This window comes from Streptomyces sp. NPDC015144, from assembly GCF_043079735.1.
Taxonomy (GTDB): Bacteria; Actinomycetota; Actinomycetes; order Streptomycetales; family Streptomycetaceae; genus Streptomyces.
In genome coordinates, this window is record NZ_JBIBUU010000005.1 from 199,318 (window position 1) to 255,641 (window position 56,324).

Here is a 56,324-nt window from a genome sequence, read left to right on the forward strand (position 1 = left end):
CGCGGTCCAGGAGGCCCGGCGCGGCCCGTGGTTCCCGGGTTCGGTGAATGTGCCGCCGGAATACCCCGATGCCCCGGGGGCGTGCGCCCCCCTCGGGTGGCGGCGGAGTGTACCCACACCGTGAGCGCGCCACCCGTCGCCACGCCCTCCCCCGTTCCCCTAAGTGGCTGAACTTTTCCTGTTTCGAAGACAGTTGGCGGGGGAAGCGGCATAACCTTCACCGGGTGAACCAGTTGATGTCCCGCGAGTCCGACGCCGAGCCGACGCCCCACGCCCAGCCGCTCCCCGGCACCCTCCCCGAGGCCCTGCGTGCCGAGCTGATCGCCTTCCGGCGTGACCTCCACATGCACCCCGAGCTGGGCAACCAGGAGTTCCGGACCACCGCGGCCATCAAGGCCCGGCTGGAGAAGGCCGGGCTGAAGCCCCGGATCCTCGACACCGGCACCGGGCTCCTCTGCGACGTCGGCACGCGCGACGCGTCCACCGCGCCCATGCTCGCCCTGCGCGCGGACATCGACGCCCTGCCGATTCCGGACACCAAGGCGGGGGTGGCGTACCGCTCCACCGTCCCCGACCGGGCGCACGCCTGCGGGCACGACGTCCACACCACCTCGGTCCTCGGCGCCGGCCTCGTCCTCGCCGAGCTGGACCGGCAGGGGCTGCTCCCCAACCCGGTGCGGCTGATCTTCCAGCCCGCCGAGGAGGTGCTGCCCGGCGGTGCGCCCGAGACGATCCTGTCCGGGGCTCTGGAGGGCGTCGGGCGGATCATCGGGGTGCACTGCGACCCGAAGGTGGACGTGGGCCGGATCGGGCTGCGGGTCGGGGCGATCACCTCGGCCTGCGACCGGCTGGAGGTCAGTCTGGACGGGCCCGGCGGCCACACCGCCCGCCCCCACCTCACCACCGACCTGGTCACCGCCGCCGCCAAGGTCGCCACGGAGGTGCCCGCGCTGCTGGCCCGCCGGGTCGACGCCCGCGCCGGCCTCGCCGTGACCTGGGGCCGCCTCCAGTCGGGCCACGCCTGCAACGTGATCCCGCAGCACGCCGAGCTCTCCGGCACCGTCCGCTGCCTGGAGCTGGACGCCTGGCGCGAGGCGCCCGACCTGGTGCACGCCGCGATCGACCAGGTGGCCGGGATGCACGGCGCCAAGTCGATGGTCGACTACGTCCGCGGCGTCCCCCCGGTCGTCAACGACGCCGCCGTGATCGATCTGCTCGCCGAGGCGATGACCGCCCGTCGCGGGGCCGACGCCATCGAGCCCACCGAGCAGAGCCTGGGCGGCGAGGACTTCTCCTGGTACCTGGAGCACGTCCCCGGCGCCATGGCCCGGCTCGGCGTCCGCACCCCCGGCGACACCGCCGGGCTCGACCTGCACCGCGGAGATTTCGACGCCGACGAGGAGGCGATCACGGTCGCCGTGGAGCTGTTCACTGCCTCCGCGTTGCTCACCCGCAACCAAGCGTGACCGGGAGTGTCACCTCCGGTTCGCGACGATCCGATAACGGCTTCCGTACAGGGCTTTATCTGACATCTACGCGCGTTACGATCGCGGCGAAACCAGCGCCGGAAGAGGCGCTTCGGTCAGGTTTGAAGGAGCCTTCCCTTGCGCCGGATCACTAGGATTGCCGCTGTGGGCACCATGTCCGCGGCACTCGCGCTCAGCGTGGCAGCGTGCGGCAAATCGTCCTCCTCGTCGAGCAGCAGCTCCGACTCGAAGGGGAGCAAGACCGCCCTCGCGTACGACATCGGCGGCCGTGGTGACCAGTCGTTCAACGACGCCGCGTACGCGGGCCTGGCCAAGGCCGAGAAGGACCTCGGCGTCAAGGGCACCGAGGCCGAGCCCTCCGACGGCGAGTCGGACGCGGACAAGGTCCAGCGCCTCACCTCGCTGGCCCGCGCCGGGAACAACCCGGTGATCGGCGTCGGCTTCGCCTACGCGCCCGCCATCAAGAAGGTCGCGCCGAAGTTCCCGAAGGTCACCTTCGGCATCATCGACGACGCCTCGGTGACCGGCCCGAACATCGCGAACATCGTGTTCAACGAGGAGCAGGGCTCCTACCTCGCGGGTGTCGCCGCCGCCAAGGTCACCAAGACCAAGACGGTCGGCTTCATCGGTGGTGTCGAGACGCCGCTGATCAAGAAGTTCGAGGCGGGCTTCACCCAGGGCGTCAAGGACACCAACTCCGCGATCAAGGTGATCCCCCAGTACCTGACCCAGCCGCCGAACTTCGACGGCTTCTCCAAGCCCGACCTCGGCAAGGCCGCGGCCCAGGGGCAGCTCGACAAGGGCGCCGACGTGATCTACTCGGCGGCCGGTCTGGCCGGTTCCGGTGCGATCGAGGCCGTCTCCAAGGCCGGCAAGTGGAACATCGGCGTCGACTCCGACCAGTACAGCCAGAAGGGCCTCGCCGCCTACAAGGAGTCGATCCTGACCTCGGTCACAAAGGACGTCGAGGACTCCGTCTCCAACCTGATCAAGTCCGTGCAGGACGGCAAGCCGCAGTCCGGTGAGGTCCGCTACGGCCTGGACAAGGACGGCGTCGGCCTGGCCATGTCCAACCCCGCGTTCACCAAGATGACCGAGGTCATCGCCGCCGTGGACAAGGCGAAGCAGGAGATCGTCGGCGGCAAGATCACCGTCAAGACCGCCCCGTAACGACCGCGGTCGTACGGCTGGTACCCCGTGGGCCCGGAGCCGCAGCATCGCTGCTCCGGGCCCACGGGGGTACCCCCGAAGTGGTTCCGCCCGTTGCAGTGCATTCTCCGGACAGGCCCCGAATCCCGGTGTTCCGGTCCTGTCGCGCACATGTGTTTGACGATTCGACAACACTACGCGTGTAGACAGCCCTCGGGCGCGATAACTTCACCCCGCCCCCCAGCGGGTGTCCGATCGATCCCGCGTGGGCGGGCGGCGTCCGGTGATCCACGCGGAATCGCTCAGACATCCCCTGCCCCTCCGCTCCCGCTCCTGTCCGGCCAAGGAGAGTGCGTCATCAACGCGTCCAGTAGCCCCCCTGCCGTGGAACTGCACGGCATCACGAAGCGCTTCCCCGGCGTCGTCGCCAACCACGACATCGGCATCACCGTCCGCAAGGGCACGGTCCACGCCCTCGTCGGTGAGAACGGTGCCGGCAAGTCCACCCTGATGAAGATCCTCTACGGGATGCAGAAGCCCGACGAGGGCACCATCGCCGTGGACGGCGAGCAGGTCTCGTTCCACAACCCGGGCGACGCCATCGCGCGCGGCATCGGCATGGTGCACCAGCACTTCATGCTCGCCGACAACTTCACCGTTCTGGAGAACGTCGTCCTCGGCGGCGAGAAGCTGCACGGCATCGGCTCCGCGGCCCGGAAGAAGATCAAGGAGATCTCCGACGCGTACGGACTGGGTGTCCGGCCCGACGCGCTGGTCGAGGACCTCGGGGTCGCCGACCGGCAGCGGGTGGAGATCCTCAAGGTCCTCTACCGCGGGGCGCGCATCCTCATCCTCGACGAGCCGACCGCCGTGCTCGTCCCGCAGGAGGTGGACGCGCTCTTCGCGAACCTCCGCGAGCTCAAGGCCGAGGGTCTCACCGTCATCTTCATCTCCCACAAGCTCGGCGAGGTGCTCTCGGTCGCCGACGACATCACGGTGATCCGGCGCGGTACGACCGTGGGCACGGCCGACCCCGCGCACACCACGCCCAAGCAGCTCGCCGAACTCATGGTCGGCAGCGAACTGCCGTCGCCCGAGACCCGCGAGTCCACGGTGACGGACGAGCCGATGCTCCAGGTCGACGGGCTCTCCCTCTCCGTGACGGACCCGGACGGAGTCGTCCGCGACGTGCTGTCCGACGTCGCCTTCACCATCCACAAGGGCGAGGTCCTCGGCATCGCGGGCGTCGAGGGCAACGGTCAGACGGAGCTGATCGACGCCCTCATCGGGATGAAGACGGCGGACGGCGGAGTGATCACCCTGGGCGGCGAGGACATCTCCCGCATGCCCACCCGCAAGCGGCGCGAGAGCGGCATCGGCTACATCCCCGAGGACCGCCACCGGCACGGAATCCTGCTGGAAGCGCCGCTCTGGGAGAACCGGATCCTCGGCCACGTCACCGAGAAGCCCAACAGCCGCGGCTTCCTGCTCGACCCCGGGGCCGCCCGCGAGGACACCGTCCGGATCGTGCGCGAGTACGACGTCCGCACCCCGGGCATCGACGTCACCGCCGCCTCGCTCTCCGGCGGCAACCAGCAGAAGCTGATCGTCGGCCGGGAGATGAGCCATGCCCCCAAGCTCCTGATCGCCGCCCACCCCACCCGGGGCGTGGACGTCGGCGCGCAGGCGCAGATCTGGGACCAGATCCGTGACGCCCGCCGCGAAGGACTCGCCGTCCTGCTCATCTCGGCGGACCTGGACGAGCTGATCGGGCTCTCCGACACCCTGCGGGTCATGTACCGCGGTCGGCTCGTCGCGGACGCGGACCCCGCCACCATCACCCCCGAGGAACTGGGCTCGGCCATGACCGGTGCCGCTGCAGGCCACCTCGAAGCAGCGCCGGAGGACGAGGCATGATGAAGAAACTCGACAAGGACCGGCTGATCCTCGGCTTCGCCGGACCGGCGCTCGCCCTGGTCGTCGCCTTCGCGCTCAGCACCGTCGTGCTGCTCGTGTCGGACCGTGACCCGTTCGAGCTGTACCGGCTGCTGTTCGAGCAGGCGTCGTACTCCGACGTACAGGTACTGATCATCAACCAGGCCGGTACCTACTACCTCGCCGCTCTCGCGGTCGCGGTCGGCTTCCGGATGAACCTCTTCAACATCGGCGTCGACGGCCAGTACCGCCTCGCGGCGATGATGGCCGCCCTCGTCGGCGCCAGTGTCGACCTTCCCGGACCGCTCCAGATCGCTCTGATCGTCATCGTGGCGATGCTGGTCGGCGCGTTCTGGGCAGGCATCGCGGGCGTCCTCAAGACGACCCGGGGAGTGAGCGAGGTCGTCTCGACGATCATGCTCAACTCCATCGCGACCTCGCTGATCGCCTGGCTGATCCTGCCGAAGAACTTCGGTGACCAGGCCGCCGGGTCCAACAACCTCACCACCGGCGAGATCCACGAGTCCGGCTGGTTCCCGGGCCTCTCCCTGGGCCCCGAGTCCGGAGAGATCTACGGCTTCACCTTCGTCGCCGCCGGCTGCGGCCTCGTCTACTGGTTCGTCCTCAACCGCACCCGCTTCGGCTTCGACCTGCGGGCCACCGGCGCCAGCGAGAGCGCCGCCCAGGCATCCGGCGTGGACGCCAAGAAGATGATCCTCACCTCGATGCTGATCTCCGGCGCGGTCGCCGGTCTGGCGGGCATGCCGACGCTGCTCGGCGACACCCACACGTACAGCCTCGACTTCCCGGTCGGTATCGGCTTCACCGGCATCACCATCGCGCTGCTCGGCCGGAACCACCCGGTGGGCATCGCCCTCAGCGCCCTGCTGATCGCCTTCCTGGACAAGGCGTCCTCCCCGCTCGACCAGTTCGGGTTCGAGAAGGAGATCGCCACGATCATGCAGGGCCTGATCGTGATCTCCGTCGTCATCAGCTACGAGCTGGTCCGCCGTTACGGGACCCGCCGTCAGCAGCAGAAGGTCGGCGAAGAGCTCGCCGCCGGCCACGCCCTCACGACCGAGAAGGAGGCGGCCCTGTGAGCACCAGCAAAGTCTCCGCCGCACGCGTCGCCCCCGCGAAGGGCGGCCGTCGCAAGCTCTCCCTGCCCACCGTCCTGCTGCTCGTCGCGGGCGCCCTGGCCCTCGTCTCGCTCGTCCGCCTGATCAGCGGTGCCGACGACGTGACCTCGGTCGGTCAGGTCGCGGGCGCCCTGGAACTGGCCGTTCCCATCGGTCTCGCCGGACTCGGCGGTCTGTGGGCCGAGCGGGCCGGCGTGGTCAACATCGGGCTCGAGGGCATGATGATCCTCGGGACCTGGTTCGGTGCCTGGGCCGGATTCCAGTGGGGTCCCTGGGTGGGTGTCCTGTTCGGCATCATCGGCGGCGCGCTCGGCGGCCTGCTGCACGCGGTCATGACCGTCACCTTCGGCGTGAACCACATCGTCTCCGGTGTGGCGATCAACATCCTCGCCGTCGGCGTCACCCGGTACCTCTCGAACTTCACCTTCGCCAACGACCCGGGCGGCTCCTCCAAGCAGTCCCCCCGCCTGGAGGAGATCGACAAGATCACCATCCCGGGCCTCTCCGACTGGCTGCAGGACCTCCAGCAGCACCACTGGTTCTTCGTCTCCGACCTCGCCGGGATCATCGGCGGGCTCGTCACCGGACTGTCCCTGCTGACCGTCGTCGCCCTGCTGCTGATCCCGGTCACCTGGTGGGTGCTGTGGCGCACGGCGTTCGGTCTGCGGCTCCGCTCCTGCGGCGAGAGCCCGGTGGCCGCCGAGACCCTCGGCGTGAACGTCTACAAGTACAAGTACATCGCCGTCGTCATCTCCGGCGGACTGGCCGGCCTCGGCGGCGCCTTCCTCTCCATCGTCGCCACCAGCATCTACCAGGAGGGCCAGACCGGCGGCCGCGGCTACATCGGTCTCGCCGCGATGATCTTCGGTAACTGGATGCCGGGCGGTATGGCCCTGGGCGCCGGACTCTTCGGCTTCACCGACAGCCTCAAGCTGCGCGGTGGGGCGGAGAACGTGCACGCGATGCTGCTGCTCCTGGCGATCCTGCTGGTGATCGCCGCCGCCGTGCAGCTGTACCGGAAGAAGTACGTGGCCGCGGTGATCGCGGCGGCCTGCTCGGCGCTGCTGTTCACCTGGTACGCGCTGACGGACCAGGTCCCGAGCCAGTTCGTCGACGCCGCCCCGTACGTCACCACGCTGCTCGTGCTGGCCCTGTCGTCGCAGCGCCTGCGGATGCCCAAGGCGGACGGTCTGCCGTACCGGAAGGGCCAGGGCAAGTGACGGCCCTCGCGGAGGTCGACTGGGCGGCGCTGCGGAGCGCCGCGCGGTCCGTGATGACCCGGGCGTACGTCCCGTACTCGCACTACCCGGTCGGCGCCGCGGCGCTGGTCGACGACGGGCGCACGGTCTCCGGCTGCAACGTCGAGAACGCCTCCTACGGCATCGGCCTCTGCGCCGAATGCGGGCTGGTCTCCCAGCTCCAGGCCACCGGCGGCGGCCGCCTCACCCACTTCACCTGCGTGGACGGGGCGGGCGAGGTCCTGGTGCCGTGCGGCCGCTGCCGCCAGCTGCTGTACGAGTTCGGCGGCCCCGAGCTGGTCCTGGAGACCCCGGACGGGCTGCGCACCCTCGACGAGATGCTGCCGCAGGCCTTCGGCCCGGACCACCTGAAGTAGGGGCCCCGAGGCCCTGTCCACCGTGGCCCTCCCGCCCGCCGGGAGGGCCACACCCCTCTCCACCCTCTATGCGCGTAGAGTCAGCCAGGACTCTCGCGTACCGCACGTGTGTACGTAGTACCACCGGCCGGAAGGACTCCCAGGACATGGACGCCATCTCCGTCATCCGCACCAAGCGGGACCGGGGCGAGCTGACCCCCGAGCAGATCGACTGGGTGATCGACGCGTACACCCGCGGCGAGGTCGCCGACGAGCAGATGTCGGCGCTGGCCATGGCGATCCTGCTGAACGGCATGAACCGCACCGAGATCGCCCGCTGGACCGCCGCGATGATCGCCTCCGGCGAGCGGATGGACTTCGCGTCGCTCTCCCGCCCCACCACCGACAAGCACTCCACCGGCGGCGTCGGCGACAAGATCACCCTGCCGCTCGCCCCGCTGGTCGCCGCCTGCGGCGCCGCCGTGCCGCAGCTCAGCGGCCGCGGCCTCGGCCACACCGGCGGCACCCTCGACAAGCTGGAGTCCATCCCCGGCTGGCGGGCCAACCTCTCCAACGAGGAGATGCTCTCCGTCCTGGACACCACCGGCGCGGTCATCTGCGCCGCCGGTGACGGGCTCGCCCCCGCCGACAAGAAGCTGTACGCGCTCCGCGACGTCACCGGCACCGTCGAGGCCATCCCGCTGATCGCCAGCTCCATCATGTCCAAGAAGATCGCCGAGGGCACCGGCGCGCTCGTCCTGGACGTCAAGGTCGGCTCCGGCGCCTTCATGAAGACCATCGAGGACGCCCGCGAACTGGCCTCCACCATGGTCGCGCTGGGCACCGACAGCGGGGTGCGCACGGTCGCCCTGCTCACCGACATGGCCACCCCGCTGGGCCTGACCGCGGGCAACGCCCTGGAGGTGCGCGAGTCGGTCGAGGTGCTGGCCGGCGGCGGCCCCAAGGACGTCGTCGAGCTCACCCTCGCCCTGGCCCGCGAGATGCTGGACGCGGCCGGTCTCAAGGACGCCGACCCGGAGAAGGCCCTCGCCGACGGCTCCGCGATGGACGTCTGGCGCCGGATGATCTCCGCCCAGGGCGGCGACCCGGACGCGGCCCTCCCGGTCGCCCGCGAGCGACACGTGGTCACCGCCCCGTCCACCGGTGTCCTGACCCGTTTGGACGCGTACGACATCGGCGTCGCCGCCTGGCGCCTCGGCGCGGGCCGGGCCCGCAAGGAGGACCCGGTGCAGGCGGGCGCGGGCGTCGAGCTGCACGCCAAGCCGGGCGACCGGGTCACGGCGGGCCAGCCGCTGCTGACCCTGCACACCGACACCCCGGAGAAGTTCGACTACGCCCTGAAGGCACTCCCCGGCGCGTACGACATCGCCGCCCCGGACACGGCCTTCACCGCCACCCCGGTGGTGCGGGAACGTATCGCCTGACCTGCGGTTTCCTCGTGCGGGTGAACGGGACCGGTGGACCACCGCCGGTCCCGTTCAGCATGCTGGACTCGGTGACGCACCTATGAAGGAGACCGCCATGAGCGCACTCACCGTCGATCCCGCCCCGGGCCACGGCCGGGAATGGGACGACCTCGTCCGGATCTGGGAGGAGACGGACGCACCCGAGGGCTGCGAGGTGGAGATCATCGAGGGGATCGTCACCGTGTCACCGCCGCCGTCCAAGGACCACAACACCACTGCGGAGCTTCTGCAACGCAGGCTCTACAGCGTCATCCCGGAGGACTGGGGGATCTACCAGACCCTCGGCGTCTCGGTACCGGGAAGGGCCGGGCTCTACAGTCCCGATCTCGTCGCCGTACCACGGGCGATGGCGACCGGACCGGGGAACCGCATCCCCGCCGAGGAGGCCCGGCTCGTCGTCGAGATCACTTCCCGGGCCAATGCCAACCACGACCGCATCGGCAAGGTGCGCGGCTACGCGAAGGCCGGCGTCGAGCTGTTCCTGCTGCTCGACCCGTGGCACTCGGGCCGCCCCACCGCCACGCTCTACGGGGAACCCGACGGCGCCACCTACCGGGTGCTGGAGACGGTCGAGTACGGGGAGAAGCTGACGCTGCCCGAGCCGTTCGGGCTTGTCCTGGACACCGGCGTCTTCCCGGTGTCCTGAGCCGTTCGCGGTCCCGAGGCTTTCACGCGCAACGGCCCGCCGAGGAGGGGGGAACTCTCCCGGCGGGCCGTCGTTCAGGTGCGCGGGCGGTCGGCCGTTCGGCCCACCGCCCGCCGCGGGTTACTTGCCGAAGTACGCGTCGTAGATCGAGACCGACGCCTTGTTGCCCTTCTTGTCCGTGACGTTGGCCCGGTAGGAGATGGACTTGCCCTTGCCCGGGTTCTTCACGGAGATCTTCCCGGACTTGACCGTGACCTTCTTCCAGGTCTTGCCGGAGTTGTAACTGACGTACACCGTCAGCGACTTGAGGTTCTTACCGGCGGCCGAGCCCTGCACCTTCACCGGCACCGAGGCGGTCCGGCCGGCGGTGACCTTGCCGTCCGTCGTCACGTTGGGCGTGAAGCGGACGGTGGAGACCGGCAGGGACTGCTCGGTGGCCTTCTTGGAGCGGAAGGTCCAGCTCGCGTCGATCCGGCTGGTGACGGCGGTGGCCTTCGGGTCGAGCTTGACCGAGGTCGTCAGCCGGTAGTCGGCGGCGCCGGACGGGACGGTGAAGGGCTCGCCCTCCACCGGGTCCTTGCTCTGGGCGTACTTCACACCGTTGCGGTACAGCACGGTCTTCACCGAGGTGTACGCCTGGAAGCCGAGGTTGCCGCTTCCGTCGGCCGCGAGCGGGATGGCCGGGAAGATCTCGTTGCCGTCGCGGAAGATGCCGGTGCCCCGGCCGAGGCCCGGGCCGAACACCGCGGTGTTCACGGTCTTCGTGTACTTCTTGCCCGCCTTGTACGTGGCCGGGTTGCCGATGGAGTACATCGCGTCGGTGGCCGGGATGCCGTCGGAGTCCACCGCGCCGTCCTGGGCGAAGTCGAGGGCCCACTTCACCTTGTCGGCGGTCGAGAGGTACTGCGTGACCTTGCCCGGCAGCTTGTGCAGGGACCAGGCCGACCAGCCGCCGTTGGAACCGGGCAGCTCGCCCGAGGCGGCGAACTCACCGGTCTTGCCCTTGCGGGAGGCGCCCATGGTGACGTCCACCCGGGACAGCTGGGCGGCGGTGAACTTCCGGCTGTAGCCGGTCGAGGCCTTGCTCACCGGACCGCCGACGGCGATGTCGTACCGGGTCGAGGCGCCCTTGGTCCATGTGCCGATCCAGTGCGCGGAGAGCGAGCCGTCGGTGACCGAGGGGCCGACGTGCGCGGTGCGCAGGCTCTTGAACGTGTCCAGCAGCCAGCCGTACCCGTACGACGTGTTCGCGTTGTCGAACTGGAGGTCGGGGGAGGCCAGCAGGCTCTTCGTGCCGGTGGCCGGCAGCGTGATGTCGATCGGCTTCGCCTTGCGGGCGTCGAACGTCACGGTGAGGTTCTTGTTGACGTCCAGCTTCGGCTGCGAGATCCAGTCGGCGCCCTTGGAGAGGTCCTCCGGGTCGATGTACACGCCCGAGTTGAGCGTGTAACCGCCCTTGGGAACGCGCACCTTGACGAGCCCCTTGTCGGTCTCGTTCGAGAGCCAGACCCCGAGCCCCGCACCGGACAGGCCGAAGAGATCGGTGTCGGCGTACGCGGCGGGCCGGCCGTCCCGGCCGAGGACCTTGACCGTGACGTCGTACGACTCGATCTCGCGCTCGACCGCGGCCGCGGTGCGCACGGTCTGGCCGCCGCCGGTGCCGACGACGTACGCGGAGTAGCTGCCGTCCGCCGTCCCGCCGAGCTTGGTGTTCACGGTCAGCGGTACGTCGGCGGTGCCGCCCGCGGGCACGGTCACCTTGTCGACGCCGAGGGCGAAGAAGCCGGCCGGGGCGGGCTTGCCCTTCGGGCCGGTGGCCGTGACCGAGAGGTCGAGGGTGACATCGGTGGTGCCGAGGTTGCGGTACGTCACGGTCTTGGTGACCGGGGCGTCGTCGGTGTGCGGCCACTGGTGCACGCCGAAGCTCACCGAGACCGGGTCGGCGACCACGGTCTGCTCGATCGCCCGGTCCACCGCGATCCGGCCCGAGCCCTGCTCGAACGGCGTGTACGCGCCCGGCTTCGTCGAGGCCGTCAGCGCGCCCTTGAGCTCGGCGTACGTCCAGTCGGGGTGCTGCTGCTTGAGGAGCGCCGCGGCGCCCGCCACGTGCGGGGTCGCCATCGACGTACCGGAGATCGTCAGGTAGCCCGGCGGGTTCTGGCCGACCTCCTTGTCGATCTCGGAGCCGGGGGCGGCGGCCGCCGTGATGTCCACGCCGGGGGCGGTGACATCGGGCTTGATCGCCCCGTCGCCGACGCGCGGGCCCCGGCTGGAGAAGTCGGCCAGCACGTCCTTGTCGTCGACCGCGCCGACGGTCAGTGCGGAGTCCGCGCTGCCGGGCGAGCCGACCGTACCGGCTTCGTCGCCCTCGTTGCCCGCCGCGATGGCGAACAGCACGCCCTTGTCGGCGGAGAGCTTGTCGACCGCCGCTTCCAGCGGGTCGACCTCCGGGGTGTCCTGGCCGCCGAGGCTCAGGTTGATGATGTCGGCGCCCTGGGCGACCGCCCACTCCATCCCGGCCAGGATGCCGGAGTCGTCGCCGAAGCCGTCGTCGTCGAGGACCTTGCCCTCGAGGAGCTCGGCGTCCGGGGCGACCCCCTTGAACTTGCCGCCCGACTTGGCGCCGGAACCGGCCGCGATCGAGGAGACGTGGGTGCCGTGGCCGACCCGGTCCTTGGTGTCGGGCGAGGCGGTGAAGTTCTTCGAGTCGAGGATCCGGCCCTGGAGGTCGGGGTGGGTGGCGTCCACACCGGTGTCCAGGACGGCGATCTTCACGCCCTTGCCGGTGTACCCGGACTTCCAGGCGGTGGGGGCGCCGATCTGCGGCACGCTCTTGTCGAGGCTGGCCCGACGCACACCGTCCAGCCAGACCCGGTCGATCCCGGCGGCGGTGGTGCGCTGCACGCTCTTCGCGGGGCGGGTGGTGAGCGCCTGCCAGATGTCCTGCGCGTCCTCCTGCGGCGTGGTCACCGACTGGGCGTTCAGCGTGGCCAGGTTCCGGCGGACCTCGGTGGAGCCCGCGTCGCGGACCTCCGCCTTGGCGGCCGCGGCCCGGGCGCCCCGGTAGGAGACGATCAGCTTCAGGCCGGACTTCTGGGACCGGCGGTACTCCGGCCGGCTCAGCTCCGTGACGTCGAACAGCCGGCGGTCAAGCTTCCCCGAGCTGATCAGCCGGTGGGCGTCGGCCGGGATGAGCAGGGTGTGCCCGTCGTGGGTCTGCCGCTGCACGGGTATGTGCTCGCGCCCCTTGGCCGGGCGGAAGGAGACGACCCTGCCCTTGGCGTCCACGGTGACCCGGTCGCCGGTGATGAGGGTCAGTTCGTGCCCGGCGGCCGATCCGGCACCGGCCACGCGGGCGATGGCGGGCCCGCCGTTGCCGGGCTGGGCCACGGCCGGGCTGGTCATCCCGGCCGCGAGCGCCACGGCGGCTGCCGCGGCTACGGTCGAAACACACGCGCTTCTCACGTGTTTGCGCAACTCTCCCCCTGGAGAATCAGGCGGCCCCGAGGGCCGGTTCATGTACCTAGAGTCGAGATCACTCGAAAAGGTTCACAGAAGTCGCACAGATAACCGGAGTTGACGGAAGTTCATCGCCCGTTGCCCGGGGTTCCGGAGGCCCGCCCGGGCGCGCCGAGACCCGCCGCGGCCAAGCGGGACACAGGGGAGGGGCGGGACGGGGACGGGGCGGGCGGCGGCGGACGGTCCACGGGCCGGCGATGAGTTTCGGCCGCCGCATCGGTCAACCGGTCGTGGAACCCATCGAATCCGTCACCCCGGGCGCTCTCGTCGTCACCGGCCATGTCACCAGAGACGTGGTGCCGGGACTCTGCGCCGAGCTGGAATCACTGCTGTACGCGCCCGACGGCACCGTCCGCCACCCGGGCGCGGAGGTGGACTGCGACGTGGGCGGGGTCGCGCGGGCGGATCTGGCCCTGGTCGAGGCGGTCGCGCGGCTGGGGCTGGTGGCCCGCCGGGCGGGCGGCGGAAGGCTGCGGCTGCGCAACGCGCCACCCGAACTGCGCGACCTGCTGGACCTGGTCGGCCTCGCCGACGTGGTGGACGTACGGTGCGCCCCGGAGGCGGGCGGCGCGGTGGGCGGCTGACCGCCGCCCACCGCCGGAGGCCGGGGCCGGGGTCCGCGCGGGGACCCCGGCCGACGGCCTTCCGCGTACGCCGGGCCCTACGCGGCGTCGTCGTCGAGGTGGTCGGGCAGACCGAAGAGCGGGAACCAGCGCGGGGTGTCCAGGAAGCAGTGCATCCCGGTGATCGCCCCGTCCGCGATGTCGATGACCTGCACCGCCCACGGCACGAATCCGGGCCCGTCCGGGTTCGGCTTGTAGTGCGCGAACGCCGGGGTGCCGTTCGCCTCCGTCGCCACCAGACGGGAACCCGCGCAGCCCGCGCCGATGGAGAGCATGAAGCCGGTGATGTCGTCGTGCCCCTGGAGCCAGAGGTCGAACGGCGGCATGGTCATGACGGCGTCCTCGTGGAGCAGCGCCGTCAGCGCCTTCATGTCGTAGCCCTCGAAGGCCGCGACGTACCGTTCCAGGAGCTTGCGCTGCTCCTCGTCGAGCGGGTTGGCGGCGTCGGCCGGCCGGCCCTCGTGCTCGGTGAGGGTGGCCCGGGCGCGCTGGAGGGCGCTGTTCACCGAGGCGACCGTGGTGTCGAGCAGCTCGGCGACCTCGCTCGCCTTCCAGGCCAGCACCTCGCGCAGGATCAGCACGGCGCGCTGCTTGGGCGGCAGATGCTGGAGCGCCGCGACGAACGCGAGCCGCACCGACTCCCGGGCCACCGCGGCCTCCGCCGGGTCGGCCACCGTCGGCAGGACGCGGCCGTCCGGCACCGGCTCCAGCCAGGTGTTCTCCGGCAGCGGGTTGAGCGCCGCCTCGGCGAGCGGGGTCGGGCCGGACAGATCGACCGGGCGGGCCCGCTTCTTCCCCGCGTTCAGCATGTCCAGGCAGACGTTGGTGGCGATCCGGTACAGCCAGGAGCGGAGCGAGGAACGGCCCTCGAACTTGTCGAAGTTGCGCCAGGCACGCACCAGCGTGTCCTGCACCGCGTCCTCCGCCTCGAAGGCGGAGCCGAGCATCCGGTAGCAGTAGCCGGTCAGCTCGACCCGGTGTCCTTCGAGACGGCTGTCGACATCCGCCGTCGCGGTCAGATCGCTCATCGTTCTTTCCACCCCTGTTGTGCTGCGACATGGCTCGTTCCAGCACTCCGGAAGCTACCGCAGGCCACTGACAGCCGGGGGCGGAAGCGACGAAACGGCCCGGATCACGGCCGCGCGGGCGACCGTGGTCCGGGCCGTCGAGGGTGGTCCGGGCCGCCGAGGACGGCGCCGTCCGTCACGTGCCGGGCTTGCGCCCGTACACGTACACGTCGTCACCGTTCCTCAGCAGGTTCCAGTACGACTTGGCGTCGGCGGTACGCATGTTGACGCAGCCGTGCGAGCCCGGCGGGTTCCACATCTTCACGCCGACCGCGTGGAACGCCTGGCCCCCGTCGAAGAACTGGGAGTACGGCATCTTCACGTTGTAGAGCGTCGAGACGTGGTCGATGTGGCGCCAGTAGATCTTCTTCGACCCGGTGCGGGTCTCGTACCCGTTCCGCCCGGTGCGCACCGGCACGGGACCGAACTTCAGCTTGCTGCCGTCCTGGATCCAGCTCAGCTGCCGGGTCAGGTCGACGCACGCGATGCGCCCCTTGTTGGTGGGGCACTTCCCGTCCTTGTTGGGGTTCTTGCCGGCCGCCTTCTGGGCGGTGAGCGTCTTCATGGTGCGCCAGGTGACGGGCCCGGCGTACCCGATGGTGGGGGTGACCCCGTAGGTGTTCTGGAACGACTTGATCGCCTTGCAGTCGGCGGCCGACTGCTTGCCGTCGACCGGCCGCTTCAGATACTTCTCGACCTGCTTCTGGTACGGCCCGGTCGTCGTCGTGCACGACGCCGCCTGCGCGGACCCGCCGGTGGCCAGCACCAGCGCGGGCACCGCCGTCAGCCCCGCGACCGACAGCGCGACCCCGCGCCGCAGCCTCAGCCGCACTCCCCGTATGTTCCCCGGGACTCCCATGTACGCCAACTCCCCTTCGCGCGCCGTGAGGTGCTTCCGCCTGTTGGACGCGCGTCGGGGAGTCGTTGGTTGTGCGCCGAATGTCTCAGTTCTGTACGGATGCCCGCACGGGCGACACCGTGACCGGCCGGATCCGTTCGGCGCGGGCGGCCCGTGTCCCGTGGAGCGTGATCGCGGTGACGCCGACGACCGCGAGCAGCCCCAGCGACACGGTCCCGGTCCAGCCCCCGGCGTGGAAGGCGACCGCGCCGAGCGTGCCGCCCGCGCTGGAGCCCAGGTAGTACGCCGACTGGTAGAGCGCCGACGCCTGGGCGCGGCCCTTCGTCGCGGTACGGCTCACGGAGGACGAGGCGACCGCGTGCCCGGCGAAGAAGCCCGCCGTGATCAGGACCAGGCCCAGCAGTACGGGGACGAGCCCGTCGCCGAGCGAGAGCAGCAGCCCGGCGGCGGTGGTGGAGACGGCCAGGTACAGCGCGCCCCGGCGGCCCAGCCGGGCGACCAGCTTCCCGGCCGCGGCGGAGGAGACCGTACCGACGAGGTAGACCAGGAAGATCGAGCCCACGACCCCCTGCGGGAGGTTGAACGGCGCCTCCACCAGCCGGTACCCGATGACCGTGTAGACCGCGCCGAACACCGTCATGAACAGTGCGCCGATCGCGTACAGCCGACGCAGCAGCGGATCGGCGAGGTGCCCGCCGACCGTCCGGGCCAGGGCCTTCGGGTTGAGCGTCCCGGGGGTGAAGTTCCGGGCCCGGGGGATCATGAAGTGGAAGACGACCGCGCAGGCCAGGGCCATCAGCCCCACCGCTCCGAGCGCCGCCCGCCAGCCCCACAGCTGGGCGATCCAGCCGGTGACGATGCGGCCGCTCATGCCGCCGATGCTGTTGCCGGCCACGAACAGCCCGATCGCCGCGACCAGCGCCTTCGGCCGCACCTCCTCCGCCAGGTACGCCATCGCGGAGGCGGGCAGCCCGGCCAGGGCGGCGCCCTGCACGGCGCGGAGCGCGATCAGCCAGCCCAGCGACGGGGCGAAGGGGACGAACAGCCCGACCAGTACGGCGACCGTCAGCGAGGCGGTCATCATCTGCCGCCGCCCGAACCGCTCGGACAGCGCGCTCAGTGGCAGCACGCACAGCGCCAGTGCGCCGGTCGCCGCGGAGACCGTCCAGCTGGCCTGCCCGGCCGTGGCGCCGAACGAGGCGGAGACGGCGGGCAGCAGGGCCTGCGTGGAGTAGAGGAGAGCGAAGGTCGCGACACCCGCGGCGAAGAGCGCGAAGCTCATCCGGCGGTATCCGGGGCGGCCCGGTTCGAGGCGCTCCGCCCCGGTACGGGCCGGCGCGGCGGCGGTGGCGGCGGGCGCGGGGGAGTCGGCGACGGGGGACGGCTGGGGCGAGGCGGCCACGACGAGCGTGGACGCCCCGGTACTGGCAGGAGGCATACCCCGAAAGTAGGCCCTCCCATTTCATGCGTCCAATGCACGAAGTGGCCATAATCAATCCCATGGCGCATGAACGCAGCTCACAGCCCCGGCTGTCACCGAGTAGTTACGAAGAAGACATCCGCGCCGTGCTCGCGCCGAGGCTGGCCCACTTCGCGGCGGTCGCCCGCCACGAGCACGTCACGCGTGCCGCGCAGGAGCTCGGCGTACCGCAGTCGACGCTTTCGCGGGCGATGGTGCGGCTCGAACAGGACCTGGGCGTCGCCCTGTTCGCCCGCAAGGGCCGTACGGTCTCGCTCACCCCGGCGGGCCGCACGTTCCTCGTCTCCGCCGAGCGGGCCCTGGCCGAGGTGGAGAAGGCCGCCGACTCGGTGCGCGCCGACGCCGACCCGGCCACCGGCAAGGTCGCCTTCGGCTTCCTCCACACCATGGGCTCGGAGACCGTACCCGCCCTCATCCGCGCCTTCCGGGCCGACCACCCCGGGGTCCGCTTCCAGCTCGTGCAGAACTACGGCGAGGCGATGATCGAGCGCCTGCGCGCCGGCGGCCTCGACCTCTGCCTCACCTCCCCGGTCCCGGACGCCCCCGACCTGGTCGCCCGCCGCCTGGACGAGCAGCGCCTGCGCCTCGTCGTCCCCGAGGACCACCGCCTGGCCACCCGCCGCCGCATCCGCCTCGCGGAGGCCGCCGACGAAACCTTCGTCACCCTGGAACCGGGCTACGGCCTCCGCCGCATCACCGACGACCTCTGCACCGAGGCGGGCTTCACTCCCCGCGTCGCCTTCGAGGGCGAGGAGGCGGAAACCCTGCGCGGCCTGGTGGCGGCCGGCCTGGGCGTGGCCCTCCTCCCCCCTCCGGCAGTCCCCCGCCCGGGCGTCGTCGAACTGACGGTGACCGCCCCGAGAGCCGCCCGCGAGATCGGCGTCGCCTGGCTCGACGGCCACCCCGACACCCCACCCGTGGCCGCCTTCAAACGCTTCCTCCTCTCCCGCCGAGGCCACCTCCTCCCGGACTGACCTCCACCCATAGAAAAGAAGTGACACGAACATGTGTCACTGTCACATCCCCGAGCAAGGCCCACCCACCCCCGCACGCGCGGGGACCACGGGAGCACCGTCGTGCCCGCCGTGTAGACAAGGGCACCACCCCTGCACGCGCGGGACCACGATCCGCAGGACGTCATCGCCGACATCAGCCTGGGACCACCCCCGCACGCGCGCGGGGACCACGACGCCCTGTCCGCCCACCTGGACTGGAACCCGGGACCACCCCCGCACGCGCGGGGACCACACCACCGCCTTCCCGGACAAGCAGATCGACTCGGGACCACCCCCCGCACGCGCGGGGACCACGCAGACGGCGTGTCCGACCACGTCGTGCTCCTGGGACCACCCCCGCACGCGCGGGGATCACGGCCAGCTCACCCCCGAGGGCGGGGTCGTCGTGGGACCACCCCCGCACGCGCGGGGACCACACGCTCGACGGCCTCTCCCCCGCGTTCGTGCCGGGACCACCCCCGCACGCGCGGGGACCACGATGGTCACTCCCCGGTACGGGGTCGGCACCGGGGACCACCCCCGCACGCGCGGGGACCACAAGGGACATCACCCGCACCTTCGGAGCAAGCCGGGACCACCCCCGCACGCGCGGGGACCACAACAGGAGTACGTGGTAGTGGCAGTGCCAGCCGGGACCACCCCCGCACGCGCGGGGACCACCGTTCGCCCTTGCGGGTGTACGGACCGGAGAGGGGACCACCCCCGCACGCGCGGGGACCACCCACCACGAACGAGCAGTGGCAGCGTCGCGCTGGGACCACCCCCGCACGCGCGGGGACCACGTCGGGGGTGCTCCCGGGTGTGGTGAGGGCCCGGGACCACCCCCGCACGCGCGGGGACCACTCGCCGCGAACCCGGACCAGACCCGCGAGTTGGGGACCACCCCCGCACGCGCGGGGACCACGATTCGAGGTTCGCGATCACGCCCACTCGGGTGGGACCACCCCCGCACGCGCGGGGACCACCGCGAGGAGCACACAGGTTCGGACCTGCGGACGGGACCACCCCCGCACGCGCGGGGACCACACAGGACCGGGCGAGGCGCGCGTGGTCGGCGAGGGACCACCCCCGCACGCGCGGGGACCACTCGCACCTGACGGTCGACGGCATGGACCCGGAGGGACCACCCCCGCACGCGCGGGGACCACACCACCTGCCCCACATCGCCCATTCCCTTCGCGGGACCACCCCCGCACGCGCGGGGACCACAACCCCGTCCGGGACCGTTGCGCGCGCTCGGTGGGATCACCCCCGCACGCGCGGGGACCACCCGATGACCGCCACCGCACCCACGCCGTGCTGGGGACCACCCCCGCACGCGCGGGGACCACTCAGCGGTGCCTTCGCTCGGCTCGTCACCAGCGGGACCACCCCCGCACGCGCGGGGACCACTCAGCGGTGCCTTCGCTCGGCTCGTCACCAGCGGGACCACCCCCGCACGCGCGGGGACCACTAGATGATGCCGATGAGGACGTCACCGATGGTGGGACCACCCCCGCACGCGCGGGGACCACGTAGGGCCCCCGCTTCGGCGGGGGCCCTTTCCGGGACCACCCCCGCACGCGCGGGGACCACCACCCCGGTTGTCCGCTCCCGACGGAAGCACGGGGACCACCCCCGCACGCGCGGGGACCACCCGTCCGCGAACCGTCGGCGGGCCTGCCCGTAGGGACCACCCCCGCACGCGCGGGGACCACGGCTCGGCCCGCAAGTACGCCAACGAGTTCGCGGGACCACCCCCGCACGCGCGGGGACCACTTCCCCTTCGGGTCGGTGCCGGTCTTCTTGCCGGGACCACCCCCGCACGCGCGGGGACCACTCTTCTTGACCTGCGGGTTCATCGAGGGGAGAGGCCAGTTTCGTCCAACTTCGCTGAATCCGGCATATGTCGCATAGGTTTCAATCCGCCTCGCTTGCTCGCTCTCAAGTAGCCTGATGATGACAGCCACTTGAGCGGAAAGCGCCCCGATTCCGTCAAGTTTCCGTTGAGCGCTACCGAGGCCTTACCCGCCCCGGCTCGCCTGCGCTGCCGTGTTGGGAAGAGAGCCCAACCAGACGCCCATCCGGTGCTTTTTGCCGCCGCGCGTCTCGGGAGGCGGCAAATTGATCGTTGGGGCGCGGGTCGGCGTGAGCCAACCGGTCCGAATTGGGTCTGACTGCCTGGCCGTTGAGTGATCCGAGCCCTGCGTGCCGTGTGCTCGGACACCCCGCATAATCTCCCGGTATGAAGATCATGGCGGTGGGAGTCGCGATAGGAGCAGGGTTCGGGGCGGCTACCTCGCTCGTCAATGCGCTCTCCTCCCCGTACACGCACATCGGCGCACCGATCACCGGGACCCTCTGGGGCGGTACTGCCAAGGTGCTCAGTCTGCTGATGGACGCGGGCTGGGCGTGGGCCGCGTTGGCGGTGGCGGTCGGGTGGCTGGTCGGTACGCCGGTCCGGGGGGCGCTGACCGGGGCGCTGGCGCTGTTCGCCGCCACGTGGACGTACTACGTGACGGACGCCGCCGTCGCGGACGCCGAGACGGACATGGTCACGTGGTGGGTGGCGGGGCTGCCGCTCGGGCTGCTCCTGGGTGCGGTGGGCTCGGCCGTCAGGCGGCCCGGTGTGGTCGGCCTGCTCGCGGCGTTGACGGTCCCGGTGGGGGCCGCCGCGCAGATGGTCGTCATGCCGCCCCGGCCGCACCTCGTCATGACGCCGGGCATCATTCTCGCCGAGGTCATCGTCTGGACGGCCGCCGTGTCCGGTGCCGTCTGGGCCGTACGCCGCTTCCGGGTCGCGAGGCGTACGGCCGCAGCCGACTGACGGGGGCGCGATCCGCCGAGATGACCCCGGCCCGCCCTCAGTCCCGCAACGACTTCCCGAACCCCGCAGCCAGTGGCATCCGCAGCCCCAGTGGCGGCGGGGCCGCCAGGGCGTCCGTGACCGGGCGGGCGTAGGCGCGGCCGAAGAGCGAGCCGCGGACGAAGTTCACCGCCAGGGCCATGACTTCGGCGCGGTGCTGGCGGAGGCCGTGGCCGTCCGAGTGGACCTCGAAGCGGCAGGTGTCGCGGTTGGTCTTCTTGGCGCGTTCGGCCAGGCGGAAGGAGAGTTCGGGGTCGGTGCGGGCGTCGTTGGTGCCGTGGACGAGGAGGACCCGGCGGCCGAGGAGGTGTTTCACCGGTTCGGGGTCGGGTTCCGGTTCCGGGCCGGCCGGATCGTGTTCCGGGAGCCAGGGGGCCATCGCCAGAACGGAGTTGACCGCCGAGTGGCCGCCCGCCCGGAGCGCGGCCCGGCCGCCCATGCCGTGACCGGCCAGGCAGACGGGGACGTCGCCGTAGCGGCGTACGACCTCCTCCACCGACCACTCGGCGTCCGCCGCGAGCCGGGCATCCGTCGCGTTCCAGCCACGGCAGCCGTAGCGGACGACGTGCACGGCGAGACCGTCCTCCTTTCCGGCGCGGGCCAGGGTGCGGGCCAGCGGTAGCTGGCGGGCGTACGAGAGGGGGGAGGGGCGACGATGCGAGTCGGCCTCGCCGTCCGGGAGCAGCAGGACGACGCCGCTGACCGCGGTGGTGGCTCCGGCCGTCCGGACGGCCCGTCCCAGCCTCGGGGCAGGCAGGGGGAGTGCGCGCTGTGCCATGGCAGAACAGTGTCAGAAGGAGAGGTGTACTCCACCCGTATTCGCGGTCACTGTTACGCATCGACAATCGGCGATCTACGCGCGTAGGGGCTAGAGTGCGCAGATGATGAGCCAGCCCCTTCACGTGCCCGGCCGGGATCAGATCCGGCGCGCCCCCAAGGTCCTCCTCCACGACCACCTCGACGGGGGCCTGCGCCCCGGGACGATCGTGGACCTCGCCCGCGCGAGCGGGTACGAAGGACTTCCCGAGACCGAGCCGGACAAGCTCGGCATCTGGTTCCGTGAGGCGGCCGACTCCGGCTCGCTGGAGCGCTACCTGGAGACGTTCGCCCACACCTGCGCCGTCATGCAGACCCGTGAGGCGCTGGTCAGGGTGGCCGCCGAGTGCGCCGAGGACCTGGCCGCCGACGGTGTCGTCTACGCCGAGGTCCGGTACGCCCCCGAGCAGCACCTGGAGGCCGGGCTGACCCTCGAAGAGGTCGTCGAGGCGGTCAACGAGGGCTTCCGCGAGGGCGAGCGACGGGCCCGCCGCGACGGCAACCGCATCCGGGTCGGGGCCCTGCTCACCGCGATGCGGCACGCCGCCCGGTCCCTGGAGATCGCCGAGCTGGCCAACCGCTACCGCGACCAGGGCGTGGCCGGATTCGATATCGCGGGCGCGGAGGCGGGCTTCCCGCCCACCCGCCACCTCGACGCGTTCGAGTACCTCAAGCGCGAGAACAACCACTTCACCATCCACGCGGGCGAGGCGTTCGGCCTGCCGTCGATCTGGCAGGCCATCCAGTGGTGCGGCGCCGACCGGCTCGGCCACGGCGTCCGCATCATCGACGACATCGAGGTCGCCGAGAACGGTGAGGTCAAGCTCGGCCGCCTCGCCTCCTACGTACGGGACAAGCGCATCCCGCTGGAGCTGTGCCCGACCTCCAACCTCCAGACCGGCGCCGCCGCCTCGTACGCCGAGCACCCGATCGGAATGCTGCGGAAGCTGCATTTCCGGGCCACGGTGAATACGGACAACCGGCTCATGAGCGGTACGAGCATGAGTCAGGAATTCGAGAAGCTGACCGAGACCTTCGGATACACGCTCGACGACATGCAGTGGTTCACCGTCAATGCGATGAAGTCGGCGTTCATTCCTTTTGATGAGCGTCTGGCGATGATCAATGAGGTGATCAAGCCGGGTTACGCCGAGCTGAAGGCGGAGTGGCTCTTCGAGCAGACCGCTGCGACCAGCGTTTCTTCCGCGGCCTCGGACTGATCGGCGGCTGCGCGGGAACGGCCGGGATGTCGAATTCCCGGCCGTTTCGGCGTGTCGGACTGTTTGTGAGGAGCGGGAAACCGTGGCTACTTTTCGTTGTTCCCACACCCCCTTCTCCCTCCGAGGATGAATTCCATGAAGCAGTCTGCTGTCAGGACTCTCGGTGTCGCCGCTCTCGGTGCCGCCTTCGCCGCCGCTGCCGCGGGCACCGCCTCCGCCGCCGTGCTGCCGGCGAACGCCGTGGGCATGGCCCTGCCCGTCGCGAGCTCGGCGGTGGACACCGCCACCCAGGGCCTGCCGCTCCAGGAGACCACCACCAAGCTCCTCGGCACCAACCAGCAGAAGCTCGTCGACGGCGCCACCGGCCCGGTCAAGGGTCTCCTCGGCGGCCTGCCCGCGGGCGGCGCGAACGCCGGTGGGCTGTCGGCCAACGGCATCCCGCTCGGCGGCTGAGAGCCCGTACCCACGGCCGGAAACCGGTAGCACCCGGTCCACACCGGCCGGCACCCGGTCCGTACCGGCACCCGTCACCGCATTCGCATCCGTATTCCGTATCCGCTGTACGCCCGTGGGGCGGCCACCCGGTCCAGGTGGCCGCCCCACGGGCGTACGCGTACCGAAGAGGTCACCAGTCGGTGGCCGCCCTCGTCCCTTCCGCCGGGAGCAGCAGCCACAGCGCCAGGTAGAGCAGGAACTGCGGGCCCGGCAGCAGGCACGAGACCAGGAAGATGATGCGCATCGTCCCGGCGGAGGTGCCGAAGCGCCGTGCCAGCGCTGCGCACACTCCGCCGATCATGCGTCCCTCGCGGGGGCGGACAAGTCCGGCCATGGTGGGCTCCTTCGCGAAACCGTTGCGGGGATCCGTCGTGCGGATTCGTCGCTGGGATGAGGTGCCGGGAGCCGCTCCGTGGGCTCCCGATCCGATGAATCCATGGTCTCCGGCGAACGGGGGCAAAGCGTCGCTCTACGGGGCGATCCCGACCCTGGGAATCGTCGGGGTAGCACCCTGGGGGGCCTCGTCCCTGGGGCGGGGGGCGGTCTCGGCCCGCCCCTCCCTCCGGCGGCGCAGCCGCGCCCGGCACACGGGGACGACGAGCAGGTGGGCGACGGCCACGCCCACCGTGTTCAGCAGCAGCGAGTCGACGTCGACGACCTGGCCGGGCACTCCGGTCTGGGCCAGTTCTATGAGCGTGGAGATGAGCGTTCCCGCCGCGACGGTACGGGCCAGCGAGGCCCACGGGGACACGGTGAGGCGGCCGCCGGCCATCGGCAGCAGGACGCCCAGCGGGGCGAGGAGCAGCAGCCCCTCACCGATCCGCCGGGTGGCCTCGACCGGGCCGAGGGCCAGATCGGCCCGGATCCCGGCGAAGAGATGAAGATTAGAGGCGGTCGCCCAGGGGACGTCGAGCGGGCGCAGGGTCAGCCACCCGACGAGCAGCAGATGCGCGAGGAGCAGGCATGCCCCGGTCGCGCGGAAGCGGATGACGGTCTGGCCGTCCGTACCTTGACGCACGCCCCCCAAGACGCGGCGGGCGGCGGAATCGGTTCCGCCGCCTGTCGATCCGCACGTCCGGATTACGTCCGGAAACGGTAACGGCGCCCGGCTCCCGTAACGGGCGCGCGGGCGGCCCCTCACACCCGTTACGGCTGTTCAGCGGCGCGCGAGGCGACGTTCACGGCCCCACGCGCCCGTACCGGAACCGCTCTCACCGCCCCCGCACCGGAACCGCTCACCGCCACTGCACCGGGGACCGGAACCGCTCGCCGCCCCCCGCACCGGAACCGCTCACCGTCACCCGGTACCGGGCGACGCGCCGTTCCCCGGGATCGTGGTCCGGACCGCCACCGGGGCCGGGTCGGCGTTCGGGCGCGCCTTCATCTCCGAGGTGCACAGGTAGGCACGCGCCGGGTACGCCCCCGGGCCGCCCAGCACCACCTGGCCGCCCGGGGCCAGCGTGTCGTTCTGCGCGTACGTGCACACGATCTGGGCCAGCGCCTCGGAGCGCAGGTCCTCCGGCTGCTCGCTGAGCCGCAGGGTGTCCTTGCCGTCGCCGGGGTGGGCCGGGCCGATCCGCAGGCCGTCCGGGACGGTCGTGGCGTACCCGGCGCGGCGCTCCTCGGCGTCCGGCTCGCGGCGCAGTTCGTCCAGGAGCGCCCGGGCCGCCGCGGCCCGGTCCGGGCCGGACACGTCGGCCCGGACCGTACGGTCCACCGTGACCAGCTGCGAGGAGCAGACCAGGTACACCTCCACGGGCACGCCCTGGAGCGACTGCGTGGTGACGCTCTCCGCCGGTACGGTGCACGGCACCTGGGACGGGGCGGGGCCGGCGTCCACCGGGACCGTGGTCGACCTGATCCCGCACCCCGTGACCAGCGCGGCCCCGGCGAGGGCCCCGGCCAGCGCGAGGACGGTGGTACGGCGCCGGTCCCGGCGCCCGATGCTGCTGCCCGTCATGTCGTGGCCCCGTTCCCCTCGTCCCGGCCCCCGGAGCCGTCACCGTCGCCGTCCTCCCCGTCGGGGGTACGGGTCAGCCGTTCGGCGTCGCGCGGCAGGCGCAGGACGAACACCGCGCCGTCACCGTCCGGAGAGTTGGCGGCCGTGATGTCGCCGCCGTGGATGTGCGCGTTCTCCATGGCGATCGACAGGCCGAGCCCGCTGCCGTCGGAACGCGGCCGGGAGGCGCTCGCCTTGTAGAACCGGTCGAAGACGTGCGGCAGGACGGCCTCGGGGATACCCGGACCGTGGTCCCGTACCTCGATGACGAGCTCCTCGCCCTCCGTCCGCACCGCGACCCGCACCGGCGAACCACCGTGCTTGAGCGCGTTGCCGATCAGGTTCGCCAGGATCACGTCGAGACGGCGCGGATCGAGGCGGACCATCATGCCGCGCTCGGCGTCCAGGTCCACCGCGTCCAGCCAGGCGCGGGCGTCGATGCAGGCGGTGACCTGGTCGGCGACGTCGACCGTGTCGAGGACCAGCCGGGCCGTGCCCGCGTCGAAGCGGGTGACCTCCATCAGGTTCTCCACCAGGTCGTTGAGGCGGCGGGTCTCGCTCACCACCAGGTGCACCGCGGGCGCGATCATCGGGTCGAGGCCGTCCGCCTCGTCCTCCAGCACCTCGGTGACGGCGGTCAGGGCCGTGAGCGGGGTGCGCAGTTCGTGCGACATGTCGGCGACGAACCGGCGGCTCGCCTCCTCCCGCGCGCTCATGTCCGCGACCCGCTTCTCCAGCGAACCCGCCGTCCGGTTGAACGTGCGGGAGAGATCGGCCAGTTCGTCCGTTCCGGACACCACGAGCCGGGTGTCGAGCTTGCCCTCGCCGAGCTTGCGGGCGGCGTCGCCGAGCCGCCGCACCGGGCGCAGCACGGTCGTCGCCGCGGCCTGCGCGAGCAGCGCGGAACCGATCAGCGCGAGCGTGGTCGCGATCCCCAGCGACCAGGCCAGGGAGTTGAGGTCCTGCCGCTCCTGGTCGAGCGACTTCAGCATGTAGCCGGTCGGGCCACCGCCGATGATCTTCGTGCCGCCCACCAGGTACGGCGTGCCGTTGATGTTGGTGCGCTGCCAGAACAGGTGGTACTCGTCCTTGTTGCCCGAGCCCAGCGGCTGCTTCTTGCCGACGGCCTTCTGGAGCGGGAGCGGCACGTTGTCGAGTGTGAACGTGTCCAGGTCGGAGTTGCCGACGATCGGCTTCCCGGTGTCCCGCTCGTCGACCAGCAGCACGCTGTACCCCGGCGAGCTGCTCGCCATCTGCACGGCGGCGTTCTGCAGGTCGTCCCGGGTGGGACGGAGCGGCAGCGTGGCCGCCCGGCTCTGCATCTCCTGGCGGAAGTCCCCGAGCGCGGAGCCCTGCGTACGGGTCAGCACCGCCTCGCGGTTCAGCCAGTACGCGATCCCCGAGGCGGAGACCGCCGCGGTCAGCGCCACCAGCCCGAACACCACGGCCAGCCGCAGGCGCAGGCTCGTCCAGCGGAGCCCGGCGAGGAGTCTCCGTATGGGGGCAGCGGTCACTGGGGCGAGTCCAGCCGGTAGCCCACACCCCGGACGGTACGGATCAGGGTCGGCGAGGACGGCACGTCCTCCACCTTGGCGCGCAGCCGCTGCACGCACGCGTCCACCAGCCGGGAGTCACCGAGGTAGTCGTGCTCCCAGACCAGCCGCAGCAGCTGCTGCCGGGAGAGCGCCTGGCCGGGGCGGCGGCTCAGCTCCAGCAGGAGGCGCAGCTCGGTCGGGGTGAGCTGGAGGTCCTCCCCGTTCTTCGTCACGGTCATCGCGGAACGGTCGATGACCACGCTCCCGAACACCGCGGAGTCGGTGGACTCGCGCTCGCCGCGGCGCAGCACCGCGCGGATCCGGGCGTCGAGCACCCGGCCCTGCACGGGTTTGACCACGTAGTCGTCGGCGCCGGACTCCAGCCCGACCACGACGTCGATGTCGTCGCTCCGGGCGGTCAGCAGAATGATCGGCAGTTGGTCGGTGCGCCGGATGCGCCGGCACACCTCGAAACCATCGATACCGGGCAGCATCACATCCAGCACGATCAGATCCGGCCGCTGCTCACGCAGCAGTTTCAGGCCGTCCTCTCCCGTCGCCGCGGTGGCCACACGGTGGCCCTGGCGTGACAGCGAGAGTTCGAGGGCCGTGCGGATGGCGTCGTCGTCCTCGATCAGCAACAGGAAAGGCACGCTGGTCATTCTGACCCATGGCAGAGCCCCAGTTCGACAGTTGGTCCCTACTCGTGCGTCACTCACGCCCCACCGAAGCCCCGGACACGGGGCGGGCGATGGCTGTGACAGCTCTGTGACAGTCGGCGGACAGGGTGATGAAACTGCCCGGCCAAGCTCATGGACACAGGAACGGACGGACTCCACCGATGGGGGGCGCGAGATGAACGCAACTCACAGCATCACCGCAAGCGCAGTTGTCACGCGTCTCCACGATGCCGGCCGGGGGGCCGAGAAGTCCGGCACGGCGGGTGTGCGGGGGTGCGTACGCAACGTCGGACGCCAGCACACGCCGTTCATGACGGTGGTCGACGTTCCTGTGGGGGGAACCGGGGGGAACAACGGGCGCGGCGTGTACGGGGAGGGCTCGGGGGAGCGGACGGTCCCGGCGCGGGACGAGGACGCCGAAGCGGCGTTCACGGCCTACGTCCGGGAGCGCCGCGCCTCCCTGTACGCAACCGCCTACCACCTGACCGGTGACCGGTTCGAGGCCGAGGACCTGCTGCAGAGCGCCCTGTTCTCGACGTACCGGGCCTGGGACCGGATCAGTGACAAGGCCGCGGTCGGCGGCTATCTGCGCCGCACCATGACGAACCTGCACATCAGCGCCTGGCGCAGGCGCAAGCTCAACGAGTACCCGACCGAGGAGCTGCCGGAGACGGCGGGCGACACGGACGCGATGCGCGGCACCGAACTGCGCGCCGTGCTCTGGCAGGCGCTGGCGCGGCTGCCCGAACTCCAGCGGACGATGCTGGTCCTCCGGTACTACGAGGGCCGCACGGACCCGGAGATCGCGTCCATTCTCGACATAAGCGTCGGCACGGTGAAGTCCAGCATCTGGCGGTCGCTCCGCCGGCTGCGCGAGGACGAGGTCCTCAGCTTCGGCCGTGACCAGGAGGAGTCCTTCGGCGAGCTGGTGGCCTGAGGCTGGGGGGATACGGGGGACACGGGGGAACCCACGGGGGGCGCCGCTTCGGGGGAGGCGGCGAACAGGGGGACAACGGGGAACACGGGGAAAAGCTGCGGGGTCGGGTGGGCCGGGGGGCCTGTCCGGCCCCGTTCGCATGCGCCCGTGCGCCTCGTACCGGCCGGGCGCACGCGAACGGGGCGGGGCCGGTCTACTCCGGGACCGGGGTGCTCACCGGTGCGCGGCGGCAGCGGCCCGCGGCTGCCGCGGCGAGCCGGCCCAGGGCCTCCTCCTTGCCGCACGGGTGGGCCCCCAGCGCCGCCTGGCGCGCCACGATCCGCCGCTCCGCCCGCATCAGCCGCCACCCGCGCCGCAGGAGGAACGGCACCGACTTGCGGCCCTCGCGCAGGTCCCGGACCAGCCGGCGGCGGAACGTCGTCGCCGGGCGGCCGCGCAGGCAGAGCGCGTCGGCGAGCAGCCCCAGCTCCTGGCACCGCCCGACGATGTCCGCCGCGAATATCCCCTCGGCGACGAAGAGCGGGGTGCGGTCGATGTGCAGGGTCTCGCGGCCGGTCCGGGAGCTGGTGGAGATGTCGTACACCGGGACGTCCGTGCGTCCCGTACGGCACAGGTCGACGATGGCGGAGACCGCCGCGTCCGCGTCCCAGGACTGCGCGGAGTCCCAGTCGATGTCCGTACTGCCGGGGACGAGCGGAAGTGACGGGTCGTCGCCCTCCTTGTAGAAGTCGTCCAGACGCAGCACCGGCAGGTCGCTGCGGGCGGCGAGGAAGGACTTGCCGGAGCCGGACGGGCCGGCGAGCAGCACCACGCGGGTCGGGGTCGGTTGGGCATTCACAGAACACGAGTGTGAGGCATTGACCCGCGCAGGGGATCCCCCGGTGCCTTTGTTGGTATCCAGCATCACATTTCAACTACGCTACGCGCTCAGACGATTACTCGGTGGATTCGAACAGGTGGGAACTTGATGGCACGTCACGCACTCTCCCGGTCCCGTCGCCGCGCCCTGCTGAGGGCCGGTCTGACCGTTACGGCGGTGGGCGCCGCGCTCGGCGCGGGCGGTGCGGCGGCCCAGGCGGCGCCGGCCCCGGCCCCCGCCGTGGGCGCCGACACCGGCTCGGGCCTCGGCCAGGACGCCGACGCGGCCCTCGGCGCGACCACCGGGGCGCTCGGGGTGGCGCTGAAGCACAGCGTCGCCCCGGTGACGCATCTGCGGCTCGACCCGTTGGCCGGTACGGGCACCGACCCGCTGACCAACGGGCTGGAGACGCAGGTCGCCGACTTCAAGCCGCTCTCCACGACCGCCCTCACCGACCCGCTGACCAGCGGCGGGGCCCTGAAGGACCTGCCGCTGGTGGGACCGCTGGCGGAAGGGCTGCGCGGCGGCCTGTAGACCGGCTCCCGGACCCGGAAGCGGCCCGCTCCCTCCCGGTGAACCCGGGGGAGCGGGCCGCTTCGCGCGTCCTCAGTACGCGGAGCCCGAGGCGCCCAGGGCGCCCGTGGGGTGCCAGACCGTCTTGATCTCCAGGAAGGCCGTCAGGCGGTCGGTGCCCGGGTCGGCCGTCCAGTCCGGCTCGGCGGAGCCGGACGCGCCCGTGTCCCGGGCGCGCAGGACGCGCTTCAGGTTGTCCGCCGCCGCGATCTCCAGCTCCTTCGCGAGCGCCTCGTCCGCGCCGGTCAGGTCGATCGCGTTGACGTCCTGGTGGGAGGCGAGCGGGGCCGCGATCTCCGCCGTACGCCCGGACAGGATGTTCACCACGCCGCCCGGCACGTCGGAGGTGGCCAGCACCTCGCCCAGCGACAGCGCGGGCAGCGGGGCGTCCGCCGAGGCCACGACCACCGCGGTGTTGCCGGTGGCGATCACCGGGGCGATCACCGAGACCAGCCCCAGGAACGACGACTTCTGCGGCGCCAGCACCGCGACCACCCCGGTCGGCTCCGGCGTCGACAGGTTGAAGAACGGGCCGGCGACGGGGTTCGCCCCGCCCACCACCTGGCCGATCTTGTCGGTCCACCCGGCGTACCAGACCCAGCGGTCGATCGCCGCGTCCACCACGGCCGCCGCCTTGGACTTCGACAGGCCCTCCGCGTCCGCGACCTCCCGGACGAACTGCTCCTTGCGGCCCTCCAGCATCTCGGCGACGCGGTAGAGGACCTGGCCCCGGTTGTACGCCGTCGCGCCCGACCAGCCGCCGAACGCCTTGCGGGCGGCCACGACCGCGTCGCGCGCGTCCTTGCGGGAGGACTGCGGGGCGTTCGCCAGCCACCTGCCCTTGGAGTCGCTCACCTCGTACACCCGGCCGCTCTCGGAGCGGGGGAACTTGCCCCCGACGTACAGCTTGTAGGTCTTGAAGACGCTCAGTCGGTTATCGGACATCGAGGTACGCCTCCAGGCCGTGGCGGCCGCCTTCGCGGCCGAAGCCCGACTCCTTGTAGCCGCCGAAGGGCGAGGTCGGGTCGAACTTGTTGAACGTGTTGGCCCAGACGACGCCGGCCCGGAGCTTGTTGGCCACCGCGAGGATGCGGGAGCCCTTCTCCGTCCAGATGCCGGCCGAGAGGCCGTACTGGCTGTTGTTGGCCTTGGCGACCGCCTCGTCCGGGGTACGGAAGGTCAGCACCGACAGCACCGGGCCGAAGATCTCGTCCCGGGCGACGGTGTGCGCCTGGGTGACGTTGGTGAACAGCGTCGGGGCGAACCAGTACCCCGCGGCGGGCAGCTCGCAGGGGGCCGTCCAGCGCTCGGCGCCCTCCGCCTCGCCGGTGTCGGCGAGCGCGGTGATCCGGGCCAGCTGCTCCGCGGAGTTGATCGCGCCGATGTCGGTGTTCTTGTCCAGCGGGTCGCCGAGCCGGAGCGTGGCGAGCCGCCGCTTCAGCGCGTCCAGCACCTCGTCCTGGACCGACTCCTGCACCAGCAGCCGGGAACCGGCGCAGCAGACCTGGCCCTGGTTGAAGAAGATGCCGGTGACGATGCCCTCGACGGCCTGGTCGATCGGGGCGTCGTCGAAGACGATGTTGGCGCCCTTGCCGCCCAGTTCGAGGGTGAGCCGCTTGTCCGTGCCGGCGACCTGGCGGGCGATGGCCTTGCCGACCGCGGTCGAGCCGGTGAAGGCGACCTTGTTCACGTCCTCGTGCGCGACCAGGGCGGCGCCCGCGTCCCCGTAGCCGGGGAGGATGTTCACGACACCCCTGGGCAGGCCCGCCTGGCGGCAGATGTCCGCGAAGAACAGCGCGGAGAGCGGGGTCGTCTCGGCGGGCTTGAGGACCACCGTGTTCCCGGCGGCGAGCGCCGGGGCGATCTTCCAGGCCAGCATGAGCAGCGGGAAGTTCCACGGGATGACCTGGCCGGCCACGCCGAGCGGGCGCGGGTCCGCGCCGAAACCGGCGTGCGCCAGCTTGTCGGCCCAGCCCGCGTAGTAGAAGAAGTGCGCCGCGACCAGGGGGAGGTCCGCGTCGCGGGTCTCCTTGATCGGCTTGCCGTTGTCGAGGGTCTCCAGGACGGCGAGCTCGCGGCTGCGCTCCTGGATGATCCGGGCGATCCGGAAGAGGTACTTGGCGCGCTCCGGGCCGGGCAGCGCCGACCACTTCTCGAACGCCTTGCGGGCCGCCTTCACGGCCCGGTCCACATCGGCCGCACCGGCGCGGGCGACCTCGGAGAGCACCTCCTCGCTGCTCGGCGAGACGGTCTTGAAGACCTTCCCGTCGGCAGCTTCGGTGAACTCGCCGTCGATGAACAGGCCGTACGAGGGCGCGATGTCGACGACCGCGCGGGACTCGGGGGCGGGGGCGTACTCGAATGCAGATGCCATGGGGATCAGTCCACCGTCACGTAATCGGGGCCGGAGTAACGGCCGGTGCTGAGCTTCTGACGCTGCATCAGCAGATCGTTCAGCAGGCTGGAGGCGCCGAACCGGAACCAGTGGTTGTCCAGCCAGTCCTCGCCCGCGGTCTCGTTCACCAGCACCAGGAACTTGATCGCGTCCTTGGACGTGCGGATGCCGCCGGCCGGCTTCACCCCGATCTGGACACCGGTCTGCGCCCGGAAGTCGCGCACCGCCTCCAGCATCAGCAGGGTGTTCGCGGGTGTGGCGTTGGTGGAGACCTTGCCGGTCGACGTCTTGATGAAGTCAGCCCCCGCCAGCATGCCGAGCCAGGAGGCGCGGCGGATGTTGTCGTACGTGGACAGCTCGCCCGTCTCGAAGATCACCTTCAGCCGGGCGTCGGTGCCGTCGGGCCGGGCGCACTCCGCCTTCACGGCGAGGATCTCCTCGTACACCTTCAGGTACCGCCCGGACAGGAAGGCGCCGCGGTCGATCACCATGTCGATCTCGTCGGCCCCGGCGGCCACCGCGTCCCGGACGTCCGCCAGCTTCACGTCGAGCGCGGCGCGCCCGGCGGGGAAGGCCGTCGCCACGGACGCCACCTTCACCCCGGAGCCGGCCAGCGCGGCGACGGCGGTGGGCACCATGTCGGGGTAGACGCAGAGGGCGGCCGTGCGCGGGGCCGGGCGGTCCGGTTCGGCGTCGGCCGGGTCGCCCGCGAGCCGGTGCGGGGTGTAGCGCAGCGGCTCGGGGTTGAGGGCCTTGGCGGCGAGGGCCCGGACCTTGCCGGGGGTGTCCGCGCCTTCCAGCGTCGTGAGGTCGATCATCGAGATGGCCAGGTCGATGGCGTACGCCTTGGCCGTGGTCTTGATCGAACGGGTTCCGAGGGACGCGGCACGCGCTTCGAGGCCGACGGCGTCGACGCCGGGCAGCCCGTGCAGGAAGCGGCGCAGCGCACTGTCGGACGCGGTCGCGTCGGCGAGGGGGGTACCGCCCTGCTCGAACGCAGCCGAGAGCTTGGGGGAGGGAGCTGTGGTGGGCATGGTCACCAGATGAGCATATCTACGCGCGTAGCGGCCTGTATAGGGGCCCCTCTTCTCCCGGCGGCCCCGTACCGCTCCGGCGCCCCGGGCGGCCGTCAGGCAGAATCGGGCGCATGACGAGCCCCACGCCGCCCGCCGAGCCGGTCTACGCCGACCGGACCTTCCGCTCGCCCGCCGGGATGGCGGGAGGCGTCCTGCTGCTCCTGCTCATCTGCTGGATCGGCGGCGACGCGCTGATCCGGGGGCACGGGCGGGTGCCGTGGCTGGCGCTCGCGGGCATCCTGACCTCGGTGCCGCTGGTCACCGCGTTCACGCTGCGGCCCGTGGTGTCCGCCAACGACGAGCGGATCCGGATCCGCAACCCGTTCCGCACGATCACCATGCCGTGGACCGCGGTGGCGGATCTGCGGGCCGGGTATTCGAGCGAACTGTTCACCGAGGGCGGCGCGAAGTACCAGCTGTGGGCGGTCCCGGTGTCGATGCGGCAGCGCAAGAAGGCGGCGCGCCGCCAGTCCCGGCGCTCGCTGGACGACCCGTACGACCGTACGTCCGTGACGGCCGACGTCCGCGACACCAGGAACCGGACCGCCACGGCCGACCAGACCATGGCCGATCTGCGCGAGCTGGCGGAGCGGGCGAAGGCGGGGGCGGGAAGCGCCGCGAAGACGGCGGGCGAGGGGACGGCGGAGCCGTCGGTGTCGGTGCGCTGGGCGTTCGAGGTGATCGTGCCGGCGGTGGTGGGCGCGGTGCTGCTGGTGGTCCTCCTCGCCATGGGCTGAGCGTCGGCCGTACCCGCCCCCGGAGCGCGCCTACCGGAAGCCGTCGTCCGGATCGGTGCCCGTGAGCTCGGCGCTGATCGCCCACAGGCGGGCGGCGACGGCCGGGTCGGTCATGTGGGAGGGGACGGGCTCGCACCGCGGTCTGCCGCGCAGCTTGAAGACCCGCGGCCCCCACAGCAGGCCGCCTCGCGCCTCCGGGTCGAGGGTGGCGCGGACGACGGGCCACGCTCCGGCGTCCTTGCCCTGGACCAGGAGGGCGGCGGGCAGGGCGCGCAGCCGTTCGCCCCGGGTCGCCGCGCCCGCCGGCGCCCGGGGCGGGGTGAGGGAGTCCAGCGCGCCGCCGGGGTGGGCCACCACACTGAGCACGGTGCTGCCGGCGGCCCGCAGACGACGGTCGAGCTCGAAGCCGAAGCACATCTGGGCCAGCTTCGACCGGCCGTAGGTGCGCTTGGGGCGGTAGTCCCGGGTCGACTGCGGATCGTCGAGGTCCAGTCGCTCGGAGCGTGCCGCGAAGCTTCCCACCGTCACGACGCGGCCGGCCGGCGCCGCGGACAGCAGGGGGGCCAGCCACCGGGTCAGCGCGAAGTGGCCGAGGTGGTTGGTGCCGAACATCAGCTCGTGGCCGTCCGCGGTCTCCCGGCGCGGCGGGTCGTCGAGGGCGACACCCGCGTTGAGGACCACCGCGTCGAGACGGTCGAGGTCCAGGGTGTCCACGGCGGACTTCAGGGACGGCAGGTCGGCCAGGTCGAGCCCGAGGCGGCGCAGTCGCGCGCCGGGGACGCGTGAGCGGACCGAGGCCATGGCGGCCTCGGCCTTCGCCCGGTCCCGGCTGCCGAGTACGACGACGGCGCCGGTGGCGGCGAGCTGTTCCGCGGTGAAGTAGCCGATCCCGGCGTTGCCCCCGGTGACCAGGAAGGTCCTGCCCTCGGCGGACGGCGGTCGGTGGACGTCCCACGGTTGGTGCCGGGGTGTGGTGGACATGGTGACGGGCTCCTCGCGTTCCGGGGCGGAGTGCTCGTGCGGAGCCTCCGGCGGAACCAAGGTCGCAGCCCTCGACGACAGGTCGTCGACAGGCCGCCGACAGATTCCCGACACCCCGACGCCGGTCCCGGCCGGTCCGTGCCGCCCGCCCCGTACCGCCCTGTCCCGTCGTCCGGTCGACCGTGTCGGGCGGGCTCAGTCCTCCGGGATCCGGGACCAGAAGTGGTCGATGATGTCCTCCAGGTAGCGTCGGCCGTCCTCGCCCGAGGCGGTGGTGCCGCTCGCCCGGCTGAGGGTGGCCGCCATGAGCGTCTGGTACTCCTGGTGCATGTCCCGCAGCGGGTCCTGGAGTTCGCGGCGGTCCACGGCGATGAGCCGGGCGATGGCCCGGATGTGCGCCTGCCAGCGGGTGGAGACGGCCTCGGTGAGGAGTTGGGCGAGCTCGCCCTCCAGGCCGGTGATGGCGATGAAGTCGCGCGGGGGCAGGGCGAGTGCGGTCGCGAGGGCGGCGGACTGCCTTTTACCGCCGGTCCATTGGCCCGTCTCCTCCATGCGGAGGTAGTCGTCGATGCCGACGCCGGTGGCGCGGGCGACATCCTCGGCGGCCAGCCCACGGGCGATGCGGTGCTCCCTCAGCGTGCGGGGAGCGCCCATGAGTTCGTTGGGGTTGCACCACAACGCACCGGCCAGCGCGGTGAGTTCACTCGCGTTGGGCAGTGCGGTGCCGCGCTCCCAGGCGGTGATGTGGTCGGGAGTGATGTAGGCCATGCCGTACGAGGCGCGCATGCCGTAGGCGACATGACCCGGAGCCATCCCGAGTTTCTCGCGCAGGATGCGGGCGGCTCGCGCGTTGAAGGGAAGCGGTGAGTGCACGGGGCCGAGGGTAAGGAGTCGACCGCGATCAACTCCATGCCCCATGTCGCCCGCATCCCGTTTTGCCTTGATAGGTCGTCGTCGATTTCAGAGGAACCGACAGGAGCGGTACGAGAAGGACAGGTAATCGATACCTCAAGGCAATCGGGATCATGCCCCCGGCACATAGGATCCGCTGCCTACGGGGTGTCCTGCCAGGGCTTACAGGGATCCCTTAGGCGTCGTATGTGCCGTCGCGCGCGGTTGATGCGCACTCCGGCGCCGCTGTCTTTTTTCCGTAACGCGGTTTCAGGAGAAGCAGTCATGTACAGCAGCGCGACCGGCGCGGCCGAAGAGCCGAGGCACAGATTCGACGAAGGGCCGCGACGCGGATCCGGGGGGCCGGTCGACCGGTTCTTCCGAATACGTGAACGCGGCTCCACTTTTGGTCGTGAGATACGCGGCGGATTCGCCACCTTCTTTACGATGGCATACATTCTCGTACTCAATCCCATTATTCTCGGGAGTACCGAGGACAAGTACGGCCATCAGCTGGACAACGTCCAACTGGTCACCTCCACGGCCCTGGTGGCCGCCGTGATGACCGTGATCATGGGTGTCGGCGGCAACCTTCCGCTCGCCCTCGCCGCGGGTCTGGGACTCAACGCCGTCACCGCCTTCCAGGTCGCCCCGATGATGGGGTGGGACGACGCGATGGGCATCATCGTGCTGGAAGGTCTGCTGATCACCGTGCTGGTGATGACCGGTCTGCGCGAGGCGATCATGCACGCCATCCCGCAGCCCCTCAAGCAGGCCATCAGCGTCGGCATCGGCCTGTTCATCGCCTTCATCGGCTGTGTCGACTCCGGCTTCGTCACCCGCGTCCCCGACGCCGCGAACAGCACCGTGCCCGTTCAGATCGGCACCGGCACCCTCACCGGCTGGCCGATGCTCATCTTCTGCGTCGGCGTGCTCCTGACGATCGTGCTCCTGGTCCGCAAGGTGCAGGGCGCCATCCTCATCAGCATGCTGGTGATGACCGTCGCCGCCGTCGTCATCAACAGCGTCGCCGACGTCAAGTCCTGGGGCCTGATCACCCCGTCGATGCCCGACAAGCCCTTCGCCGCACCCGACTTCGGGCTGCTGGGCGAGTTCGACCTGTTCGGCGCGTTCAGCCACGTCAGCGTGTTGACCGTCCTGCTGTTCGTCTTCACCCTGCTGCTGTCCGACTTCTTCGACACGATGGGCACCGTCGTCGGTGTCACCGCCGAGGCCCGGCTCCTCGACGAGCGCGGCCAGGTCCCCGGACTCGGCCGGGTCCTGCTGATCGACGGTGCGGCCGCCGTCGCCGGCGGCGCCGCCTCCTCGTCGTCCGCCACCGCGTACATCGAGTCCGCCGCGGGCGTCGGCGAAGGTGCGCGCACCGGGTTCGCCAACCTCGTCACCGGCGGTCTGTTCGGCCTCGCCCTCTTCGCCACCCCGCTGCTCACCATCGTGCCGCTCCAGGCGGCGGCCCCCGCCCTCGTCGCGGTCGGGTTCCTGATGATGACCCAGGTGAAGCACATCGAGTGGGACCGGTACGAGGTCGCGATCCCGGCCTTCCTGACCATCGCCGTCATGCCGTTCACCTACTCCATCAGCAACGGCATCGGCGCCGGCTTCCTCTCCTACGTGGTCATCAAGGCGTGCCTGGGCAAGGCCCGCGAGGTGCACTGGCTGCTCTGGGGCACCTCGGCGCTCTTCCTGGTCTACTTCGCCATCGACCCGATCGAGCAGCTGCTCGGCATGAAGTAGTCCGCACGGCCCCGACGACACCCGCCCCGGACCCGGCAGTGCCGGTGTCCGGGGCGGGGGCGTGCGCGAGGGGTCCGTCAGATCCCGGCGGCGGCCGCCAGATCGCGCTTGATGCCGTCGAGCAGCTCCGCCGCCCTCGTACGGGCCGCCGGCAGCTCCCCGGCCGAGGCGACCGGGACCACCACCTCCAGATAGCACTTGAGCTTCGGCTCGGTGCCGCTCGGGCGGACGATCACCCGGGCGCCGTCCAGCCGGTAGCGCAGGCCGTCGGTGGGCGGCAGCCGGTCCGAACCCCGGGTCAGGTCCTCGGCCGAGACCACGGGCAGACCCGCCAGCGCGGTCGGGGGCGTCCCGCGCAGCCGCCGCATGGCGTCCGAGATGACCGACAGGTCCTCCACCCGGACCGACAGCTGGTCGGTGGCGTGCAGCCCGTGGGTGAGCGCCAGGTCGTCCAGGAGGTCGAGCAGCGTACGGCCCCGCTCCTTCAGCACCGAGGCCAGTTCGGCGACGAGCAGCGCGGCCGTGATCCCGTCCTTGTCTCGGACGCCCTCGGGGTCGACGCAGTAGCCGAGCGCCTCCTCGTACCCGTACCGCAGACCGTCCACCCGGGCGATCCACTTGAAGCCGGTCAGCGTCTCCTCGTGGCCCAGTCCCGCCTTCTCGGCGATCCGGCCCAGCAGCGAGGACGAGACGATCGACTCGGCGAGGACCCCGGTCGCCCCCCGGTCCACCAGGTGCGCGGCGAGCAGCGCCCCGACCTCGTCGCCCCGGAGCATTCGCCAGCCCCCGTCGGCCGCCGGATCGGGCACCGCGACGGCGCACCGGTCGGCGTCCGGGTCGTTGGCGATAACGATGTCGGGCCCCGTACGGCGCGCGGTCGCGAAGGCGAGATCCATCGCGCCGGGCTCCTCCGGGTTGGGGAAGGCCACGGTGGGGAACGCCGGGTCGGGCTCGGCCTGCTCGGCGACGAGCGCCGGCGCCGGGAACCCGGCCCGCGCGAAGGCGGCGGTCAGCACCGACGTACCGACCCCGTGCATCGCCGTGTACACGACCCGGGCGGTACGCGGCGAACCGGCCGCGAGCACCGCGTCGGTACGGGCCAGATAGGCGTCCAGCACCTCCTCGCCCAGGACCTCCCAGCCGTCCTCGGGGCGGGCCACGCCGTCCAGCGGGCCGACCGCCGCGATCTCCGCGGCGATCTCGCCGTCCGCCGGGGGGACGATCTGCGAGCCGTCACCGAGGTAGACCTTGTAGCCGTTGTCCCTCGGCGGGTTGTGGCTGGCGGTCACCTCGACGCCCGCGACGGCGCCCAGGTGCCGGATGGCGTAGGCGAGGACCGGGGTGGGCAGCGGGCGGGGGAGCACGGCGGCCCGCAGCCCCGCGCCGGTCATCACGGCGGCGGTGTCCCGGGCGAAGTCGGCCGACTTGTAGCGCGCGTCGTAGCCGACGACGACGAGCCCGTCCCCCTGGCCCCGGGCCTTCAGGTAGGCGGCGAGCCCGGCGGCGGCGCGGATCACCACGGACCGGTTCATCCGCATCGGCCCGGCGCCCAGCTCGCCCCGGAGCCCGGCGGTGCCGAACTGGAGGGTGCCGGCGAACCGTGCGGCCAGCTCGTCGAGGTCCTCGGCCTCGACGAGCCGGGCCAGCTCCTCGCGGGTCTCGGGATCGGGGTCCTCCGCGAGCCACGTCCTGGCCCGGGAGATGAGGTCCTGCTGCACGGTGTCCGCCTTCCTGCGGGGTGCTACACGGTGGGATGGGCCGGCGGGCCCCGTACGCGTCAGATGCGGTCGAGCACCCGGGCCAGCAGCGAGCCCATCCGGGTGGCCGAGTCGCGCCCCGCCTGGAGCACCTCCTCGTGGTTGAGCGGCTCGCCGCTCAGCCCCGCCGCGAGGTTGGTGACCAGCGAGATGCCCAGCACCTCGGCACCGGCCTCGCGGGCGGCGATGGCCTCCAGGACGGTGGACATGCCGACCAGGTCCCCGCCCATCACCCGGACCATGTTGATCTCGGCGGGCGTCTCGTAGTGCGGGCCGGTGAACTGCACGTAGACCCCCTCTTCGAGGGTGTCGTCGATCTCCTGGCACAGCGCGCGCAGCCGGGGCGAGTACAGGTCGGTGAGGTCGACGAAGTTGGCGCCGACGATCGGGGAGGACGCCGTCAGGTTGATGTGGTCGCTGATGAGCACCGGCTGACCGGGGCGCATGCCCTCGCGCAGACCGCCGCAGCCGTTGGTCAGGACGACCGTCCGGCACCCGGCCGCCACGGCGGTACGGACCCCGTGCGCCACCGCGGCGACCCCCCGGCCCTCGTAGAAGTGCGTACGGCCGAGGAAGACCAGCACGCGCTTCTCCCCGATCCGGTACGAACGGATCGTGCCGCCGTGCCCCTGGACGGCGGGGGCCGGGAAGCCGGGCAGCTCGGTCACCGGGAACTCGGCCTCCGGGGTGCCGAGCGCATCGCCCGCGGGCGCCCAGCCGGAACCCATCACGAGCGCGACGTCGTGGGTCTCGGCGCCGGTCAGCTCGCGCAGGCGGGCGGCGGCGTCGTCGGCGGCGGCGTACGGGTCGCCCTGGATCTGGTCCGGAATAACTGATGCGTTCACGCCGACGAGGGTAGCCGGTGATTCCCTACGCGCGTAGATGCCCTGGTACGGACTATCGCCACGACTGCTGGTGCGTTCCTACAAAAGTGCGGGCCGGGCGGTCAGCAGGGGCGCTTGCGCAGCTCCATCACGTAGTCGTGCGGCGCGCCCGCGGACTCCGCCGCGTCGGCGATCTCGCCCAGGTAGCGGGCGGACGGCAGGCCGCCCTCGTACCCGTTCAGCACATAGATCCAGGCCGGCTCCTCGCCGTCCAGGGTGTGCACCCGGATCCGCATCCGGCGGTAGACGTCGAGGCCGACGCCCTCCCACCGGTCCATGGAGTCCTCGTCCATCGCCGCCAGGTCGTACAGCGCGACGAACACCTGGGAGCGCGGTGCCTCCACGACCGTGGCGAGCGCGCCCTCCCAGCCCATCTGCTCCCCGCCGAAGGTCAGCCGCCAGCCGTTGAGCCAGCCGGTGCCGCGCAGCGGGGAATGCGGTGCGCGGCGCGTCATCAGCCGCGCGTCGAGGTTGCCGGCGTACGCGGCGTAGAGCGACATGGGTCCGAGGGTACGGGAGGGGACGGGGGGAACGGCGATTCCGCCGGGAAGACCACCCCGGGGATTGTCCTCCGCGCTCCGGACCGGCCCCGGTGCACGGATGGAGGGCCCCGGGGCGAAGCACCTTGGCGCGTGCGGGACAATGAAGTACGTACTGCATTCCCCGGGGGCGCTCCCCGGACCCCCGGCCGGGGCAGCAGACGGCCGCGGGATGACACACGCGAGGCGGACTTTTCGTGACCCGGATCGTGATCATCGGCGGCGGACCCGGCGGCTACGAGGCGGCGCTGGTGGGCGCCCAGCTCGGCGCGGAGGTGACCGTCGTCGACTGCGACGGCCTCGGCGGCGCGTCCGTGCTCACCGACTGCGTGCCCTCGAAGACCCTGATCGCGACGGCGGAGGTGATGACCACCTTCGACTCCTCCTACGAGGAGCTGGGCATCATCGTCGCCGACGACACCCCGCCCACGGAGAAGGCCGCCCGTGTGGTCGGCGTCGACCTCGGCAAGGTCAACCGGCGGGTGAAGCGCCTGGCGCTCGCCCAGTCCCACGACATCACCGCCTCCGTCACCCGGGCCGGCGCCCGGGTGATGCGCGGCCGGGGCCGGCTGGAGGGCCTCCAGGCCGCCGACGGTTCCCGCACGGTCGTCGTGACCGCCGCCGACGGCACGGAGGAGCGGCTCACCGCCGACGCCGTGCTGATCGCGACCGGCGGCCACCCCCGGGAGATCCCGGACGCCCTGCCGGACGGCGAGCGCATCCTGAACTGGACCCAGGTCTACGACCTCGACGAGCTGCCCGAGGAGCTCATCGTCGTCGGATCGGGTGTCACCGGCGCCGAGTTCGCCGGCGCCTACCAGGCGCTCGGCTCGCGCGTCACGCTGGTCTCCTCCCGCGACCGGGTGCTGCCCGGTGAGGACCCGGACGCCGCCGCCGTGCTGGAGGACGTCTTCCGCCGTCGCGGCATGAACGTGATGGCCCGCTCCCGCGCCCAGGCCGCCAAGCGCGTCGGCGACCGGGTCGAGGTCACCCTCGCCGACGGCCGGGTGATCACCGGCTCGCACTGCCTCATGGCGGTCGGCGCGATCCCCAACAGCGCGGGCATGGGCCTGGAGGAGGCCGGGGTCCGGCTCAAGGAGTCCGGCCACATCTGGACCGACAAGGTCTCCCGCACCAGCGCGCCCGGCGTCTACGCGGCCGGTGACGTCACCGGGATCTTCGCCCTCGCCTCGGTCGCCGCCATGCAGGGCCGGATCGCGATGTACCACTTCCTCGGCGACGCGGTGGCCCCGCTCAACCTGAAGACGGTCTCCTCGAACGTCTTCACCGACCCCGAGATCGCCACCGTCGGCTACACCCAGGCCGACGTCGACGCGGGGAAGATCGACGCCCGCGTCGTCAAGCTCCCGCTGCTGCGCAACCCGCGCGCCAAGATGCAGGGCATCCGGGACGGCTTCGTCAAGATCTTCTGCCGCCCCGGCACCGGCATCGTGGTCGGCGGCTGTGTCGTGGCACCCCGCGCGAGTGAACTCATCCACCCCATCTCGATCGCGGTCGACAACAATCTGACGGTGGAACAGATCGCGAACGCCTTCACCGTGTACCCGTCCCTGTCGGGTTCGATCGCGGAAGTGGCACGGCAGTTGCACACCCGTAAGCAGACGGGCGAGGCGTAGGGCGCACCGCTCGACGACCGGGAGGCCGCCGGGGAAGCCGCTGCTCATGGGCGGCTTCCCCGGCGGCCTCCCGGCGGTTCCGGGGCGCCCGGATGACCGTGTTCGACCGGTGCGGAACAACAACAGGGCCGCATATACCACTCGGTGACCTGTCGCATGCACAACTTCCGTTATTCGGTGCAAAGTGCTGAAAAGACTGGGGCAGTCACGTTACTGTCAGTTCCGTGTTCGCTGCAGAACGTCGTCAGTTGATCCTCGAAATGGTGCGCGCCAACGGGGCGGTATCGCTCCGTGAGCTCGCCCGCGTCGTCCAGACCTCCGAAGTGACCGTACGGCGGGACGTGCGGGCGCTGGAGGCAGAAGGACTCCTCGACCGCCGTCATGGCGGTGCGGTACTTCCGGGCGGTTTCACGCGGGAGTCCGGCATCCCGCAGAAATCCCATCTCGCCACCGCGGAGAAGACTGCCATCGCGGATCTGGCGGCCGGACTCGTCGAGGAGGGCGAGGCCATCGTCGTCGGCGCGGGGACGACCACGCAGGAGCTGGCCCGCCGGCTCGCGCGGGTCCCCGGGCTGACCGTCGTCACCAACTCCCTGCTGGTCGCCCAGGCCCTGGCCCATGCCAACCGGGTGGAGGTCGTGATGACCGGCGGCACGCTCCGCGGGTCCAACTACGCCCTGGTGGGCAGCGGCGCCGAGCAGTCCCTCCAGGGGCTGCGGGTCGCGCGCGCCTTCCTCTCCGGCAGCGGGCTCACCGCCGAGCGCGGCCTGTCCACGTCCAACATGCTCTCCGCGAGTGTGGACCGGGCGCTGGTGCAGGCCGCCGCGGAGGTGGTGGTGCTCGCCGACCACACCAAGCTCGGCTCCGACACCATGTTCCAGACGGTGCCGACGGACCTCGTCACCCGCCTGGTGACGGACGAGCCCCCCGGCCACGACGACCGGGCCGCCACCGAGCTCCAGGCCCTGGCGGACCAGGGGGTGCAGATCGCGGTGGCCGGCGCGGCGGGCGGCCCCGGCGCGACGGAGCCCCCCGCGCACGGCCGGCCGGGGAGGCGGGAGATGCCGCTGCCCGGTCAGCGCCGTACGGCGCACAGCGGCCCCGGCGGCCAGGGCCCTCAGCAGCTGCGGGGCCCGTCCGGGCTGGGCGACGGCCAGGGGGAGCGGTCCAGGGTGGCGGACCTGCGGCGCCGGTAGGGCGGCGGGGCGCGACAGCACGGCCCGTGCCGGTCGCGTCCCGTCGGGGGAATCTCCCAATCGTCCACCCCGCCCCGGAGCCCTGCGCTATACGTGGGGCGTGACTGTGCCACAAGACCTGAACGAAGTACGTGACGAGCTGCGCACCGTTCTCGACCAGTGCGTGGAGTGGCTGCGCGCCGCGGCGGACGCCCCGGAGACGCCGGCCGGATGGCCGGAGGAGACCCGCGAGGACGCGCGCACGATGACCCGGCTGAGGACGCGCGCGGCCTCGACCCTCATCAACGTGGCGCTGCTGGGGTCCTTCTCGTCCGGCAAGAGCTTCCTGCTGAGCGGCCTGCAGGGTGGGCTCGAACTGGTCGAGGTGCCGACCGCCGACGGCCGGACGGCGGACAAGTTCGTCGGCCTGCTGCCGTCGTCCCCGGTGCCCACCACCGCGTGTCCCGCCAGTGTGGTCCCGGTGGACGGCCAGTCCGGCGTCGACGCCTCGGGCACCGGCTATCTGCGGGTGCGCTTCACCGACTCCGGCGAGGAGTGGGAGGACGTCGGCAACTCCCCGGCCCCCTCCGTGGTCGCGGCGTACGCGATGCAGGACGGGAACATGACCGACCGGCTCCGCCCGCACCGCGGCCGCGAGGTGGCCGAGCTGGAGATCATGCTGGACAGCGCCAGGCTCCCGGCGAAACTCCACGACCTGCCCGGCTACGGCTCCCCGAACCCGGTCCACGACATGATCGTCCGGACCGCGATGGCCGACGCGGACTGCTTCATGTACGTGTCCCACGCGAGCCGCACCCTCTCGGAGCGCGATCTCGACCTGATCCGCTTCCTGTACGACCACTACCTGCTCTCGGGGAAACGGGTGGTGTGGGTGGTCACCGCCATCGACGCGGCGTCCCATCTCGATCTCCGGGACATCCCGGAGTGGAAGGCGACGATCACCCGCAACAACACTTATCTGAGGGAGAACTTCACGCTGCCGACCGGGCAGCCGGACCTCGGGTTCATCGGCGAGGGCTTCCTGCCCGTCTCCCCGGCCCTGGAGGCACGCGCGGCCAAGCTCGACGCGGAGGGAGCGCGGGAGGCGGCGCAGCGGCAGCGCGCCGAGAGCCGCATGGAGACCCTGCGCCAAGCGATCGAGGACCTGATCAGTACCGGTACCGGCGTCCGCCACATCGCCGCGGTGGCGCGGGAGGCCCGGATCCTGGTGGCCCCGCGCCATCAGGCGCTCGACCGGCGGCTGCGCGAGGAACGCCTGGAGATCGACGAGCTCAAGGAGCTGCTCAGGAGCGAGGAGCGGCGGATGGAACTCCTCGACACCGCGGTGCCGCGCATGCGCGAGGAGCTGGAGCGCAGGCTCCGCAACCGCATCGCGCGGGCCGTCCGCCCCTTCACCCGCCTGCCCGCCCACCTCCACGCCGAGCTGGACGACGTCATCCGGGCCACGGACCTCACCAAGCCCACCCGGGCGAACCAGGTCCAGGTGCAGAAGGCGCAGGTGCTCCACACCTGGATCGAGGGGCCCGGCGGCCCGGCGACGCTGTGGACCGAGGAGTTCGAGGGCTTCAAGAAGGACCTGGTCCAGGCGGTGGAGCGGGTCTTCGGCGACAGGGACCTCGCGGGACGGCTTCCGGACTTCGCGCTCGACGTGAACAGCCTCCTGGAACCTCCCCGGCAGGGCGGGCGGGCGGCCACCCGCCACGACGTGGTGCAGCGGGCCGCCGCGCTGGTCGGCATCGTCACCCCGGTCGCGGCCGGCGGAGGGTGGCTCTACGGTCTGGCCACGGCCGGGACGCTCTTCCCGCCCGCCGGATTCGTCGCCGGCATCGCCGCCATCGTCTTCCTCGGCGTCCAGCGCCGGAAGGGGCGGACCAGCTCCCTACAGGTGCTCCAGGACGAGTGGATCGACGCGATGGAGGGCGAAGTCGCTTCGATCGAGGAGCAGTTCACGCTCGCGACGGGGGTCAGGGGAGCCGATCTCATCGACTACCTGATGGACAATCTGGTGCAGTACCGGGAGCAGCTCGAACAGTCCCGGGACCGGATCGGCGAGCGCATCATGAACCCCGAGAACCAGGTCCGGCAGGGCCTCGTCGACCAGTTGGAACCGCTGTGCGTCGAAGCGGCCGGGCTCGTCGGGGCGCTCCAGGCGCTGGAGGCGCCCTGACGGGGCGGCCGTCGACCGGGGGCGGGCGGGGTTGGTCAGCAGCCCGCCTCCGGGCTCGCCCCCTTCAGCCCCTGCACGGTCAGGGTGAGCAGGCGGTCCGCCAGCCCGGGGTCGTCCGGTGCCTCCTCGGCGGCCAGCGCGATCGCGTTGGTCAGCCGCATCAGGTCGTCGATCGACACATCGGGCCGCACCGCCCCGGTCTCCTGCGCCCGGGCGAGCAGGGCCGCACCCGCCGCGCGCATCGGCACATTGCACTGCGACAGGGCCGAAGTCTCGTCCCGGGAGGCCGACATGAGCGCCTGGGCCAGTCCCCGGTAGGTGCCCGCGTGCGTGATGATCGCGCCCAGCCACTCCATCAGGGCGTGGCACGGCCTCGGCGCCTCCACCAGTTCCTGGGAGCGGGCGAGCAGGGACGCCAGGGCGTCCTGGAACACCGCGCTCATCAACGCGTGCCGGTTGGGGAAGTGCCGGTACAGCGTGCCGATGCCCACCTCCGCGCGGCGGGCGATGTCCTCCAGGGAGGCATCGGTGCCGTGCTCCGCGAAGGCGGCACGGGCCTCGGCCAGCAGCCGGTCGTAGTTCCGCCGCGCGTCGGCACGCATGGGGCGGGGTGGCGGTGTCCATGTCGCGGTGGTCGCCATGCGGGTGCTTCTCCCATCGTTCGCCTGTGATCCAGGATGCCATCACGCCCGGACCGGTGGCGGGCAGCCCGTAAGGGGTGGGGAGGCACGGCGCGCCGCGCGCACGCGTACGGAGAAGGAAAGCCCGGGGCCCCTGCCGGTGGTCGTACGGACCGGCAGGGGCCCCGGGGCGGAACGGACGGGTCGGACCCGGTCAGTCCTTGATCTCGCAGATGACGGCGCCGGAGGAGACCGAACCGCCGACCGCGGCGGCGAGGCCCTTGACGGTGCCGGAGCGGTGCGCGTTCAGCGGCTGCTCCATCTTCATGGCCTCCAGGACGACGATCAGGTCGCCCTCCTGGACCTCCTGGCCCTCCTCGACCGCGACCTTCACGATCGTGCCCTGCATCGGGGAGGCGAGGGTGTCGCCGGAGGCGGCCGCGGCGCTCTTGCGCGCGGCGCGGCGCTTCGGCTTGGCACCCGCGGCGAGGCCGGTGCGGGCCAGGGACATGCCGAGGGAGGAGGGGAGGGAGACCTCCAGGCGCTTGCCGCCGACCTCGACGACGACGGTCTCGCGGCCGGTCTCCTCGTCGGTCTCGGCGTCGGCGGTGGCGGTGAAGGGCTTGATCTCGTTGACGAACTCGGTCTCGATCCAGCGGGTGTGGACCTGGAACGGGTCGCTGGTGAAGGCCGGGTCGGCGACGACGGCGCGGTGGAACGGGATGGCGGTGGCCATGCCCTCGACGTTGAACTCGGCCAGGGCGCGGGCGGCACGCTGGAGGGCCTGCTCGCGGGTCGCTCCGGTCACGATCAGCTTGGCGAGGAGCGAGTCCCAGGCCGGGCCGATCACGGAACCGGACTCCACGCCCGCGTCGAGGCGGACACCGGGGCCGGTCGGCGGGGCGAAGACGGTGACGGTGCCGGGGGCCGGCAGGAAGTTGCGGCCCGGGTCCTCGCCGTTGATCCGGAACTCGAAGGAGTGCCCGCGCAGGGCCGGGTCGTCGTAGCCCAGGGCCTCGCCGTCGGCGATCCGGAACATCTCGCGGACCAGGTCGATGCCGGAGACCTCCTCCGTGACCGGGTGCTCGACCTGGAGGCGGGTGTTGACCTCCAGGAAGGAGATCGTGCCGTCCTGCCCGACCAGGAACTCCACCGTGCCGGCGCCGACGTAGCCGGCCTCCTTGAGGATGGCCTTGGACGCCGCGTACAGCTCCGCGTTCTGCTCGTCGCTCAGGAACGGGGCCGGGGCCTCCTCGACGAGCTTCTGGTGGCGGCGCTGGAGCGAGCAGTCACGGGTGGAGACGACGACCACGTTGCCGTGGGTGTCGGCCAGGCACTGCGTCTCGACGTGGCGCGGCCGGTCCAGGTAGCGCTCGACGAAGCACTCGCCCCGCCCGAACGCCGCGACGGCCTCGCGCACCGCGGAGTCGTACAGCTCCGGGATCTCCTCCAGCGTGCGGGCGACCTTCAGCCCGCGCCCGCCGCCGCCGAACGCGGCCTTGATCGCGATCGGCAGCCCGTGCTGCTCGGCGAAGGCGACGACCTCCTCGGAACCCGACACCGGGTCCGGCGTACCGGCCACCAGCGGGGCACCGGCGCGCTGCGCGATGTGCCGGGCCGCGACCTTGTCGCCCAGGTCCCGGATGGCGTGCGGCGGCGGGCCGATCCAGGTCAGCCCCGCGTCCAGCACCGCCTGCGCGAATTCCGCGTTCTCCGACAGGAAGCCGTAGCCCGGGTGGATCGCGTCCGCGCCGGAGTCCTTGGCCGCCTGCAGCACCTTGGCCATGTCCAGGTAGCTGGCCGCCGGGGTGTCACCGCCCAGAGCGAATGCCTCGTCGGCCGCACGCACATGCAGAGCGTCCCGGTCCGGGTCCGCGTAGACGGCCACGCTCCCGATCCCGGCGTCCCGGCACGCCCGAGCAACACGGACAGCAATTTCGCCACGGTTGGCGATGAGCACCTTGCGCACGATGGCTCCCTCCTTGAAACAAGCTGAGTTTAGGGACTACCGACACGGCCCTACGACCCGTCCCCACTGGTGAGCTTGCCCACACGGAGCGTGATTCGAGGCTTGCTCAGGTCGAAAAATCCCTTGTGGCACCACGGTACGCCGGGATTCATGACCGCACAGTAGCCACAAGGTGTGGTCCAGGTCTCTGTTCATGCGACCTGCGACTCTCCGCATTTCTTTGTGGAGTCTCCACTAATGGCCGAGTGATTCTTTGCCCGTCGCCCGAGAGTGGCGCACGGGGCGGACGGGGCGCACCCGGACCTGGGGTGCGCCGGGTGGCCGCACGGAAGTAGCGAACGCCAAACTCTTGTACGAAGCATTACCCGTTAGTAGGGTCCGCGCTGTCGCACGTACTGCAGGTAACAGAGGGGTGGGCGTCGTGGTGCGCAGACCGGTGGCGGTCGTGGCCGCGCTCGTGCTGTTCGCGGAAGCCGTGGGTGTGGTGCTGATCAACAGCATTCTGGCGACCGTCGTCGAGAACCAGGACATGTCGCTGGCCGGGGCGGATCCCGCCGTCATGTCCCGGTCCACCTGGGTGCTGGGTGGTGCCGCCGGCTGCTACCTGCTGCTGTGCGGGGTGTTCCTGCTGCTGGCCGGGGTCCGCGACCGGGCCCCGGGCCGGTTCGCCCGGATCGTCCTGATCCTCTGCGCCGTGGTGCACGGGGTGCTGGGCGCGCTGACGGTCGGGCTGGTCGGCTGGGCCGCGTTCGCCTCGATGATGGTGGTGCTGGGGCTGATCGTGCTGACGCTGGTGGCCTACGGGACCGGCGCCGCCGACACACCCACCTCCGACACACCCACCTCCGGCACGCCCGCCGACGCCGCCGGAACGGACGCCCCGGCGACGGCCTGAGGCCGGGGCCGGGGCCTCGCGGGGCGCGGCTCAGGCGGTCCAGAGCTCGGTGACGGAGATGCCCAGCTCGCCCAGGAGGCGGCGGAGCAGTGGCAGCGAGAGCCCGATGACGTTGCCGTGGTCGCCCTCGATGGCCTCGACGAACGGGGCGGAGCGGCCGTCCAGGGTGAAGGCGCCCGCCACATGGAGCGGCTCGCCGGTGGCCACGTAGGCGGCGATCTCGGCGTCGGTGGGTTCACCGAAGCGGACGGTGGTGGAGGCGGTCGCGGAGACGGTGCGCCCGGTCGCGGTGTCGGTCACGCAGTGGCCGGTGCGCAGCACCCCGGCCCGGCCGCGCATCGACTTCCAGCGGGCGGTGGCCTCCTCGGCGTCGGCCGGCTTGCCGAGCGCCTCGCCGTCCAGTTCGAGCACCGAGTCGCAGCCCACGACCAGGGCGCCGGCCGCTTCCGGGCGGCCCGCCACCGCGGCGGCCTTGGCCTCGGCGAGGACCAGCGCCAGCGCGGCCGGGTCCGCGGCGCTCAGCGCGTCCTCGTCCACCCCGCTCACGATCACCTCGGGCGCGAAACCCGCCTGCCGCAGCAGGCCGAGACGGGCGGGGGAGGCGGAAGCGAGCACGAGACGGCGCTGATCAGTCATACGCGCCATCGTAGAAGAGCCCGCCGGGCCGGCAGGGCCGGGCGGGGGCGCCGGGCGCTCAGCGGAGTCCGGCCACGAACATGCCGATCACCATCGCGAGCGCGAGCAGCAGCCCCGCGCGACGCATCATGTCCTGGGCGTCGCGCAGTTCCTTGGGGGGCTTGTTCTCGGGGTCGGACCACAGCATGGAAACGATCCTGCCCGCCCCCGCCGCGGGTACGCCTGAGTACGGGTACTCAGGCGTACCGACGCTTCGTCCTATCCGGGCCAGTACGTCCGGGCCCAGGCCCGCGGCCCCGGCAGGTGCCGGGTGGACCGGGCGATGCGCCCCGGGTCGGACCACTGGCCGGGCAGCGCCGGCCCGGCGCCCGGCGCGGCGGTGTCGGACGCGGCGGCCGACGCCGCCCGCGCCCGCACCACCGCCAGCGCGGCGGCCAGCTCCTCGGGGGTCGGGTTGCCCCGTACGACCTTGATCATGGCCAGGACCCTTTCTAGAGGGGGATGTTGCCGTGCTTCTTCGGAGGCAGCGACTCCCGCTTGGTACGCAGCTGGCGCAGCCCCTTCACGACGTGCGCGCGGGTGTCGGACGGCATGATCACCGCGTCGACGTAGCCGCGCTCGGCCGCCACGTACGGGTTGAGCAGGGCGTCCTCGTAGTCGGCGATCAGCTCCGCGCGGGTGGCGTCGGCCTCGGCGGGGTCCGTGACGGCGGCGAGGGTGCGCCGGTGCAGGATGTTCACCGCGCCCTGCGCGCCCATCACGGCGACCTGCGCGGTCGGCCAGGCGAGGTTGATGTCGGCCCCCAGGTGCTTGGAGCCCATGACGTCGTACGCGCCGCCGAACGCCTTGCGGGTGATCACCGTGATCAGCGGGACGGTCGCCTCGGCGTAGGCGTAGATCAGCTTGGCGCCGCGCCGGATGATGCCGCCGTACTCCTGGTCGACGCCGGGCAGGAAGCCGGGGACGTCGACGAAGGTCAGCACGGGCACGTTGAAGGCGTCGCAGGTGCGGACGAAGCGGGCGGCCTTCTCGCTCGCGTTGATGTCCAGGCAGCCGGCGAACTGCATCGGCTGGTTGGCGACGATGCCGACCGGGTAGCCCTCGACGCGCCCGAAGCCGGTGATGATGTTCGGCGCGAACAGGGCCTGCGTCTCCAGGAACTCGCCGTCGTCCAGCACGTGCTCGATGGCGGTGTGCATGTCGTACGGCTGGTTGGCCGAGTCCGGGATGAGGGTGTCGAGCTCGCGGTCCTCGTCCGTGGTGGCGAGGTCCGCCGTCTCGGGGAAGGCGGGCGCCTCGGACAGGTTGTTCGACGGCAGGTACGACAGCAGCGACTTGACGTACTCGATGGCGTCCTTCTCGTCGCCCGCCATGTGGTGCGCCACCCCGGAGGTGGTGTTGTGGGTGCGGGCGCCGCCCAGCTCCTCGAAGCCGACGTCCTCGCCGGTGACCGTCTTGATGACGTCGGGGCCGGTGATGAACATGTGCGAGGTCTGGTCGACCATGACGGTGAAGTCGGTGATCGCGGGGGAGTAGACCGCCCCGCCCGCGCAGGGGCCGACGATCAGCGAGATCTGCGGGACGACACCGGAGGCGTGGACGTTGCGGCGGAAGATCTCGGCGAACAGGCCGAGCGCGGCGACACCTTCCTGGATGCGCGCGCCGCCTCCGTCGTTGATGCCGATGACCGGGCAGCCGGTCTTCAGCGCGAAGTCCATCACCTTGACGATTTTCTCACCGTAGACCTCGCCGAGCGAGCCGCCGAAGATGGTGAAGTCCTGCGAGTAGACGCAGACCGGGCGGCCGTCGACGGTGCCGTAGCCGGTGACGACACCGTCGCCGTACGGGCGGTTCTTCTCGATGCCGAAGTTGGTGGAGCGGTGCCGGGCGAATTCGTCGAGCTCCACGAAGGAACCCTCGTCCAGCAGCAGGTCGACCCGTTCCCGCGCGGTCAACTTGCCCTTGGCGTGCTGCTTCTCCACCGCGCGCGCGGACCCGGCGTGCGTCGCCTCGTCGATACGGCGCCGCAGGTCCGCGATCTTGCCCGCGGTGGTGTGGATGTCGGTCTCTTCCGGCTCGGACATCGGGTGACGGCTCCCTGCCTGGTCACGGGGGACGGCTGCGCTGCTGATCGGATGGCGGACACCCGTCGGTCAGCCGCTGAACACCTACTGATCCGTAGCGTATCGGCGCGGATACGGTTCGGCAGTGCGTCGTTTGCCACACCTAGTCTGGCTTGCATGACACCTTCGGATACGCCACGCAGCCGCTGGTCCGACCTGGACCGGCCGCCCCTCAACGTCCCCGCGCTGCGCCGCGGGCTGCTGGTGCCGGGCGGCCTGTGGACCGCGCTCGACGTGGTGGAGAGCACCGGCTCCACCAACTCCGACCTGGCCCGCCGGGCGGCCGGGGGGCTCGCCGAGGGCGCCGTGCTGGTCGCCGAGGAGCAGACGGCGGGGCGGGGACGGCTCGATCGCACCTGGACGGCTCCGGCCCGTTCGGGCCTGTTCTGCTCCGTCTATCTGGAGCCGGCCGACGTCCCCGCCGAGCGGTGGGGATGGCTGCCGCTGCTGACCGGGGTCGCGGTGGCGACCGGGCTGGCCCGGGCGGCGGGCGTCGACACGGCGCTGAAGTGGCCCAACGACCTGCTCGTCACCGTGGACGGGGTGGAGCGCAAGGCGGGCGGCATCCTGGCCGAGCGCGCCGGGAACGGGGTCGTCGTCGGCATGGGCCTCAACGTCTCCCTGCGCGCCGAGGAACTGCCCGCCCCCACCGCCGCCTCGCTGGCCCTGGCCGGGGCCGTCTCCACCGACCGCGAGACGCTGCTGCGCGGCGTGCTGCGCTCGCTGGAGCACTGGTACGGCCAGTGGCGCGCGGCCGGCGGGGACGCGCCGGAGAGCGGTCTCCAGGAGGCGTACGCGGCGGGCTGCGCGACCCTCGGCCGGACGGTGCGGGCCCAGTTGCCCGGGGACCGCACGCTCGTCGGCGAGGCCGTGGCGGTCGACGGCGACGGGCGGCTCGTGGTGGCCGCCGAGGACGGCTCGCGGGAGACGGTGTCGGCCGGGGACATCGTCCACCTGCGGGGGGTGGCGGGCGGCCTGGTCTGAGACGGCCATGGGGGCGTCCGGGGGCACCCGGGGACGCCCCTGGGGGTGAATCCGGGCCCGGCCGGAGACCCGTCACCGGCCGGAACCCCCTGTCCCGGGGGCCGCCCGGGAACATTCCGGGACGCCGCTCGGGCGTGAGCCACGGCACACCTGCCGTATCGTTGACTCGATCCACCGACGGACAGATCGGCAGGGCAGTGCGCAGGGAACGGGCAGGAGGCGGCTGGTGACCGTCGACGACACGACCTCCGGTGCGGGCTCACAGCCCCCGTCGGAACCCTCGGTCCACCCGACACCGCATCACGAGGTCGACCATACGGCGGAGCCGACCGACGACCCCCTCGCGATCCGGCTGGAGCAGCTGATCCTGGGCGCCGACCGTCGCTACACCCCGTTCCAGGCGGCCCGGACCGCCGGGGTCTCGATGGACCTGGCCTCCCGGTTCTGGCGGGCCATGGGCTTCGCCGACATCGGCCAGGCCAAGGCGCTCACCGAGGCGGACGTGCTGGCGCTGCGCCGGCTCGCCGGTCTCGTCGAGGCGGGGCTGCTCAGCGAGCCGATGGCGATCCAGGTGGCCCGGTCCACCGGGCAGACCACCGCCCGGCTGGCGGAGTGGCAGATCGACTCCTTCCTGGAGGGGCTGACCGAGCCGCCCGAGCCCGGGATGACCCGGACCGAGGTCACGTACCCGCTGGTCGAGCTGTTGCTGCCGGAGCTCCAGGAGTTCCTGGTCTACGTGTGGCGGCGCCAGCTGGCCGCCGCCACCGGGCGGGTCGTGCAGGCCGCCGACGACGAGGAGATGGTCGACCGCCGGCTGGCCGTCGGCTTCGCCGACCTCGTCGGGTTCACCCGGCTGACCCGGCGGCTGGAGGAGGAGGAGCTCGGCGAGCTGGTCGAGGCCTTCGAGACCACCGCGGCCGACCTGGTGGCCGCGCACGGCGGCCGCCTCATCAAGACCCTCGGCGACGAGGTCCTCTTCGCCGCCGACGACGCGGGCACCGCCGCCGAGATCGCGCTGCGCCTGATCGAGGCGATGACCCAGGACGAGACGATGCCCGCCCTCCGCGTGGGCATCGCCTTCGGCACCGTCACCACCCGGATGGGCGATGTCTTCGGTACGACGGTGAACCTCGCGAGCCGGCTGACGTCGATAGCGCCGAAGGACGCCGTGCTGGTGGACGGCGCCTTCGCCGAGGAGCTGACCCGCACCGGCGAGGCCCCGGCCTCGGAGGTGGCGGCGGCGGAGCAGGCCGCGGTGGCCGAGAAGGAGCGCCGCGAGGGCGGCGAGCCGGCCGCCGTGCCGACGTACCGCTACGGGCTCCAGCCGATGTGGCAGCGACCGGTGCGCGGGCTCGGCGTGGTGGAGCCCTGGCTGCTGGCGCGGCGGACGACCGGTTCCTGAGCCCGGTGGGCCCCGCCGCGGGGCACTTGTCGGGGACGCGCCATAGGATCCCTCCGGTAACGCTCGTTAACCGGAGGGGTTGAGGTCATGGCCGTCACGTCCGAGCAGCGGTTCGGGGAGTTCGTCGTCGTACGGGTCCACGAGGGGCAGGAGCACGTCGCCGAGCTGGTGCTCGACCGCCCGAAGGCGATGAACGCCGTGTCCACGGACATGGCCCGTTCGATCGCCGCCGCCTGCGACGCGCTCGCCGCCGACCCCGGTGTACGCGTCACCGTCCTCACCTCCAGCCATGAGCGGGCCTTCTGCGTGGGCGCGGACCTGAAGGAGCGGAACTCCTTCACCGACGCCGAGCTGGTGCGCCAGCGCCCCACCGCGCGGGCGGCGTACACCGGGGTGCTCGAACTGCCGATGCCGACCATTGCCGCCGTGCACGGCTTCGCGCTCGGCGGCGGCTTCGAGCTGGCGCTCTCCTGCGACCTGATCGTCGCCGACCGCACCGCCGTGGTCGGGCTGCCCGAGGTGTCGGTCGGGGTCATCCCGGGCGGCGGCGGCACGCAGCTGCTGCCCCGGCGGGTCGGCGCGGCGCGCGCCGCCGAGCTGGTCTTCACGGCCCGGCGGCTGGAGGGGGCCGAGGCGCACGGCCTCGGGCTGGTCGACGAGCTGGTGGAGGCCGGGCGGGACCGGACGGCCGCGCTGGAGCTGGCCGGGCGGATCGCCGCCAACTCCCCGGTGGGGCTGCGGGCGGCCAAGCGGGCGCTGCGGCTGGGCCAGGGCCTCGATCTGCGGGCCGGGCTCGAAGTGGAGGACGCCGCCTGGCGGTCGGTGGCCTTCTCCGGCGACCGGGCCGAGGGGGTCGCCGCGTTCAACGAGAAGCGGAAGCCGAACTGGCCCGGGGAGTGAGGCGGCGGCCCCTTCGGTGTCGCGCTGCGTGACCGTACGGGCGGCGGGATCACGGAGCGTGCCGTCACCGTCGATCGAAACCGCGCGAAGATACCTAAGCTGGAGCGATGGGTGAGGATGCACGGCTGCGGGCCGTGGTGACGCTGGCGCAGACGATGGCGGCGGCACACACCCCGCGGGGCTCGTGGCGGGCGGCCGCGCTGGGCGCGTGCGAGGCGCTGGACGGCAGCTTCGCCGCGCTCTCGGTGTGGGAGCGCGGCCCCGGCCGGCTGCGCGTGCTGGTGAACGCGGGCGAGCGGGCCGAGGGGGAGGAGGAGTTCCCCGAGGAGGAGGTGTACCCGGTGCACCGCTTCCCGGAGATCACCGAGTTCCTGCACGAGCGGTGGGCCGGGGGCGGCGAGCCGGACGCCTGGGTGGAGACCGCGGACGGCTCGGTGGACGGGGCGCCGGGCGCCGGGCACGAGTACGGGAGCGGGTACGGGCGCGAGCGGGTGGCCGCGCTGCGGCGGCGCGGGCGCGGCTGCTGCGTGGTCGCGCCGGTCGTGCTGCACGGGCGGGCCTGGGGCGAGCTGTACGTGGCGCGGCCGCCGGGGGCGCCGGTGTTCGACCGGGCGGACGCGGCCTTCGCGACCGTGCTGGCCGCGGTCGTCGCCGCCGGGATCGCCCAGTCCGAGCGGCTGGAGGAGGTGCGCAGGCTCGCCTTCACCGATCCGCTCACCGGCCTGGCCAACCGGCGCGCCGTCGACGTCCGGCTGGAGGAGGCGGTGGAGCGGCACCGGGCGGACGGCTCGGTGATCAGTCTGGTGGTGTGCGACCTCAA

The 56,324-nt window shown here is 71.9% G+C and carries 50 protein-coding genes and 1 CRISPR repeat array (1 of these 51 running past the window's edge); of the genes, 25 read left to right on the top strand and 25 right to left on the bottom strand.

Annotated elements, in window-relative coordinates:
• Positions 1-236: 236 nt before the first annotated feature.
• The 8 genes from ACF08W_RS11655 (at position 237) to ACF08W_RS11690 (ending at position 9,437) form a co-directional block, all read left to right on the top strand.
• Positions 237-1,466, top strand: coding sequence for an amidohydrolase (locus ACF08W_RS11655; protein ID WP_392279232.1), 1,230 nt, complete (start codon positions 237-239; stop codon positions 1,464-1,466).
• 138 nt (positions 1,467-1,604) lie between these two features.
• Positions 1,605-2,657 carry a BMP family ABC transporter substrate-binding protein gene (locus ACF08W_RS11660; protein WP_352273500.1) on the top strand — a complete coding sequence of 351 codons (1,053 nt, stop codon included), beginning with the start codon at positions 1,605-1,607 and terminating at the stop codon, positions 2,655-2,657.
• A gap of 312 nt (positions 2,658-2,969) precedes the next feature.
• The gene (locus ACF08W_RS11665) at positions 2,970-4,553 is read left to right on the top strand and encodes an ABC transporter ATP-binding protein (protein ID WP_392279233.1); all 1,584 of its coding nucleotides are present in this window, start codon (positions 2,970-2,972) and stop codon (positions 4,551-4,553) included.
• Positions 4,553-5,671: an ABC transporter permease gene (locus tag ACF08W_RS11670; protein ID WP_352273630.1), complete on the top strand. Its 1,119-nt coding sequence runs from the start codon at positions 4,553-4,555 to the stop codon at positions 5,669-5,671. Before ACF08W_RS11665 ends, ACF08W_RS11670 begins: the two co-directional genes overlap by 1 nt.
• The gene (locus ACF08W_RS11675) at positions 5,668-6,930 is read left to right on the top strand and encodes an ABC transporter permease (RefSeq protein WP_352273498.1); all 1,263 of its coding nucleotides are present in this window, start codon (positions 5,668-5,670) and stop codon (positions 6,928-6,930) included. Before ACF08W_RS11670 ends, ACF08W_RS11675 begins: the two co-directional genes overlap by 4 nt.
• Positions 6,927-7,325, top strand: coding sequence for a cytidine deaminase (locus ACF08W_RS11680; protein WP_385208563.1), 399 nt, complete (start codon positions 6,927-6,929; stop codon positions 7,323-7,325). Before ACF08W_RS11675 ends, ACF08W_RS11680 begins: the two co-directional genes overlap by 4 nt.
• 146 nt (positions 7,326-7,471) lie before the next feature.
• Entirely contained in the window at positions 7,472-8,749 is a 1,278-nt protein-coding gene (locus ACF08W_RS11685; protein WP_385208566.1) for a thymidine phosphorylase, read from the top strand.
• 97 nt (positions 8,750-8,846) lie between these two features.
• Complete coding sequence (locus ACF08W_RS11690) at positions 8,847-9,437, top strand: Uma2 family endonuclease (protein ID WP_392279154.1); 591 nt, start codon at positions 8,847-8,849, stop codon at positions 9,435-9,437.
• A gap of 120 nt (positions 9,438-9,557) precedes the next feature.
• Here the strand turns inward: ACF08W_RS11690 and ACF08W_RS11695 are convergent, their stop codons facing one another.
• A complete protein-coding gene (locus ACF08W_RS11695) occupies positions 9,558-12,842 on the bottom strand; it encodes a S8 family serine peptidase (protein WP_392279155.1) in 3,285 nt (1,094 codons plus the stop codon).
• A 311-nt stretch (positions 12,843-13,153) separates the two neighbouring features.
• Here ACF08W_RS11695 and ACF08W_RS11700 point away from each other — a divergent pair, with 311 nt between their 5' ends.
• Entirely contained in the window at positions 13,154-13,540 is a 387-nt protein-coding gene (locus tag ACF08W_RS11700; RefSeq protein ID WP_385208571.1) for an STAS domain-containing protein, read from the top strand.
• A gap of 77 nt (positions 13,541-13,617) precedes the next feature.
• Here the strand turns inward: ACF08W_RS11700 and ACF08W_RS11705 are convergent, their stop codons facing one another.
• The 3 genes from ACF08W_RS11705 to ACF08W_RS11715 all read right to left on the bottom strand — a co-directional run bounded on the left by ACF08W_RS11705 (position 13,618) and on the right by ACF08W_RS11715 (position 16,943).
• Positions 13,618-14,607, bottom strand: a complete 990-nt coding sequence (locus ACF08W_RS11705; protein WP_385208574.1) for a sigma-70 family RNA polymerase sigma factor — start codon at positions 14,605-14,607, stop codon at positions 13,618-13,620.
• Between the two features lie 175 nt (positions 14,608-14,782).
• Positions 14,783-15,505, bottom strand: a complete 723-nt coding sequence (locus ACF08W_RS11710; protein WP_392279156.1) for a L,D-transpeptidase family protein — start codon at positions 15,503-15,505, stop codon at positions 14,783-14,785.
• An 85-nt stretch (positions 15,506-15,590) separates the two neighbouring features.
• Positions 15,591-16,943 carry an MFS transporter gene (locus ACF08W_RS11715; RefSeq protein ID WP_392279157.1) on the bottom strand — a complete coding sequence of 451 codons (1,353 nt, stop codon included), beginning with the start codon at positions 16,941-16,943 and terminating at the stop codon, positions 15,591-15,593.
• A gap of 62 nt (positions 16,944-17,005) precedes the next feature.
• Between ACF08W_RS11715 and ACF08W_RS11720 the strand changes: the two genes are divergently transcribed.
• Positions 17,006-17,959: a LysR family transcriptional regulator gene (locus ACF08W_RS11720; RefSeq protein ID WP_392279158.1), complete on the top strand. Its 954-nt coding sequence runs from the start codon at positions 17,006-17,008 to the stop codon at positions 17,957-17,959.
• A gap of 61 nt (positions 17,960-18,020) precedes the next feature.
• A CRISPR array of direct repeats spans positions 18,021-19,820; the repeat unit is 29 nt; unit sequence GGGACCACCCCCGCACGCGCGGGGACCAC.
• A 405-nt stretch (positions 19,821-20,225) separates the two neighbouring features.
• Positions 20,226-20,807: a hypothetical protein gene (locus tag ACF08W_RS11725; protein ID WP_392279159.1), complete on the top strand. Its 582-nt coding sequence runs from the start codon at positions 20,226-20,228 to the stop codon at positions 20,805-20,807.
• Positions 20,808-20,844: 37 nt separating this feature from the next.
• Here ACF08W_RS11725 and ACF08W_RS11730 read toward each other — a convergent pair whose 3' ends face one another.
• The gene (locus ACF08W_RS11730) at positions 20,845-21,624 is read right to left on the bottom strand and encodes an alpha/beta hydrolase (RefSeq protein ID WP_392279160.1); all 780 of its coding nucleotides are present in this window, start codon (positions 21,622-21,624) and stop codon (positions 20,845-20,847) included.
• A gap of 103 nt (positions 21,625-21,727) precedes the next feature.
• Between ACF08W_RS11730 and ACF08W_RS11735 the strand changes: the two genes are divergently transcribed.
• The gene (locus ACF08W_RS11735) at positions 21,728-22,882 is read left to right on the top strand and encodes an adenosine deaminase (protein WP_385208589.1); all 1,155 of its coding nucleotides are present in this window, start codon (positions 21,728-21,730) and stop codon (positions 22,880-22,882) included.
• Between the two features lie 135 nt (positions 22,883-23,017).
• Positions 23,018-23,335 (top strand): hypothetical protein, encoded by a 318-nt coding sequence (locus tag ACF08W_RS11740; RefSeq protein ID WP_385208592.1) that lies wholly within the window; start codon positions 23,018-23,020, stop codon positions 23,333-23,335.
• Positions 23,336-23,507: 172 nt separating this feature from the next.
• Here ACF08W_RS11740 and ACF08W_RS11745 read toward each other — a convergent pair whose 3' ends face one another.
• The 5 genes from ACF08W_RS11745 to afsQ1 all read right to left on the bottom strand — a co-directional run bounded on the left by ACF08W_RS11745 (position 23,508) and on the right by afsQ1 (position 27,564).
• Entirely contained in the window at positions 23,508-23,711 is a 204-nt protein-coding gene (locus ACF08W_RS11745) for a PspC domain-containing protein (protein ID WP_385208595.1), read from the bottom strand.
• Positions 23,712-23,846: 135 nt separating this feature from the next.
• Entirely contained in the window at positions 23,847-24,395 is a 549-nt protein-coding gene (locus tag ACF08W_RS11750; RefSeq protein WP_352273483.1) for a VanZ family protein, read from the bottom strand.
• A gap of 279 nt (positions 24,396-24,674) precedes the next feature.
• Positions 24,675-25,337, bottom strand: coding sequence for a GerMN domain-containing protein (locus tag ACF08W_RS11755; RefSeq protein WP_352273482.1), 663 nt, complete (start codon positions 25,335-25,337; stop codon positions 24,675-24,677).
• A complete protein-coding gene (locus ACF08W_RS11760) occupies positions 25,334-26,890 on the bottom strand; it encodes a sensor histidine kinase (protein WP_385208602.1) in 1,557 nt (518 codons plus the stop codon). Before ACF08W_RS11760 ends, ACF08W_RS11755 begins: the two co-directional genes overlap by 4 nt.
• Positions 26,887-27,564: a two-component system response regulator AfsQ1 gene (afsQ1, locus tag ACF08W_RS11765; protein ID WP_352273629.1), complete on the bottom strand. Its 678-nt coding sequence runs from the start codon at positions 27,562-27,564 to the stop codon at positions 26,887-26,889. The genes ACF08W_RS11760 and afsQ1 overlap by 4 nt, the downstream gene beginning before the upstream one ends.
• Before the next feature lie 202 nt (positions 27,565-27,766).
• On the opposite strand from afsQ1, the gene ACF08W_RS11770 reads away from it, so the two are divergent.
• Complete coding sequence (locus ACF08W_RS11770) at positions 27,767-28,528, top strand: SigE family RNA polymerase sigma factor (RefSeq protein ID WP_352273480.1); 762 nt, start codon at positions 27,767-27,769, stop codon at positions 28,526-28,528.
• A 193-nt stretch (positions 28,529-28,721) separates the two neighbouring features.
• Here ACF08W_RS11770 and ACF08W_RS11775 read toward each other — a convergent pair whose 3' ends face one another.
• Positions 28,722-29,432, bottom strand: coding sequence for a uridine kinase (locus ACF08W_RS11775; protein ID WP_352273479.1), 711 nt, complete (start codon positions 29,430-29,432; stop codon positions 28,722-28,724).
• A 63-nt stretch (positions 29,433-29,495) separates the two neighbouring features.
• Between ACF08W_RS11775 and ACF08W_RS11780 the strand changes: the two genes are divergently transcribed.
• The gene (locus tag ACF08W_RS11780; RefSeq protein WP_352273478.1) at positions 29,496-29,921 is read left to right on the top strand and encodes a hypothetical protein; all 426 of its coding nucleotides are present in this window, start codon (positions 29,496-29,498) and stop codon (positions 29,919-29,921) included.
• 72 nt (positions 29,922-29,993) lie between these two features.
• On the opposite strand, the gene ACF08W_RS11785 is transcribed toward ACF08W_RS11780, so the two are convergent.
• The 3 genes from ACF08W_RS11785 to deoC are packed head-to-tail and all read right to left on the bottom strand — an operon-like array spanning position 29,994 to position 33,389.
• Positions 29,994-30,905, bottom strand: a complete 912-nt coding sequence (locus tag ACF08W_RS11785) for an aldehyde dehydrogenase family protein (protein WP_385208608.1) — start codon at positions 30,903-30,905, stop codon at positions 29,994-29,996.
• Positions 30,895-32,334 (bottom strand): aldehyde dehydrogenase family protein, encoded by a 1,440-nt coding sequence (locus tag ACF08W_RS11790; protein ID WP_352273476.1) that lies wholly within the window; start codon positions 32,332-32,334, stop codon positions 30,895-30,897. Before ACF08W_RS11790 ends, ACF08W_RS11785 begins: the two co-directional genes overlap by 11 nt.
• 5 nt (positions 32,335-32,339) lie before the next feature.
• A complete protein-coding gene (deoC, locus tag ACF08W_RS11795; RefSeq protein WP_385208675.1) occupies positions 32,340-33,389 on the bottom strand; it encodes a deoxyribose-phosphate aldolase in 1,050 nt (349 codons plus the stop codon).
• A gap of 113 nt (positions 33,390-33,502) precedes the next feature.
• Here deoC and ACF08W_RS11800 point away from each other — a divergent pair, with 113 nt between their 5' ends.
• On the top strand, positions 33,503-34,168 hold the full coding sequence (locus ACF08W_RS11800; RefSeq protein WP_392279161.1) for a PH domain-containing protein: 666 nt from the start codon (positions 33,503-33,505) through the stop codon (positions 34,166-34,168).
• Positions 34,169-34,198: 30 nt separating this feature from the next.
• On the opposite strand, the gene ACF08W_RS11805 is transcribed toward ACF08W_RS11800, so the two are convergent.
• Positions 34,199-35,149 (bottom strand): SDR family NAD(P)-dependent oxidoreductase, encoded by a 951-nt coding sequence (locus ACF08W_RS11805; protein WP_392279162.1) that lies wholly within the window; start codon positions 35,147-35,149, stop codon positions 34,199-34,201.
• Positions 35,150-35,344: 195 nt separating this feature from the next.
• Positions 35,345-36,022: a helix-turn-helix domain-containing protein gene (locus ACF08W_RS11810; RefSeq protein ID WP_392279163.1), complete on the bottom strand. Its 678-nt coding sequence runs from the start codon at positions 36,020-36,022 to the stop codon at positions 35,345-35,347.
• 303 nt (positions 36,023-36,325) lie between these two features.
• Here ACF08W_RS11810 and ACF08W_RS11815 point away from each other — a divergent pair, with 303 nt between their 5' ends.
• Positions 36,326-37,795, top strand: coding sequence for an NCS2 family permease (locus ACF08W_RS11815; RefSeq protein WP_385208620.1), 1,470 nt, complete (start codon positions 36,326-36,328; stop codon positions 37,793-37,795).
• Between the two features lie 77 nt (positions 37,796-37,872).
• Here the strand turns inward: ACF08W_RS11815 and ACF08W_RS11820 are convergent, their stop codons facing one another.
• From ACF08W_RS11820 to ACF08W_RS11830, 3 genes are all read right to left on the bottom strand, one after another.
• Entirely contained in the window at positions 37,873-39,513 is a 1,641-nt protein-coding gene (locus tag ACF08W_RS11820; RefSeq protein WP_392279164.1) for a phospho-sugar mutase, read from the bottom strand.
• Positions 39,514-39,572: 59 nt separating this feature from the next.
• On the bottom strand, positions 39,573-40,397 hold the full coding sequence (locus ACF08W_RS11825; protein ID WP_385208626.1) for a purine-nucleoside phosphorylase: 825 nt from the start codon (positions 40,395-40,397) through the stop codon (positions 39,573-39,575).
• A gap of 101 nt (positions 40,398-40,498) precedes the next feature.
• Complete coding sequence (locus ACF08W_RS11830; protein WP_352273470.1) at positions 40,499-40,936, bottom strand: gamma-glutamylcyclotransferase; 438 nt, start codon at positions 40,934-40,936, stop codon at positions 40,499-40,501.
• 236 nt (positions 40,937-41,172) lie between these two features.
• Between ACF08W_RS11830 and ACF08W_RS11835 the strand changes: the two genes are divergently transcribed.
• From ACF08W_RS11835 to ACF08W_RS11845, 3 genes are all read left to right on the top strand, one after another.
• Positions 41,173-42,612 carry an NAD(P)H-quinone dehydrogenase gene (locus ACF08W_RS11835; protein WP_352273469.1) on the top strand — a complete coding sequence of 480 codons (1,440 nt, stop codon included), beginning with the start codon at positions 41,173-41,175 and terminating at the stop codon, positions 42,610-42,612.
• A 224-nt stretch (positions 42,613-42,836) separates the two neighbouring features.
• Positions 42,837-43,808 (top strand): DeoR/GlpR family DNA-binding transcription regulator, encoded by a 972-nt coding sequence (locus ACF08W_RS11840; protein WP_392279165.1) that lies wholly within the window; start codon positions 42,837-42,839, stop codon positions 43,806-43,808.
• A gap of 100 nt (positions 43,809-43,908) precedes the next feature.
• Positions 43,909-45,975 (top strand): hypothetical protein, encoded by a 2,067-nt coding sequence (locus ACF08W_RS11845; protein ID WP_392279166.1) that lies wholly within the window; start codon positions 43,909-43,911, stop codon positions 45,973-45,975.
• A gap of 35 nt (positions 45,976-46,010) precedes the next feature.
• Here ACF08W_RS11845 and ACF08W_RS11850 read toward each other — a convergent pair whose 3' ends face one another.
• Both ACF08W_RS11850 and ACF08W_RS11855 read right to left on the bottom strand, forming a co-directional pair.
• On the bottom strand, positions 46,011-46,616 hold the full coding sequence (locus ACF08W_RS11850; RefSeq protein ID WP_392279167.1) for a TetR/AcrR family transcriptional regulator: 606 nt from the start codon (positions 46,614-46,616) through the stop codon (positions 46,011-46,013).
• 193 nt (positions 46,617-46,809) lie between these two features.
• Positions 46,810-48,564, bottom strand: coding sequence for a biotin carboxylase N-terminal domain-containing protein (locus ACF08W_RS11855; protein ID WP_352273465.1), 1,755 nt, complete (start codon positions 48,562-48,564; stop codon positions 46,810-46,812).
• 412 nt (positions 48,565-48,976) lie between these two features.
• Between ACF08W_RS11855 and ACF08W_RS11860 the strand changes: the two genes are divergently transcribed.
• Entirely contained in the window at positions 48,977-49,459 is a 483-nt protein-coding gene (locus ACF08W_RS11860; RefSeq protein WP_392279168.1) for a hypothetical protein, read from the top strand.
• 30 nt (positions 49,460-49,489) lie between these two features.
• On the opposite strand, the gene ACF08W_RS11865 is transcribed toward ACF08W_RS11860, so the two are convergent.
• From ACF08W_RS11865 to ACF08W_RS11880, 4 genes are all read right to left on the bottom strand, one after another.
• Entirely contained in the window at positions 49,490-50,104 is a 615-nt protein-coding gene (locus tag ACF08W_RS11865) for a nucleoside triphosphate pyrophosphatase (RefSeq protein ID WP_385214501.1), read from the bottom strand.
• A 49-nt stretch (positions 50,105-50,153) separates the two neighbouring features.
• Positions 50,154-50,282 (bottom strand): morphogenic membrane protein MmpB, encoded by a 129-nt coding sequence (gene mmpB, locus ACF08W_RS11870; protein ID WP_352273462.1) that lies wholly within the window; start codon positions 50,280-50,282, stop codon positions 50,154-50,156.
• Positions 50,283-50,353: 71 nt separating this feature from the next.
• Complete coding sequence (locus ACF08W_RS11875) at positions 50,354-50,572, bottom strand: acyl-CoA carboxylase epsilon subunit (RefSeq protein WP_352273461.1); 219 nt, start codon at positions 50,570-50,572, stop codon at positions 50,354-50,356.
• 14 nt (positions 50,573-50,586) lie between these two features.
• Entirely contained in the window at positions 50,587-52,179 is a 1,593-nt protein-coding gene (locus tag ACF08W_RS11880) for an acyl-CoA carboxylase subunit beta (protein WP_385214496.1), read from the bottom strand.
• Between the two features lie 156 nt (positions 52,180-52,335).
• Between ACF08W_RS11880 and ACF08W_RS11885 the strand changes: the two genes are divergently transcribed.
• The 4 genes from ACF08W_RS11885 to ACF08W_RS11900 all read left to right on the top strand — a co-directional run.
• Positions 52,336-53,202: a biotin--[acetyl-CoA-carboxylase] ligase gene (locus ACF08W_RS11885; protein WP_392279169.1), complete on the top strand. Its 867-nt coding sequence runs from the start codon at positions 52,336-52,338 to the stop codon at positions 53,200-53,202.
• A gap of 226 nt (positions 53,203-53,428) precedes the next feature.
• A complete protein-coding gene (locus ACF08W_RS11890; protein ID WP_366295233.1) occupies positions 53,429-54,604 on the top strand; it encodes an adenylate/guanylate cyclase domain-containing protein in 1,176 nt (391 codons plus the stop codon).
• Positions 54,605-54,691: 87 nt separating this feature from the next.
• Positions 54,692-55,504, top strand: coding sequence for an enoyl-CoA hydratase/isomerase family protein (locus tag ACF08W_RS11895; RefSeq protein WP_385214490.1), 813 nt, complete (start codon positions 54,692-54,694; stop codon positions 55,502-55,504).
• A gap of 107 nt (positions 55,505-55,611) precedes the next feature.
• Positions 55,612-56,324: the 5' portion of a GGDEF domain-containing protein gene (locus ACF08W_RS11900; protein WP_352273456.1), read on the top strand. The gene runs 445 nt beyond the window's last position; 713 of the gene's 1,158 nt are visible here — the first part of the coding sequence; the start codon lies at positions 55,612-55,614; its stop codon lies off the right edge, out of view.

What these genes read in the sequence shown, in the direction of transcription:
- ACF08W_RS11740 (WP_385208592.1), top strand. Translation starts at nt 23,018, where the DNA reads ATGAAGCAGTCTGCTGTCAGGACTCTCGGTGTCGCCGCTCTCGGTGCC.
- ACF08W_RS11725 (WP_392279159.1), top strand. Translation starts at nt 20,226, where the DNA reads ATGAAGATCATGGCGGTGGGAGTCGCGATAGGAGCAGGGTTCGGGGCG.
- ACF08W_RS11850 (WP_392279167.1), bottom strand. Translation starts at nt 46,616, where the DNA reads ATGGCGACCACCGCGACATGGACACCGCCACCCCGCCCCATGCGTGCC.
- ACF08W_RS11770 (WP_352273480.1), top strand. Translation starts at nt 27,767, where the DNA reads ATGAACGCAACTCACAGCATCACCGCAAGCGCAGTTGTCACGCGTCTC.
- ACF08W_RS11710 (WP_392279156.1), bottom strand. Translation starts at nt 15,505, where the DNA reads ATGGGAGTCCCGGGGAACATACGGGGAGTGCGGCTGAGGCTGCGGCGC.
- ACF08W_RS11730 (WP_392279160.1), bottom strand. Translation starts at nt 21,624, where the DNA reads ATGGCACAGCGCGCACTCCCCCTGCCTGCCCCGAGGCTGGGACGGGCC.
- ACF08W_RS11885 (WP_392279169.1), top strand. Translation starts at nt 52,336, where the DNA reads ATGACACCTTCGGATACGCCACGCAGCCGCTGGTCCGACCTGGACCGG.
- ACF08W_RS11895 (WP_385214490.1), top strand. Translation starts at nt 54,692, where the DNA reads ATGGCCGTCACGTCCGAGCAGCGGTTCGGGGAGTTCGTCGTCGTACGG.
- ACF08W_RS11720 (WP_392279158.1), top strand. Translation starts at nt 17,006, where the DNA reads ATGGCGCATGAACGCAGCTCACAGCCCCGGCTGTCACCGAGTAGTTAC.
- ACF08W_RS11805 (WP_392279162.1), bottom strand. Translation starts at nt 35,149, where the DNA reads ATGTCCACCACACCCCGGCACCAACCGTGGGACGTCCACCGACCGCCG.
- deoC (WP_385208675.1), bottom strand. Translation starts at nt 33,389, where the DNA reads ATGCCCACCACAGCTCCCTCCCCCAAGCTCTCGGCTGCGTTCGAGCAG.
- ACF08W_RS11830 (WP_352273470.1), bottom strand. Translation starts at nt 40,936, where the DNA reads ATGTCGCTCTACGCCGCGTACGCCGGCAACCTCGACGCGCGGCTGATG.
- ACF08W_RS11690 (WP_392279154.1), top strand. Translation starts at nt 8,847, where the DNA reads ATGAGCGCACTCACCGTCGATCCCGCCCCGGGCCACGGCCGGGAATGG.
- ACF08W_RS11695 (WP_392279155.1), bottom strand. Translation starts at nt 12,842, where the DNA reads ATGACCAGCCCGGCCGTGGCCCAGCCCGGCAACGGCGGGCCCGCCATC.
- ACF08W_RS11755 (WP_352273482.1), bottom strand. Translation starts at nt 25,337, where the DNA reads ATGACGGGCAGCAGCATCGGGCGCCGGGACCGGCGCCGTACCACCGTC.
- ACF08W_RS11705 (WP_385208574.1), bottom strand. Translation starts at nt 14,607, where the DNA reads ATGAGCGATCTGACCGCGACGGCGGATGTCGACAGCCGTCTCGAAGGA.
- ACF08W_RS11670 (WP_352273630.1), top strand. Translation starts at nt 4,553, where the DNA reads ATGAAGAAACTCGACAAGGACCGGCTGATCCTCGGCTTCGCCGGACCG.
- ACF08W_RS11700 (WP_385208571.1), top strand. Translation starts at nt 13,154, where the DNA reads ATGAGTTTCGGCCGCCGCATCGGTCAACCGGTCGTGGAACCCATCGAA.
- mmpB (WP_352273462.1), bottom strand. Translation starts at nt 50,282, where the DNA reads ATGCTGTGGTCCGACCCCGAGAACAAGCCCCCCAAGGAACTGCGCGAC.
- ACF08W_RS11715 (WP_392279157.1), bottom strand. Translation starts at nt 16,943, where the DNA reads ATGCCTCCTGCCAGTACCGGGGCGTCCACGCTCGTCGTGGCCGCCTCG.
- ACF08W_RS11880 (WP_385214496.1), bottom strand. Translation starts at nt 52,179, where the DNA reads ATGTCCGAGCCGGAAGAGACCGACATCCACACCACCGCGGGCAAGATC.
- ACF08W_RS11685 (WP_385208566.1), top strand. Translation starts at nt 7,472, where the DNA reads ATGGACGCCATCTCCGTCATCCGCACCAAGCGGGACCGGGGCGAGCTG.
- ACF08W_RS11775 (WP_352273479.1), bottom strand. Translation starts at nt 29,432, where the DNA reads ATGCTGGATACCAACAAAGGCACCGGGGGATCCCCTGCGCGGGTCAAT.
- ACF08W_RS11745 (WP_385208595.1), bottom strand. Translation starts at nt 23,711, where the DNA reads ATGGCCGGACTTGTCCGCCCCCGCGAGGGACGCATGATCGGCGGAGTG.
- ACF08W_RS11790 (WP_352273476.1), bottom strand. Translation starts at nt 32,334, where the DNA reads ATGGCATCTGCATTCGAGTACGCCCCCGCCCCCGAGTCCCGCGCGGTC.
- ACF08W_RS11865 (WP_385214501.1), bottom strand. Translation starts at nt 50,104, where the DNA reads ATGGCGCGTATGACTGATCAGCGCCGTCTCGTGCTCGCTTCCGCCTCC.
- ACF08W_RS11815 (WP_385208620.1), top strand. Translation starts at nt 36,326, where the DNA reads ATGTACAGCAGCGCGACCGGCGCGGCCGAAGAGCCGAGGCACAGATTC.
- ACF08W_RS11785 (WP_385208608.1), bottom strand. Translation starts at nt 30,905, where the DNA reads ATGTCCGATAACCGACTGAGCGTCTTCAAGACCTACAAGCTGTACGTC.
- ACF08W_RS11800 (WP_392279161.1), top strand. Translation starts at nt 33,503, where the DNA reads ATGACGAGCCCCACGCCGCCCGCCGAGCCGGTCTACGCCGACCGGACC.
- ACF08W_RS11780 (WP_352273478.1), top strand. Translation starts at nt 29,496, where the DNA reads ATGGCACGTCACGCACTCTCCCGGTCCCGTCGCCGCGCCCTGCTGAGG.
- ACF08W_RS11875 (WP_352273461.1), bottom strand. Translation starts at nt 50,572, where the DNA reads ATGATCAAGGTCGTACGGGGCAACCCGACCCCCGAGGAGCTGGCCGCC.
- ACF08W_RS11655 (WP_392279232.1), top strand. Translation starts at nt 237, where the DNA reads ATGTCCCGCGAGTCCGACGCCGAGCCGACGCCCCACGCCCAGCCGCTC.
- ACF08W_RS11735 (WP_385208589.1), top strand. Translation starts at nt 21,728, where the DNA reads ATGATGAGCCAGCCCCTTCACGTGCCCGGCCGGGATCAGATCCGGCGC.